This window comes from Companilactobacillus muriivasis (assembly GCF_036246245.1).
Lineage (GTDB): Bacteria > Bacillota > Bacilli > Lactobacillales > Lactobacillaceae > Companilactobacillus > Companilactobacillus muriivasis.
The window spans coordinates 172,739-230,409 of the sequence record NZ_BTTQ01000001.1 but is presented as its reverse complement, the minus strand read 5'-3'; the positions used below and the strand labels follow the sequence as shown (position 1 = coordinate 230,409).

General features: G+C 37.4%; 58 protein-coding genes, 2 tRNA genes and 1 other annotated feature (2 of these 61 running past the window's edge). Of the genes, 8 read left to right on the top strand and 52 right to left on the bottom strand.

Annotated features, from left to right (window positions below):
- From ffh to AAA923_RS01160, 10 genes are all read right to left on the bottom strand, one after another.
- Positions 1–731, bottom strand: partial view of a signal recognition particle protein gene (gene ffh / locus AAA923_RS01205; RefSeq protein WP_338214076.1) — the 5' portion only. 706 nt of this gene lie to the left of the window's left edge; only the first 731 of its 1,437 coding nucleotides appear in the window; it begins with the start codon at positions 729–731; its stop codon lies off the left edge, out of view.
- 9 nt (positions 732–740) lie between these two features.
- Positions 741–1,082, bottom strand: a complete 342-nt coding sequence (gene ylxM / locus AAA923_RS01200; protein WP_041499647.1) for a YlxM family DNA-binding protein — start codon at positions 1,080–1,082, stop codon at positions 741–743.
- 2 nt (positions 1,083–1,084) lie between these two features.
- Positions 1,085–2,539 (bottom strand): signal recognition particle-docking protein FtsY, encoded by a 1,455-nt coding sequence (gene ftsY, locus AAA923_RS01195; protein WP_338214074.1) that lies wholly within the window; start codon positions 2,537–2,539, stop codon positions 1,085–1,087.
- A 9-nt stretch (positions 2,540–2,548) separates the two neighbouring features.
- Positions 2,549–6,094 (bottom strand): chromosome segregation protein SMC, encoded by a 3,546-nt coding sequence (smc, locus tag AAA923_RS01190; protein ID WP_338214072.1) that lies wholly within the window; start codon positions 6,092–6,094, stop codon positions 2,549–2,551.
- Between the two features lie 13 nt (positions 6,095–6,107).
- Positions 6,108–6,797, bottom strand: a complete 690-nt coding sequence (rnc, locus tag AAA923_RS01185; RefSeq protein ID WP_041499642.1) for a ribonuclease III — start codon at positions 6,795–6,797, stop codon at positions 6,108–6,110.
- Between the two features lie 294 nt (positions 6,798–7,091).
- Positions 7,092–7,334, bottom strand: a complete 243-nt coding sequence (gene acpP / locus AAA923_RS01180) for an acyl carrier protein (protein WP_041499641.1) — start codon at positions 7,332–7,334, stop codon at positions 7,092–7,094.
- Between the two features lie 13 nt (positions 7,335–7,347).
- A complete protein-coding gene (gene plsX, locus AAA923_RS01175) occupies positions 7,348–8,349 on the bottom strand; it encodes a phosphate acyltransferase PlsX (protein WP_338214070.1) in 1,002 nt (333 codons plus the stop codon).
- Between the two features lie 12 nt (positions 8,350–8,361).
- Positions 8,362–10,395 (bottom strand): ATP-dependent DNA helicase RecG, encoded by a 2,034-nt coding sequence (gene recG / locus AAA923_RS01170; RefSeq protein ID WP_338214069.1) that lies wholly within the window; start codon positions 10,393–10,395, stop codon positions 8,362–8,364.
- A gap of 581 nt (positions 10,396–10,976) precedes the next feature.
- Positions 10,977–12,656: a DAK2 domain-containing protein gene (locus AAA923_RS01165; protein WP_338214067.1), complete on the bottom strand. Its 1,680-nt coding sequence runs from the start codon at positions 12,654–12,656 to the stop codon at positions 10,977–10,979.
- 25 nt (positions 12,657–12,681) lie between these two features.
- Positions 12,682–13,050 carry an Asp23/Gls24 family envelope stress response protein gene (locus AAA923_RS01160; RefSeq protein WP_137611460.1) on the bottom strand — a complete coding sequence of 123 codons (369 nt, stop codon included), beginning with the start codon at positions 13,048–13,050 and terminating at the stop codon, positions 12,682–12,684.
- Between the two features lie 197 nt (positions 13,051–13,247).
- On the opposite strand from AAA923_RS01160, the gene rpmB reads away from it, so the two are divergent.
- Both rpmB and AAA923_RS01150 read left to right on the top strand, forming a co-directional pair.
- Entirely contained in the window at positions 13,248–13,433 is a 186-nt protein-coding gene (rpmB, locus tag AAA923_RS01155; RefSeq protein WP_041499634.1) for a 50S ribosomal protein L28, read from the top strand.
- A gap of 98 nt (positions 13,434–13,531) precedes the next feature.
- Positions 13,532–14,353 carry a hypothetical protein gene (locus AAA923_RS01150; RefSeq protein ID WP_338214063.1) on the top strand — a complete coding sequence of 274 codons (822 nt, stop codon included), beginning with the start codon at positions 13,532–13,534 and terminating at the stop codon, positions 14,351–14,353.
- Positions 14,354–14,429: 76 nt separating this feature from the next.
- Here AAA923_RS01150 and AAA923_RS01145 read toward each other — a convergent pair whose 3' ends face one another.
- The 15 genes from AAA923_RS01145 to gmk all read right to left on the bottom strand — a co-directional run bounded on the left by AAA923_RS01145 (position 14,430) and on the right by gmk (position 31,553).
- On the bottom strand, positions 14,430–15,656 hold the full coding sequence (locus AAA923_RS01145) for a hypothetical protein (protein WP_338214062.1): 1,227 nt from the start codon (positions 15,654–15,656) through the stop codon (positions 14,430–14,432).
- Between the two features lie 132 nt (positions 15,657–15,788).
- Complete coding sequence (locus AAA923_RS01140; protein WP_338214060.1) at positions 15,789–16,934, bottom strand: trans-sulfuration enzyme family protein; 1,146 nt, start codon at positions 16,932–16,934, stop codon at positions 15,789–15,791.
- Between the two features lie 464 nt (positions 16,935–17,398).
- A complete protein-coding gene (locus tag AAA923_RS01135) occupies positions 17,399–18,175 on the bottom strand; it encodes an SDR family oxidoreductase (RefSeq protein WP_338214058.1) in 777 nt (258 codons plus the stop codon).
- Between the two features lie 22 nt (positions 18,176–18,197).
- Complete coding sequence (locus AAA923_RS01130; RefSeq protein WP_338214057.1) at positions 18,198–18,671, bottom strand: S-ribosylhomocysteine lyase; 474 nt, start codon at positions 18,669–18,671, stop codon at positions 18,198–18,200.
- 26 nt (positions 18,672–18,697) lie between these two features.
- Entirely contained in the window at positions 18,698–19,552 is an 855-nt protein-coding gene (locus AAA923_RS01125) for a MetQ/NlpA family ABC transporter substrate-binding protein (RefSeq protein WP_338214055.1), read from the bottom strand.
- Between the two features lie 801 nt (positions 19,553–20,353).
- Positions 20,354–21,013 (bottom strand): thiamine diphosphokinase, encoded by a 660-nt coding sequence (locus AAA923_RS01120; RefSeq protein WP_338214054.1) that lies wholly within the window; start codon positions 21,011–21,013, stop codon positions 20,354–20,356.
- Entirely contained in the window at positions 21,010–21,684 is a 675-nt protein-coding gene (gene rpe, locus AAA923_RS01115; RefSeq protein WP_041499624.1) for a ribulose-phosphate 3-epimerase, read from the bottom strand. The genes AAA923_RS01120 and rpe overlap by 4 nt, the downstream gene beginning before the upstream one ends.
- A gap of 14 nt (positions 21,685–21,698) precedes the next feature.
- Entirely contained in the window at positions 21,699–22,589 is an 891-nt protein-coding gene (gene rsgA, locus AAA923_RS01110) for a ribosome small subunit-dependent GTPase A (RefSeq protein ID WP_338214052.1), read from the bottom strand.
- Between the two features lie 3 nt (positions 22,590–22,592).
- Positions 22,593–24,560, bottom strand: a complete 1,968-nt coding sequence (pknB, locus tag AAA923_RS01105) for a Stk1 family PASTA domain-containing Ser/Thr kinase (RefSeq protein WP_338214050.1) — start codon at positions 24,558–24,560, stop codon at positions 22,593–22,595.
- Entirely contained in the window at positions 24,561–25,310 is a 750-nt protein-coding gene (locus tag AAA923_RS01100) for a Stp1/IreP family PP2C-type Ser/Thr phosphatase (protein ID WP_338214048.1), read from the bottom strand. It lies immediately after the preceding gene.
- Between the two features lie 19 nt (positions 25,311–25,329).
- The gene (rsmB, locus tag AAA923_RS01095; RefSeq protein ID WP_338214445.1) at positions 25,330–26,658 is read right to left on the bottom strand and encodes a 16S rRNA (cytosine(967)-C(5))-methyltransferase RsmB; all 1,329 of its coding nucleotides are present in this window, start codon (positions 26,656–26,658) and stop codon (positions 25,330–25,332) included.
- Entirely contained in the window at positions 26,648–27,598 is a 951-nt protein-coding gene (fmt, locus tag AAA923_RS01090) for a methionyl-tRNA formyltransferase (protein ID WP_338214046.1), read from the bottom strand. The genes rsmB and fmt overlap by 11 nt, the downstream gene beginning before the upstream one ends.
- A gap of 13 nt (positions 27,599–27,611) precedes the next feature.
- Entirely contained in the window at positions 27,612–30,020 is a 2,409-nt protein-coding gene (gene priA / locus AAA923_RS01085; RefSeq protein ID WP_338214045.1) for a primosomal protein N', read from the bottom strand.
- A gap of 660 nt (positions 30,021–30,680) precedes the next feature.
- Positions 30,681–30,935, bottom strand: a complete 255-nt coding sequence (rpoZ, locus tag AAA923_RS01080; protein WP_041499615.1) for a DNA-directed RNA polymerase subunit omega — start codon at positions 30,933–30,935, stop codon at positions 30,681–30,683.
- A 6-nt stretch (positions 30,936–30,941) separates the two neighbouring features.
- Positions 30,942–31,553: a guanylate kinase gene (gmk, locus tag AAA923_RS01075; RefSeq protein WP_041499613.1), complete on the bottom strand. Its 612-nt coding sequence runs from the start codon at positions 31,551–31,553 to the stop codon at positions 30,942–30,944.
- A 179-nt stretch (positions 31,554–31,732) separates the two neighbouring features.
- On the opposite strand from gmk, the gene AAA923_RS01070 reads away from it, so the two are divergent.
- Entirely contained in the window at positions 31,733–32,053 is a 321-nt protein-coding gene (locus AAA923_RS01070; RefSeq protein ID WP_338214042.1) for a hypothetical protein, read from the top strand.
- Here AAA923_RS01070 and recN read toward each other — a convergent pair.
- The 15 genes from recN to AAA923_RS00995 all read right to left on the bottom strand — a co-directional run bounded on the left by recN (position 32,045) and on the right by AAA923_RS00995 (position 44,838).
- Positions 32,045–33,742, bottom strand: coding sequence for a DNA repair protein RecN (gene recN / locus AAA923_RS01065; protein ID WP_338214040.1), 1,698 nt, complete (start codon positions 33,740–33,742; stop codon positions 32,045–32,047). The two genes, AAA923_RS01070 and recN, sit on opposite strands and share 9 nt — an antisense overlap.
- A 351-nt stretch (positions 33,743–34,093) precedes the next feature.
- Complete coding sequence (locus AAA923_RS01060) at positions 34,094–34,918, bottom strand: TlyA family RNA methyltransferase (RefSeq protein ID WP_338214039.1); 825 nt, start codon at positions 34,916–34,918, stop codon at positions 34,094–34,096.
- Between the two features lie 10 nt (positions 34,919–34,928).
- A complete protein-coding gene (locus tag AAA923_RS01055) occupies positions 34,929–35,777 on the bottom strand; it encodes a polyprenyl synthetase family protein (RefSeq protein WP_338214037.1) in 849 nt (282 codons plus the stop codon).
- Positions 35,778–35,779: 2 nt separating this feature from the next.
- Positions 35,780–36,016 carry an exodeoxyribonuclease VII small subunit gene (locus tag AAA923_RS01050; RefSeq protein ID WP_041499608.1) on the bottom strand — a complete coding sequence of 79 codons (237 nt, stop codon included), beginning with the start codon at positions 36,014–36,016 and terminating at the stop codon, positions 35,780–35,782.
- Positions 36,009–37,358: an exodeoxyribonuclease VII large subunit gene (gene xseA / locus AAA923_RS01045; RefSeq protein WP_338214034.1), complete on the bottom strand. Its 1,350-nt coding sequence runs from the start codon at positions 37,356–37,358 to the stop codon at positions 36,009–36,011. Before xseA ends, AAA923_RS01050 begins: the two co-directional genes overlap by 8 nt.
- The gene (locus tag AAA923_RS01040) at positions 37,351–38,199 is read right to left on the bottom strand and encodes a bifunctional 5,10-methylenetetrahydrofolate dehydrogenase/5,10-methenyltetrahydrofolate cyclohydrolase (protein ID WP_338214033.1); all 849 of its coding nucleotides are present in this window, start codon (positions 38,197–38,199) and stop codon (positions 37,351–37,353) included. Before AAA923_RS01040 ends, xseA begins: the two co-directional genes overlap by 8 nt.
- Before the next feature lie 38 nt (positions 38,200–38,237).
- Positions 38,238–38,642 (bottom strand): transcription antitermination factor NusB, encoded by a 405-nt coding sequence (gene nusB, locus AAA923_RS01035; RefSeq protein WP_041499604.1) that lies wholly within the window; start codon positions 38,640–38,642, stop codon positions 38,238–38,240.
- Positions 38,643–38,647: 5 nt separating this feature from the next.
- Positions 38,648–39,067 carry an Asp23/Gls24 family envelope stress response protein gene (locus AAA923_RS01030; protein WP_338214031.1) on the bottom strand — a complete coding sequence of 140 codons (420 nt, stop codon included), beginning with the start codon at positions 39,065–39,067 and terminating at the stop codon, positions 38,648–38,650.
- Between the two features lie 23 nt (positions 39,068–39,090).
- On the bottom strand, positions 39,091–39,654 hold the full coding sequence (gene efp / locus AAA923_RS01025; protein ID WP_338214030.1) for an elongation factor P: 564 nt from the start codon (positions 39,652–39,654) through the stop codon (positions 39,091–39,093).
- A 138-nt stretch (positions 39,655–39,792) separates the two neighbouring features.
- Positions 39,793–40,065 carry a 50S ribosomal protein L27 gene (rpmA, locus tag AAA923_RS01020; protein ID WP_041499600.1) on the bottom strand — a complete coding sequence of 91 codons (273 nt, stop codon included), beginning with the start codon at positions 40,063–40,065 and terminating at the stop codon, positions 39,793–39,795.
- A 12-nt stretch (positions 40,066–40,077) separates the two neighbouring features.
- Positions 40,078–40,422, bottom strand: a complete 345-nt coding sequence (locus AAA923_RS01015) for a ribosomal-processing cysteine protease Prp (protein ID WP_041499599.1) — start codon at positions 40,420–40,422, stop codon at positions 40,078–40,080.
- A gap of 2 nt (positions 40,423–40,424) precedes the next feature.
- Positions 40,425–40,736 (bottom strand): 50S ribosomal protein L21, encoded by a 312-nt coding sequence (gene rplU, locus AAA923_RS01010; RefSeq protein ID WP_041499598.1) that lies wholly within the window; start codon positions 40,734–40,736, stop codon positions 40,425–40,427.
- Positions 40,737–40,745: 9 nt separating this feature from the next.
- Positions 40,746–40,813, bottom strand: a sequence feature (ribosomal protein L21 leader region).
- 44 nt (positions 40,814–40,857) lie between these two features.
- Entirely contained in the window at positions 40,858–42,423 is a 1,566-nt protein-coding gene (locus AAA923_RS01005) for a glycosyltransferase family protein (protein ID WP_338214025.1), read from the bottom strand.
- Between the two features lie 622 nt (positions 42,424–43,045).
- A complete protein-coding gene (locus AAA923_RS01000; protein WP_338214023.1) occupies positions 43,046–43,294 on the bottom strand; it encodes a hypothetical protein in 249 nt (82 codons plus the stop codon).
- Between the two features lie 143 nt (positions 43,295–43,437).
- Complete coding sequence (locus tag AAA923_RS00995) at positions 43,438–44,838, bottom strand: carboxylesterase family protein (protein WP_338214021.1); 1,401 nt, start codon at positions 44,836–44,838, stop codon at positions 43,438–43,440.
- A 188-nt stretch (positions 44,839–45,026) separates the two neighbouring features.
- Here AAA923_RS00995 and AAA923_RS00990 point away from each other — a divergent pair, with 188 nt between their 5' ends.
- The 3 genes from AAA923_RS00990 to AAA923_RS00980 all read left to right on the top strand — a co-directional run bounded on the left by AAA923_RS00990 (position 45,027) and on the right by AAA923_RS00980 (position 45,764).
- Positions 45,027–45,212: a hypothetical protein gene (locus tag AAA923_RS00990; protein WP_041499591.1), complete on the top strand. Its 186-nt coding sequence runs from the start codon at positions 45,027–45,029 to the stop codon at positions 45,210–45,212.
- A 210-nt stretch (positions 45,213–45,422) separates the two neighbouring features.
- Positions 45,423–45,545 (top strand): hypothetical protein, encoded by a 123-nt coding sequence (locus tag AAA923_RS00985; protein ID WP_338214019.1) that lies wholly within the window; start codon positions 45,423–45,425, stop codon positions 45,543–45,545.
- Positions 45,546–45,690: 145 nt separating this feature from the next.
- Positions 45,691–45,764, top strand: a tRNA-Arg gene (locus tag AAA923_RS00980).
- Between the two features lie 45 nt (positions 45,765–45,809).
- Here the strand turns inward: AAA923_RS00980 and AAA923_RS00975 are convergent.
- Positions 45,810–46,487, bottom strand: coding sequence for a type 1 glutamine amidotransferase domain-containing protein (locus AAA923_RS00975; protein ID WP_338214017.1), 678 nt, complete (start codon positions 46,485–46,487; stop codon positions 45,810–45,812).
- A gap of 194 nt (positions 46,488–46,681) precedes the next feature.
- Here AAA923_RS00975 and AAA923_RS00970 point away from each other — a divergent pair.
- Positions 46,682–46,755 (top strand) — tRNA-Arg (locus tag AAA923_RS00970).
- Positions 46,756–47,208: 453 nt separating this feature from the next.
- Here the strand turns inward: AAA923_RS00970 and AAA923_RS00965 are convergent.
- The 7 genes from AAA923_RS00965 to miaA form a co-directional block, all read right to left on the bottom strand.
- A complete protein-coding gene (locus AAA923_RS00965) occupies positions 47,209–49,431 on the bottom strand; it encodes a BspA family leucine-rich repeat surface protein (protein WP_338214015.1) in 2,223 nt (740 codons plus the stop codon).
- 104 nt (positions 49,432–49,535) lie between these two features.
- The gene (locus AAA923_RS00960) at positions 49,536–49,712 is read right to left on the bottom strand and encodes a hypothetical protein (protein WP_338214014.1); all 177 of its coding nucleotides are present in this window, start codon (positions 49,710–49,712) and stop codon (positions 49,536–49,538) included.
- A 215-nt stretch (positions 49,713–49,927) separates the two neighbouring features.
- Positions 49,928–50,887, bottom strand: a complete 960-nt coding sequence (locus AAA923_RS00955; RefSeq protein WP_338214013.1) for a peptidoglycan recognition protein family protein — start codon at positions 50,885–50,887, stop codon at positions 49,928–49,930.
- Between the two features lie 89 nt (positions 50,888–50,976).
- Entirely contained in the window at positions 50,977–51,960 is a 984-nt protein-coding gene (locus AAA923_RS00950; RefSeq protein ID WP_338214012.1) for a cation diffusion facilitator family transporter, read from the bottom strand.
- Positions 51,961–52,198: 238 nt separating this feature from the next.
- Positions 52,199–52,330, bottom strand: coding sequence for a hypothetical protein (locus AAA923_RS00945; protein ID WP_255312354.1), 132 nt, complete (start codon positions 52,328–52,330; stop codon positions 52,199–52,201).
- A gap of 425 nt (positions 52,331–52,755) precedes the next feature.
- Complete coding sequence (locus tag AAA923_RS00940) at positions 52,756–54,006, bottom strand: methionine gamma-lyase family protein (protein WP_338214009.1); 1,251 nt, start codon at positions 54,004–54,006, stop codon at positions 52,756–52,758.
- On the bottom strand, positions 53,999–54,922 hold the full coding sequence (gene miaA, locus AAA923_RS00935) for a tRNA (adenosine(37)-N6)-dimethylallyltransferase MiaA (protein WP_338214008.1): 924 nt from the start codon (positions 54,920–54,922) through the stop codon (positions 53,999–54,001). The genes AAA923_RS00940 and miaA overlap by 8 nt, the downstream gene beginning before the upstream one ends.
- 85 nt (positions 54,923–55,007) lie before the next feature.
- On the opposite strand from miaA, the gene AAA923_RS00930 reads away from it, so the two are divergent.
- The gene (locus AAA923_RS00930) at positions 55,008–55,202 is read left to right on the top strand and encodes a DUF3042 family protein (RefSeq protein ID WP_041499584.1); all 195 of its coding nucleotides are present in this window, start codon (positions 55,008–55,010) and stop codon (positions 55,200–55,202) included.
- A gap of 654 nt (positions 55,203–55,856) precedes the next feature.
- Here the strand turns inward: AAA923_RS00930 and AAA923_RS00925 are convergent.
- The 4 genes in view from AAA923_RS00925 to AAA923_RS00910 are tightly spaced (at most 21 nt apart) and all read right to left on the bottom strand, a layout consistent with a single transcriptional unit that may run on beyond the window.
- Positions 55,857–56,255, bottom strand: a complete 399-nt coding sequence (locus AAA923_RS00925) for a rhodanese-like domain-containing protein (RefSeq protein WP_169751896.1) — start codon at positions 56,253–56,255, stop codon at positions 55,857–55,859.
- A 21-nt stretch (positions 56,256–56,276) separates the two neighbouring features.
- Positions 56,277–57,239 carry an ROK family glucokinase gene (locus AAA923_RS00920; protein ID WP_041499580.1) on the bottom strand — a complete coding sequence of 321 codons (963 nt, stop codon included), beginning with the start codon at positions 57,237–57,239 and terminating at the stop codon, positions 56,277–56,279.
- Positions 57,236–57,472, bottom strand: coding sequence for a YqgQ family protein (locus tag AAA923_RS00915; protein WP_082330662.1), 237 nt, complete (start codon positions 57,470–57,472; stop codon positions 57,236–57,238). The genes AAA923_RS00920 and AAA923_RS00915 overlap by 4 nt, the downstream gene beginning before the upstream one ends.
- Positions 57,465–57,671 carry the 3' portion of a rhomboid family intramembrane serine protease gene (locus tag AAA923_RS00910; protein ID WP_338214006.1) on the bottom strand. Its footprint extends 471 nt past the window's final position, so only the last 207 of its 678 coding nucleotides appear in the window; its start codon lies beyond the right edge, outside the window; it ends in the stop codon at positions 57,465–57,467. Before AAA923_RS00910 ends, AAA923_RS00915 begins: the two co-directional genes overlap by 8 nt.

Here is a 57,671-nt window from a genome sequence, read left to right as displayed (position 1 = left end):
GTAATATCGAGTTGTTCATCAAATCCGTGGGCAACCTTAGCAGCGACTTGACCAGTCATGGAATCAGCAACAAACAAAATTTCGTCTGGATGTGCTAAATCTTTGATACGTTGAAGTTCTTGCATCAATTGCTCATCAATTTCCAAACGACCAGCAGTATCAATAATAACGTAATCATTCTTGTTTTCTTCCGCAACTTTTAAACCATTTCGAACAATGTCAACTGGATCATGTTCAGTTCCTTCGTCATACACTGGCACATCGAGTTGTTGACCGATAGTCTTCAATTGTTCAATGGCAGCGGGACGATAAACATCCCCAGCAATGAATAATGGACGAGCTTTATCTTCATGCTTTAAACGGTTAGCTAATTTACCAGCTGTTGTAGTTTTACCAGCACCTTGCAAACCAACCATCATGATGATTGTTGGAATATGCTTGGATTTGTTCAATGGAACAGCTTCTTGTCCCATAATCTTAGTTAATTCTTCATCAACAATTTTGATAACTTGTTGTGATGGCGTCAAACTTTCCATTACTTCGGCGCCTAAGGCACGTTCTCTAACAGACTTGACGAATTTTTTAACAACGTCAAAGTTAACATCCGCTTCCAACAAAGCCATACGTACTTCACGCATTACTTTACGGATATCTTCGTCAGAAAGTTTACCTTTACCTCTTAGTGAGGAGAAAACTTTATTTAAGCGTTCGCTTAATCCTTCAAAAGCCATACTCTACTCCTACATTTCATTTATTTTTGAAATTCTTTGGACTAAATCTAATAATTCTTTATCATCCGCATACTTCGTCTGAACTAGTTGGTCGAGTTTTTCAGAAATATCATCAATCTCTTGAGTTTTCTCAATCAAACCAAGCTCTTTCTCAAACGATTCTAACAAACTGACCGAACGATGCAAGTTATCCAAGACCGCTTGTCGAGAAACTTCTAGTTGTTCCGCAATTTCACTGAGCGAAAAATCCTCAACATAATATAAATCCAAATAACGACTTTGCTTTTTGGTCAGTAATGAATGATAAAAATTATACAACAAGTTCACTCGTGTTGTTTCATCAATGTTCATAACTATTTGTTAGACGTCCCAACAATCAATTCCTTGAACAAACCATAGATGAATTTCTCTGGATCAAAGTCGCGAAGATCATCCATTTGTTCACCTAAACCAACTAGTTTAACGGGAATGTGCAATTCATTTCTGATAGCCAAGACGACACCACCTTGGGAACTACCATCAAGCTTTGTCAAAACAATTCCGGAAACATCAGTTGTTTCGTTAAATTGTTTAGCTTGGCTCAAGGCATTTTGTCCAGTGGAACCATCAAGTACCAACAGAACTTCCTGTGGTGCTTCTGGTAATTCACGAGTGATAACACGCTTGATTTTTTCTAGTTCACGCATCAAACCTTCTTTATTTTGAAGACGACCAGCAGTATCAACTAGCAAGATATCGAAGTCTTCCTCAACAGCACGTTTAACGGCATCATAAACAACTGAAGCTGGATCAGTGTGGGCCTTACTTGCTTGCACAGGTACGCCATCACGTTTACCCCATTCTTGTAATTGTTCAATCGCACCAGCTCTAAATGTATCCGCAGCAGCTAGTAAAACTTTCTTGCCTTGTTGTTGATAGCGGTGAGCAAGTTTACCGACAGTAGTAGTTTTACCAGCACCATTAACACCGACAAATAAGAAAACAGTTGGTGTCTTATCAGCACTGAATTTCAAAGAGTTATCTTCTTCTTTGCCCTCTTCACCATACATATCAACCAATTTCTTAACGATTACATTGGAAACGTCAGATTTTTTCTTAGCATTCTCCAACTTAACTTCTTCACGTAATTCATCAGAAATTCGCATAGCTGTTTCGTAACCAACATCAGATTCAATCAACAACTCTTCCAAATCATCAAAGAAATCTTCATCGACACTTCTAAAGTTAGCTAAGAAACGATTCAAACGAGAACTAAAGGAATTACGACTCTTTTTAAGTCCTTCATCATATTCTTGAACATCATCTTTGGGTTCTTCTTCTGATTCTGAAGGTTCTGTTTCAGATGACTCTTCAGTTTCAGATTCGGATTCGATTGACTCTTCAGTTTCTGAATTATCAGTTGATTCTTCAGATACGGTATCTTCTGGTGTACTTTCGGTTTCAACAGGTACTTCTTTAGTTTCTTCAACGGATTTTGTTGGTTCTGGCTCTGAAGTGGCCTCTTCAGCAGGTTCTGAAGGTGTTTTCTTAACTTCGTCTTCAGTAGATTCTGCTGATTCGGACTCAACTGGTTCTTCTTTAACTTCACTTTTTGGTTCTTCTGTCGGAGTTTCTTCTACAGATTGAACTGGTTCTTCACTTTTAGCTTCTGAGCTTGTTTCTGATTTTTCATCAGATGTAGCTTCATTGGCTTCGGCAGTTTGGTCAGATTCTTTTTCAGACTCTTCTTGAGATTTCTTTTCTAAATCTTTATCTTCAGAATCATCTTTACCAGTAAAGGCTTTTTTAATTCGATCAAATAATCCCATTATTAACTCCTATTCTTTGACATGCACAGACAACATCCGTGATACACCGGACTCTTCCATCGTTACGCCGTACAAGCGATTGACGTTCATCATCGTTCCCTTACGGTGAGTAATGACGATAAATTCAGTGTTAGCGTCATATTGATTTAAGTAATTAGCAAAACGATAAACATTCGCATCGTCAAGTGAAGCTTCAACTTCATCAAGGATACAAAATGGTACCGGTTTAACTTTAATAATAGCAAATAACAGTGTAATTGCCGTCAAAGCTTTCTCACCACCAGATAACAAACTCAAACGTTGGAATTTCTTCCCTGGCGGTTGGGCAATAATTTCAATCCCTGTTTCCAAAAGATTATCCGGTTCAGTCAAGACTAGCTTAGCTCGACCACCGGCAAACATTTCTGGAAAAATATCTTCAAAGGCAGCCGCAACTTCATCAAAAGTTTTCTTAAAACGAGTCGTAACTTCTTTATCCATTTCAGACATTGTATCAAGTAATTGGGCACGAGCTTGCAATAAGTCATTTTGTTGTTGAGTCAAAAATTCATAACGGTCTTTGACCTTGTCGTACTCTTCAATCGCTGACAAATTGACCGTTCCCAATTCTTCAATACCCATCTTCAACAGACGAGCCTCTTTTTGCAACTCATCCGGATCATAATCACCGTGCTTCAAAGCCAAGAGTGAAGCTTCATAAGTCAATTGATACTCTTGTGACAAAGTATCCAATCGGCTATCAATTTGATTCGATAGCTTGGTATTTTGAATTGCCAAAGTTTCTTGTTGATCAGAGGCATTCTTTTGCAAATCGAAATTACGTTGTGCTTTAGTATTCAAATCAGTAGCTAATGCTTGTTGTTTCTCACGTTTAGCTTTCAAATCAGCAACAACTTTTTGAAGTTGAGCAATTTCTTGCTTAAGTTCTTCAATTCGATTCTTAACCTCAGTGCTATTAAGATCCAATTGATTACGTTCAGAATCAAGAATCGTCAATCGTTGTTGAACATCAGCAATTTGTTTATCTGTCTGTTCAGCAATAGCCGTCAAATCAGCATTTTGTGTAGCATCATTTTCATGATTACTCTTAACAACAGCCAATTTTGTCTGAATCGATTGCTCTTTTTGATTGATCGATTGTAGTTCAGCATCAAAATCAGTTAACATCTTCTGTTTCTGATTCATTTCAGCTTGAGTATCTTCAATCTCTTGAGCAATCTTCTTAGCAGACTCTTTTTGAGACTCTAGGTTTTTCTGCAAATCCTTTTGTTCTGACTGATATTTAGCCAAATTGTACTTGATAACATCCAAACGTTCACTGAAGTGTTTCTCTTCATTTTGATAAGTCGAAATTTCACTCTCAAAATGATTCTTTTCAGCATTGAATTGAGCTAATTTTTCATCAACCGTCTTCTTTTCAGCATTGAGAGCTGTCAATTGATCACGTAAATCTTGAACAGTCTTTTGTTTCTCATCCATCAATAATTCTTGCTTTGACAAATCCTTGTTCAAAGACTGTAATTCATCCTTACGAGTCAAAATACTTGAGTTAACCCGACGTTGCTGTCCACCGGTCATTGATCCACCAGCGTTAACAACATTTCCATCCAAAGTAACGACACGGTATTTACGATTAACGGCGGCAGAAATCTTTGTAGCAACGTTGATATCTTTGGCAATCAATAAGTTACCCAAAATATTTTTAACAATGTTAGAAACTTTGTCATCATATTTAACTAAATCACTAGCGACCCCAACAAAACCTGCGACCATTTGAGCTTTGTTCAAATCATTAGCATAAATATTTCGTGCTTGAATAATATTCAAAGGTAAGAATGTTGCACGACCACCACGACTTTGTCTCAAGAAGGCGATTGCCTTTTTAGCAGCAGCTTCATCCTCAGTAACGATTGACTGCAACTGATTGCTGACAACTGTTTCAATTGCCAATTGATATTCTTTTGGTACAGAAATCAATTCAGCTACAGCACCAACGATACCAGTCAATTGTTGCTCATTATTCAGAACATTTTTAGCACCTTCAAAAAATCCAGCATGCTCTTGTTCCATATTTTCTAGAATTCGTTTGCGAGCTTTAATTTCTTGGAGACTCTCAAGAATCTTCAAGTAATTACTATTCTCACGTTTACCAGTTTCAGTTACTTCGTTGATACTTTGAGTTAACTGTTGATCACGCTCAAGTAATGATTTGTTATCGTCAACCAACTTTTTAACTTGTTGGCTGATTGAATCATTGTCATTTTTGGAACTATTTAAATTCTCAGTTACATCAGTTAATTGGTCCTGTTGCTCATTAATTGAAGCTTGAACACGTTCCAATTGGCGTTGTGAAAATTTCTGTTCATTATTATTTGAAACTTGATCTTGCAATAAATTGACATAATTATTTCTTAAATCAGTAATGTTCTTCTGCAAATCAGCTGGAGTTTTCTTCTTCAATTGTTGAATATCGGCCAATTGTTTCTCAAAGTCTTTAATCTTTTCGACACATTCAGCCAATTTCTGATTAGATTCAGCCAACTTAGCTTGATTTGTCACTTTATTAGCTTGCAAATTAGTCAATTGATTATTCAATGACTGCTTATTTGACGAATTGAATCCATTACGTTCATCCGCAACGGCAACTTTTCCATTAAAAATTTCCAAAGTCTTGGTCGACTCAGTCAATTTAGCTTGGTTATCATCAATCTGATTAGTTAAATCTTGGACAGATTTGTTGTTATCTTCAACTTGTTTATTGGCAATTTTTACTTGCTTAGAAATATTTTGCAGACTCATTTTAACTTCACGCAAATCTTTATCGATTTGACGTTTTTGAGCAGACAAATTTTTAACTTCAATTGTTAGAATTTTTTGATAAATACTGTCGTACTTACTCTTCTGTTCCTTGTAATCGCGGGCAATACTGGCCTGTTCCTTCAAAGGTTCAACTTGTTTTGACAACTCTGAAACGATATCTGATACACGGTGAAGATTGTCAGTCGTTTCAGACAGTTTACTTTCAGCCTGTTGTTTCTTCTGTTTAAAGAGTGAGACTCCGGCGGATTCTTCAATAATTGTCCGACGTTCAACCGGCTTACTATTGAAAATTGCTTCAACACGACCCTGAGAAATGATAGAAAATGACTGCTTTCCCATCCCTGAATCCATAAACAATTCTGTAATATCACGCAAACGACATTGTTTATTATTGATCAAAAATTCCGTATCGCCATTTCTAAATAAGCGACGACAAATTACCAAGTCATCTTGGGACGACTTGAGCTCTCGATTATGATTATCGAATTGTAAAATAACTTCTGCCCGATTCATTTGTGGACGTGTGGCACTCCCAGCAAAAATCACATCGACCATTTTGTCTCCACGTAAACTCTTTGCTGACTGTTCGCCCATTACCCAACGAATGGCTTCAGTAATATTTGATTTTCCACTCCCGTTGGGTCCAACAATACCAGTAATTCCACTGGTAAAATCAATCTTTGTTTTATCAGCAAAAGATTTAAACCCATTGATCGTTAATGATTTTAACGGCATAAACTACAAACTCCTATAATTCTTCTAATGCTCTCTTGGCAGCCATTTGTTCGGCATGCTTCTTGCTGTAACCCAATCCTTTAGACAAAATCTTGCCATTAGCAATCAATTCAACTTTGAACTTCTTGTCGTGGTCAGGACCTTCTTCGTCGATGACCTTATAGTCAATTTCGACTTCACCAGATTGTTGTAATCTTTCTTGTAAATGAGTCTTGAAATCAGTATCTTCTGAAAATTCACCAGAATCGATATGTGGATAAACGACTTTCTTCAAGAAATCATCAACCACTTCATTACCTTGATCAAGATATAAAGCACCGTTGAAAGCTTCGAAAATATCTTCCAACAATGTATGTCTTTGACGGGCACCTTGTTTTTCTTCACCTTTACCAATCAACAAATACTTGTCGATATTAATTTCTTTAGCAAAACGTGCAAAACTATCAGTCCGGACAATGTCTGATCTCAAACGTGTTAATTTGCCTTCTGGCAATTGTGGATATTTTTCAAAAAGGTAACGAGAGATATTGATTTCAAGAACCGCATCCCCCAAAAATTCAAGGCGTTCGTAATCACCAATACCCAAACCTTTGTGTTCATTATCAAAGGATGAATGAGTCATGGCTCTTTCAACCAAACTTTTATCGTTAAACTTAATTCCGTATTGCTCATCTAAAACTTGTAAGAACTTTGGATCTAACATAACGTGTCCCCTTTCCCAATATTACTAATTATACTAAACTTTGCTCCTAAATAATTATCAGTATAAATAAAGGTTGAAAAGTTTCTGCCGTTTCCAGAGCTGAGAGTATTCATCTGCTGCGCGGTACGGTCCGAGCCACAGTTCGGTCTCGAACCTCGATTGAAGCCCTGCAAGACCCGCAGGTCTCCAATACGCCCGGTGGTGTAATTGCTAAAGCAATAACGCCACTTTCACTGCTGATGAATATTCTTATCCCTGTGGACGCTTAGTATAAAAAAATAAGACCTAATGGCCTTATTTTTGATGTGATGAAATGTAACTTGTGGCTGCGCCAACGGTTGTAATCTTTTCAGCGTCGTCATCTGGAATCTCGGCACCAAATTCGTCTTCTAGTTCAAGGACAAATTCAACAAGGTCAATTGAATCTGCGTCAAGATCCTTTGTAAATGATGTTTCTCTAGTAATTGTTGATGCGTCAACTTCGAACTTGTCGGCAATCAATGCAACGATTTTATCAAAAACTTCTTGTTCACTCATGGATGGAATCTCCTTATTTTTCACTCATTTTTTCAAAATATTTATTAGCTTTATTAATTGTATCGTTAGATAACATATCATAAATTTGTTTAACAGTATAATAGACTGCCCGATTATCCGCAGCACCGTGGGCTTTAACAACTGGTGACTTTAGTCCAAGTAAAACGGCACCACCGGCTTGAGATGTATCGAACATTTGCTTCATACCTTTAAGCGATGGAGAAACGATAGCTGCACCCATTTTAGTAAAGATACCGTTATTTAGCAAGGCATCTTTTAGTTGTCCCAAGAGAATCTTAGCGGTACCCTCAGTCGCCTTCAAAGCAGCGTTTCCAGTAAAACCATCGGTAACAATCACGTCAGCTTTACCAGCCAGAATATCACCTGATTCGATATTACCGATAAAGTTAATATCTTCAGTATCCTTCAAGAGTTGATAAGCTTCCTTGTGCATGCTGTCGCCCTTGTCATATTCAGTACCGTTGTTCAACAAAGCAACACGTGGCTTATCGATTTTCTTAACATCGTGAGCATAGATTGAACCCATAACAGCCCATTGTTGTAAATATGAAGCCTTAGCTTCGGCGTTAGCACCAACATCCAACATATTTACACCCTTAGGAGAATTAGTTGCTGGCAAAGTAGGCATCAAAGCTGGACGAGCAACTTGTTTGATACGACCAACGATAAAAATACCAGCTGCTAACAAAGCTCCAGTATTTCCAAGTGAGAACAAAGCATCATTTTCACCATCTTTAACTGACTTAGCTGCCAAAACCATTGAAGCATCCTTTTTCGAACGAATAGCTTTAACAGGTTCATCAGTTCCCAGAATTTCTTCGTCAGTATGGACAATTGTAATACGTTCATCATTCTTCAAATATTTCTTAATGGCTGATTCTTTACCATATAAAACAAATTCCAAATCTTTCCACTCGTCACGAGCACGTTCAATTCCTTCAACTACTACTTGCGGTGCATTGTCGCCACCCATAGCATCAACAGCTATTTTCATTTTGTTTCCTCACTAATCAAAATTATTTAATTGTTCATATTCATCGTTAATAAATGACTTCAAGGCTTTAGTCTCCGGATTATTGAGCAATTTCTCATCCTCATAAAGTCGACTAGCTTCTTCTTGAGCCACTTCCAAAATATTAATGTCGTTGATTGGATTACCAACTTTAAACTCAGGCAAACCAGATTGACGGTTACCCAACAAATCACCAGCGCCACGCATCTTCAGATCTTCTTCAGCTAAGACAAATCCGTCATTAGTTGATGTCAAAATTTTCATCCGTTCAGTGGCTGATTCATTCTTGGGGTCAGCAATCAAAATACAATACGACTGCTTTTCTCCACGTCCGACACGGCCACGCAACTGGTGCAACTGTGATAATCCGAAACGATTAGCATCATATATTACCATAACTGAGGCATTTGGTACATCAACACCAACTTCAATAACGGTTGTTGAAACCAAAACATCAATTTTTTTATCAGAAAAATCCTTCATGACCGTTTCCTTTTGATCATTTGGCATCTGACCATGTAAAAGTCCGATATGATACTTCTGACCAAATAATTCGGTGAACTTATCATAAATCAGTTCAGCATTCTTCAAATCCATCGATTCTGACTCAGAAATCAGCGGTGTAACAACATAAACTTGTGCACCTCCACTCAATTCTTTAGTCACGAAACGATACATTTGCTCAATCTTTTGACTTCTGATCCAATAAGTTTCAACTTTTTTACGACCAGCCGGTAACTGATCAATTCGTGAAACATCCATGTCACCATAAGTTGTAATTGCCAAAGTACGTGGAATTGGTGTGGCAGTCATTGCTAGAACGTCAGGATTTTGACCCTTCTCACGCAAAGCTTTTCGTTGATTAACACCAAATCTATGTTGCTCATCAATTACGATAAAGCCTAATTTTTTGAAATCAACACTATCCTGAATCAAAGCGTGCGTTCCGACAACAATATTAGTCTTGCCATTTTCAATATCGCCAGCAATGAAATCATGTTCTTTCTTAGTCAAGGAGCCAGTTAATAAAGCCGTCTTGATATGTAAAGGTGACAACAACTTACTAATTTTATCAAAATGTTGTTGTGCCAAGATTTCGGTCGGTGCCATGATAGCCGCCTGATAACCGGCTGTCACGGATGCCAACATGGCAATAACTGAAACAATTGTTTTACCAGAACCAACATCACCTTGCAACAAACGATTCATGTGATGCGTTGATTCCATATCATTGAGAATTTCTTTTGTCACACGATCTTGCGCCTCAGTTAATTTGAAAGGCAAACTGTCGATAAATTTTTGAATAAAGTCATGGTCATATTTTTCAACGATACCAACATTTTTTTGCTCATCGCTGCGTTTGATACTTTGCAGACCACATTGGAACAAGAAAAACTCTCGGAATTTAGCACTCCGCCGGGCTTCATCACCTTGTTCCTGAGTCTTTGGAAAGTGGATGCCAGAAACAATCTGTTCATCATCCAACAATTTATACTTCGTACGAATATATGCCGGAACAATCGTATCAATCTGATCATGATATTTTTCATATGCAGCCTTGATTAAATTAATCAAGGTTTTTTGATGAATATTTTTATTGACTGAATAAACAGAATCAACCGAATTGTCATGGACATCAATAACTTTCATACCCATCAATGAACGGCGGTTTTCATTCCACTTGCCGTAAACAGCCGCATCAGTTCCAGTTTCAAATTTATCTTTTAACCATGGCTGATTAAAGAATGTCACCATGATTGACTCACTATCGACCAAAATCCGGACATTTAAACGTGTCTTCTTATAACCAAAACGTGCTACAACTGGCTCACTGGCAACGACACCTTTGAGCAAGATTTTCTCCTGGTCAACAGCATCGTCCAGAGACTTTGCCTGCATATCCTCATAGCGAAAAGGAAAATAAAATAATAAATCATACACATTGTTAATACCTAGTGACTGCAAGGCCTCTAATTTCTTGGGACCAACACCAGGCAATTCAGCAAGTGAAATTTTCCTCAGATCCATAAACTTTCCCTCCTCTCCTCTAGACAATATTTCAAAATGAAAAAAGGCTATGACAAAACGAATCGTTTCATCACTGCCTCCTTTGGTTTAAATGGTTTATCTCTTTGTCGCCTACGGTCGTCAATAATATAGTCTGCTGTGAGGACCGGTGTGAGCCAAAGTGCGGTCTCACACCTCGCTTTGAAGCCTTGCAAAACCAGCAAGTCTTCAAAGTCGTCCTGTGGTGTAAGAGCTAAAGCTCTAACGCCACCTTCACTGCTGACTATATTACTGACGACCTCCGGCTAATGTAACTTTAATTTTTTACTTTATATCAACTTAATCATTGAATTATGTTTGGTTATACTAACAATTAATTATTAGTATAAATTAACAAACCAATAGAAATCAATGAGTCGGAAGAACTGAGAGCATTTACCCGCTGTGGGTGTGGTGTAACGGCTTTAGCCGTTACACCACCGGGCGTGTTTGGAGACTTACCGGTTTCTGGTAAGCCTTCAAACCGAGGTTCGAGACCGCACTTCGGCTCGGATCGGTCCGCATAGCAGGTAAATACTCTCAGTTCTGGAGATGGACCAAAATTATTCTACAGAAACCAAGTATGGATAAACTGGTTGATCACCTTGGTGAATTTCTGTTTCAAGGTCAGCGTATTTATCGTCTAGATAATCAGCAACCTTTTGGGCATCGGCATCATTACCGTCTTTACCAACAAGAATTGTGATAACTTCACTATCCTCATCAATCATTTCGTCCAACATCTTTTCAGTTGTGGCAACTACATCCTCTTCGTCAACTAGAATCTTACCGTCAACGATGCCCATATAGTGTCCCTTGGTAATCTTCAAGCCATCAATTTCAGTATCACGGATTGCTTGTGTAACTTGACCACTCTTAACTGTATCAAGTGAGTCTTCCATGTTCTCTTCATTTTCTTCTAATTCAGCTTCTGGATTGAATGAAAGCATTGCTGTCATCCCTTGAGAAATTGTCTTAGAACCAACGATTGCAACTGGAATATCAACTAGATCAACAGCTTGTTTAGCGGCCATGATGATATTTCCATTATTTGGCAATACCAAGGCACGTTTAGCATTTGATTTGTTAATTGCATCGACAATATCATTAGTTGATGGATTCATTGTTTGTCCACCACTGATAACGTGTGTAACGCCGAGACTCTTGAATAATTCTGTCAAACCTTCACCAGATGAAACTGCAATAACTGCATAATCAATTGGTTCTTGAGCAACAGGTTCTGCAACTGTCTCTTCGTCTTCATCAACAATAGTCTCATGTTGCAAACGCATATTATCAATCTTAATTTTAACTAAAGCGCCGTACTTCTTACCAGCAGCCCAAACTTTGTATGGGTAGTTAGTATGTACGTGAACTTTAATAACTTCATCGTCAGAAACACAGATCAATGAATCACCGATTCCATCCAAATAGCTACGTAGCTTTTCATTATCGAAAACTTCGTCCGTTGTAGGATTTTTACCAATTTTGACCATCATTTCAGTACAGTAGCCATTCTTGATGTCGTCACTGTTGAAATGGCCTTGGGCTGATTGATGATGACTGGCATTAACCATTTCATTCATATCAGCCTCGTCTGGAATATATTCCTCATCGACTGTTGTTTGACCTGTTAAACCTTCTAGGAAACCTTCATAAATAAAGACTAATCCTTGACCACCGGAATCAACAACGCCAACTTCTTTCAAAACTGGCAAAAGTGATGGTGTCTTTTTAAGTCCAACTTTTGAACCGGCAACAACAGCTTTCATAACTTCGGCTAGATCATTAGTACTCTCTACTTGCTTCATACCAGCTTCTGCACCGTATCTAGCAACAGTAAGGATTGTTCCTTCAACTGGTTTCATAACGGCCTTATAGGCTGTCTTAACACCATCATCGAAAGCTTTAGCTAAGTCCATTGCTGTCAAAGCGTCTTTATCTTCAATACTCTTTGAGAAACCACGGAAAATTTGTGAGGTGATAACACCTGAATTTCCACGAGCTCCCATCAAAAGGCCTTTAGCAAGTGCTTTACCAAGTGTACCAACGTGGTCACTCTCTGATTCGTTTACAGCTTTAAAACCGCTTTGAATTGTTAAACTCATATTTGTTCCGGTATCTCCATCGGGAACCGGAAAGACATTAAGTGAATTTACAAACTTAGCATTTTTTTCAAGTCTGTGCGATGCGACACGCACCATATCTGAAAATTCTTTTTTTGTAATTAGTTCTTTGCTCAAAAGTTTCCCCTCCAACCAACTTTTCCTATTCGATATCGTCCAGAACTTTAATTCCTTGGACATATACGTTAACAGTGCCAGCTGGTGTTCCAAGCATTGTTTCTAGGTTGTATTTTACTTTTTCTTTTAAATTTTTTGCTACTTCAGAAATTTTGATTCCGTATCCGACGATTATGTAGACATCAACGGCCAGCTTACCATCTTCTTGATGGATAACTATACCTCTAGAAAAATCTTCACGGTTCAAAATTGTGTTCATACCATCACGGAATTGGTTTTTGCTTGCCATACCTACGATACCGTAGATATCAGAAGCGGCTCCACCAACGATTGTGGCAACAGTATTTGTTGAAACATCAATTTCACCATGCTTTGTTTTAATTGTAACTGCCATCTCTGGATCCTCCTATTCATGGACCAAATCTATCATAAACAATAAAATTCTATCATAGCAACATTTCGAATTAAAGATTTATACAACATTAAACCATATTAATCCCTAAATAATCTATTGATTTCAATTCTCACTTATGGTAAATTAGTCAGGTGATATTTTAAAGAAAAAACATGTAGCCAAAGGAGGTCGGTCCCATGGCAAAAGATATTATTACAGGCCGTAAAACAGTATTCGGTAACAAGCGTTCTCATGCTCTTAACCAATCAAAACGTTCTTGGAAGCCAAACTTGCAAAAAGTTCGTATCATGATTGACGGTAAACCTAGACGTGTATGGGTTTCAGCTAGAGCTTTGAAATCTGGAAAAGTTACTCGTGTATAATTATCACTTAATTTGTTAAAAAGGACTAGCAATTATATTGTTGGTCCTTTTTATTTTACACTATTATAATAAGATTTAATCGATTAAGGGGGTATTCTATGAAAATATTAATTGGCAATCAAAATAAAAATGATGAACAGTTAACACAAGCTATCATTACCGCTAAAGATGGCGACATAATCGAATTATTGCCAGGAACTTATTTTTCTAGCACAGACCCTTTTATTTGTACTATTAGAAGAAATATTACCTTTATTGGTAAAACAAATAATAAAAATGATGTTAAATTATTTTGTAGTTTCACTATTGGCGAAAAAAATATCGTTATCTTTAAAAATTTAGCTATCAGTTACACCGCCAATGAAGACAACACTCTCTCCGCTTATGATGGTGCCAGAATTTATGGCGAAAATATTTCAATCAATCGCCAAACCGCTGACGATTGGGATACTATCTATGGAAAGGATGCTTATTTTTCATTCAAAGATTCCCAAATTTTAACTGGTCGAAAAGTTAAAGCAATCGGTTTATCTTTGGAAAATAGTCAATTATTTGCAGACAATACTGCAATTCAATTGTTGTTGGAAAAGCATTCGAAAGTTTATTTGAAGGATTCATTTGTCTATCATAAGTTGGAGTTGCGCCAGACTTCTTCGTTGGATTTCCATAATTTATCGATTGACTCAACTGGATCACCAACCAAAAATGACTTGGCAGTTAAAGGATATTCACGAATGAATGGTCAGGATTTGATTTTTATTAATGAGTCACCTGCTATCCGGATTTTGAAGAGTAAGTTTAAGGTTGATGATTTCCAACCGATGCCTAATGAGATTCATTTTAAGTTTGATGATGTTTCTAAGATTGAAGCTGATGGGAAGTTGCCTTTTAATGAAGGTCCTTCGGATGCTAAAAAATAATAATTAAATTACAAACCACAAAAGGTATGTATTCTCTTAATTGGGGAATGCATACCTTTTTTAATTAATTTTAAAATTATTTGTTATTTGATTCCGTTTGTTGTCTTAATTCTTCTTTTTCTTTCAACTCATCCAATTTAGTGATGAGTTCGTCCGGTGCATAATTGAACCAGTCTCTAAACTTATAACCTCTTTTCTCTTCTTCGGAATCTTTATTTTTCTTCTTATCTCCTGAACCTTTTTTATATTTTTTCAGTGGCACGCTCTGGGTAGCATAATGTGTTACTTCTACTCGACGATTCTTCAATAAATCCATCACATCAAATTGGCATTGTTTATTCTTACTTTTAATTTTATCAACTTTACTCTTAAAGTAATCACTTTCAACCATCTTGCTCAAAACTACGTTTGCATCACTGCCAAAAACAACTAGCCATTTTGGTTGAACTATTAAACATTCTTGAATAAAAATATCTAGTGAATTATCCAAAGTCTTTTTATTCTCCACGCAAAGTTTTAATAATGTGGACCTTTTCGGAGCTATAGATTTTTTTAATTTATAATTTTTATCAGGATCTGGATATACTTTTTTATTTTTATAATCATCCTTAACTTTTTTTAACATGTCTTTAGCTTTTACTAATTCATCCTGATAATAACCAATAATTAGCCTATCTACTCTCTCATCATCTAAAGTAGGCGTTGACTCAGGATGATTTAGAAATGATACTTCATCATCCTTAATGAAAAAGTTCCGCATAACTTTTCCAGCGTTACTATCGGTATAAGACTTAATAATATCAGTTACATAGCTTCCATTAAAACGTCCTTTATTAGCAAGTTTGTCATCGAACTCATCATTAGATTTATCATTAATTTGGACATATAGTTTATAGGTATTTGTTGGTCTATCAACATCTCTAAAGTTACCCCAACCACTATAATTTTTATCGCCTGAACGATATGCCGCATTTAAGCCTACAAACATATAATCGTTTTTAAATTCGTCTTCATTAAAAAAGTCATCTGGAAATGCAAATAAATCATTATCAAATAATGGTTTAGAAGAATCAGTTGATTTGGATTTTTTTGATTTAGAGTTGCTTGATTGAAAATCATTTGGCGTAAAGTCCACGATTCCTCTTTCTTTAAAGTAATCACCAATTTTTTTATTTGATGGAAATTTACCCTTAGTTGTTAAGAATGAAGCAAAACTATCCACTCCAATATCATCATTCCCATCCTTAAATCTAGTGTCAATTTTAAGTAATTCATCTCTAACTTCTGCTTTACTTCGTTTCATATACTAATCCCCCTACTAATATATTTGATAATGCTTACAATCATGATTTTATTATATTACTTTTCCTAAATAAATTACTTTATCAGTCAAATAAAAAGCCGTTGAATCTTAAAAAAATTCAACGGCTTTTCACTAATCTAATCTATCCAAACTTTGTGCCAAATCGGCAATCAAATCTTTTGAATCTTCAATCCCAACTGACAAACGAACTAATTGATGTGTAATGCCTGCCTTCAACTGTTCTTCAGGAGAAAGTTCAGCGTGTGTCATCTTATATGGCAATTCAATCAAGCTCTCGACAGCACCCAAACTAACAGCTAATTGAATCAACTTAGTTCCTTCAACAAACTTCGTTGAATCTAAACCATCTGCCAATTCGAATGAAACAATTCCACCGAATCCATCAGTTTCTTTAGCAGCAATTTCATGATCCTTGCTACCTTCAATTCCAGGGTAGTAAATCTTGGCAATTTCTTTGCGACTTTGTAAAAATTCGACAATCTTCTTGGCATTTTCCAAATGGCGATCCATTCTAACTGACAACGTCTGAATTCCACGACGAACCAAATTAGAATCCTCTGGTGAAAGTGTTGAACCGATTGCGTTCTGATTAAAGTAAATTCGATCAGCCAACTCTTTATTTTTCGCCACTGCCATACCGGCAATAACATCGGAATGTCCGCTGAGATACTTGGTAGCGGAATGAATCACGATGTCAGCGCCTAAATCCAATGGACGTTGAAGATATGGTGATAAGAAAGTATTGTCCACAATGGTCAAAATATGGTGTTTCTTGGCTACTTCGGCAGTTGCCTTAACACTCGTGACATGCAAAAGCGGATTAGTAAAACTTTCAAAATAAATTGCCTTAGTATTAGGCTTGATAGCAGATTCAATTTCAGCAGGATTCTGTGTATCAACGGCTGTACATTCTAGTTGCCAGCGCTTGAGAAATCCATTGATCAGTCTAAAAGTCCCACCATAAATTTCTTTACCAACAATAATATGGTCGCCTGGCTTAAAAATTGCTAAAACGGCGTGGATTGCTGCTGAACCAGAAGAAAAGGCAAACCCTCGATAGCCATTTTCCAAGCCAGCAACTTGTTCTTCCAAGTAATTTCTAGTTGGATTACCAGAACGTGCGTAATCATACTTTACCTTTGCCTCAACTGACGGATAGATATACGTTGATGAATTGTAAACTGGAACATTTACCGCCCCAGTGTTGTTGTCGTTTTGTGGTTTCCCATGAACCAATTTGGTATTAAATTCAGTCATTTCTTAAACTCCTAATATATGAATTATTTCTATAATACTTCTTATTAAAATATTTTTGAATTATCAATACTCAAAACACATAGTGCTAGTTGATAACTTATTGCAGATATTTGTATCAATTATATTCTCACATCCAAAATATGCTGAATATAAAGGTATTTGAATATTTCACATTCAACATAATAACGATTAACTAGTCGGAAGAGCTGGGGAATATTTGTGTGCCGTGGTAGTGGTATAAGGACGGGAGGAATCTCCCGTCCTTATACCACCGGGCGCGTTTGGAGACTTGACGAACTATATCAAGGCTTCAAACCGAGGTTCGAGACCGTATTTTGGCTCGGGCCGTCCCGCACAGCTTGAGAATATTTCCCAGCTCTGTAGACGGAATATTTGAATAACCCTCAATACTTCCAATCATTACAAAAAAATCCCTTCCTAGAAATTTCTGGAAAGGGATTTTTTTAATTCATAGTCATTCCACCGGTAACATTGATTCCTTGCCCGGTCATATAATCTGACAACGGACTAGCTAGGAACAACACGACATTGGCGACATCTTGCGGAGTTCCTGTTCGACCTAATGGCACTTGACTATTGTCTTCTTGCTCAATCGCTTCAGCGGTCAAGCCACGAATCTTGGCCCCGTCTTTTCTTTCACGATGTTTCATGGAAGTTTCAATAATACCGGGGCAAACGGCGTTGACATTTATTTGATTTTTAGCAACTTCAATTGCCAAAGTCTTAGTCAATCCAAGCACTGCATGCTTAGATGCAACATAGGCTGACATAGCTCGATAGCCATTCTTACATGCTTGAGAAGCTATCAGAACCACTTTTCCAGTTTTCTTAGCGGCTACCATCAACTTAACAATGTATTTACTTACGAGATATGTCCCGCGAGTATTAACTGCTAAAGTTTTATCAAAATCAGTTGTCTGACTATCTATCAAGTAATCCATTGTTGAAATACCAGCAACATTTACCAAAACATTTGGCGTTAAATTTAAATCTTCTAATTGTTTAGCAAGATTTTGCACGCTAGTTTCCGAACTGACATCCAAATTAATCTGATATTCCTGATCATTAACCTGCTTCAATTCAGTATTTTCATACGACAAATCTGCCACAATTACGATGGCTTTCTCGCTCTGAAATGTGGTAACTACTTGACGGCCGATACCCTGAAAGCCACCGGTAACGAGTACGACTTGTTTTTCCAAAGTTGCAAATAGACTCATAAATTATCCTTCTTTATTCGTATTAGATTACGTGACGTTCAAAAGGATCGTTGGAAATTCCTTCTTCAAGAATCTTCTTTGACCATTCCTTAGCTGAGAACAATGAGTGATCACGATAGTTACCACAGCTGTACTTGTCTGTTCCTTGAACATCTTTCCATTCAACCTTGTTAGCAATGTCATCCAATGAACCTTTCAAAGCTTCAGCAACTTCAGTAGTTGAGTGTTCGCCCCAAACAATCAAGTGGAATCCGGTACGACAACCGAATGGTGAACAGTCGATAACGCCATCAAGACGGTCTCTCAAAAGTCCAGCTAACAAATGTTCAATGGTATGCAATCCAGCAGTTGGAATAGCATTTTCATTTGGTTGAACCAAACGTAAATCATAATTTGAAATTGTGTCACCCTTTGTTCCATGTTCCTCAGTAATCAAACGTACATATGGTGCCTTTACCTTTGTGTGATCCAATGTAAAACTTTCAACTTTAGCCATAATTAAATATCTCCTTAAAATTTTTATTATTTATTTTCCAAATATGTTAATGGTTTATTTACTTCAATCTTTGTTCCGTAATACTTTTTCTTGATATAAGCTTGAATTTCTTTATTGTGATATAACTTCACTAATTTTTTGTAATTAGCATTATTCTTATTCTTAGCTGCAGTAGCGAGAATATTGACGTTATCTTTAGTACTTTGATCGATTTTTTCATGGTAGATTGAGTCGGTCAAAACATGTAGACCACTTTCCAAAGCGACGGTGTTGGAAATGAGAACGACTGGCACATCATTCAAAACACGGGGGCCGGTAGTATCATCAATTTCTTTGAATTGAAGATTCTTAGGATTTGATGCAATATCTTTCGTATTGCTCAAAGCATTGAAGCCTTTCTTCAAAGTGATTAAACCAGCTGCTTGTAGTAACAACAAACCACGTGATGTGTTGGCCGGGTTGTTGGCAATAGCAATAGTTGTGCCATTTGGAATATCATTAACTTTCTTATACTTCTTTGAATAGATTCCCAAAGGTTCCAAGTAAGTTGTGCCTAAAGCGGCTAGCTTTCCTTTTGGATTTTGCTTGTTGTAGGCATCGTAATATGACCATGACTGAAAGGCGTTGACATCGACTTGACCTTGACTAGTGGCAGTATTTAATTGCGCCCCGTCGGTGATTTCCTTAGTTTTAATATTCAGTCCTAACTTCTTGGCTTGAGAACTCTTGGCAATATGTTCCCAGATGTTCAAGTCTGATCCTTGTGAACCGATCGTTATGGTATCGCCATCGGCTGCTTTAGTGCTCTTGCCACATCCCACTAACAGAATGACTGACAAAAATAAAATTGCTGAAACTAATAAGTTTTTCCCTTTTCTCATTTCCATTCCTCCTCTTTTTTCTAATAATTTCCTAATTATTTAAGTTGGTTTTAACCAGAAATTTTTCATTTGTTTTGGCCCCCTTTTTGGTAAAAGATATTTGGATCTAATTGGATTATTTGAGAAGTGTGGTTGGGTTGGGTACCTAGACCGTAAAGGCATGGAAGGTGAAGCAATCGTAGTTAAGCGGTATATCGGAACGTCAATTAAACGTTCCACATAAGTTGCTCTAGGTGGACGAATATTTAAGGGTTGGTTTTAGGTTTTTCCTTTAAATATTAATTTTTTTAGTTGTTCTTGGTGGCTTGTCCACCAAGAGCAACTAAAAAAATCGCCCCTACAAATACAGAACTTCTCTGCAATGTAGGGACGATTACCGTGATACCACCCTAATTCGTATTTTGCTTACACAAAATACCTCAACGACACTAACATGTCCGGGATGATATCGCATCCTTGCGTACCTTTGGCTTTCACCTAGGTAAGACTCCAAGCTCATCTTCAGTTATACGTTCGCTCCACTTTTTCACTATCCAGTGGTCACTATTCAAGCTACTAATAAACCTACTCTTCTCTTCAACGTCTAATTAGATTAAATAAGTTTTAATCATGTGATTGGTGATTAATTTACACTCGTCGTTAAATCTTGTCAACGTCTTTTTTGAAATTGACTAGTTTTGACAGGTAAAATATCGCCATTTTGTACCTATACCAATTCCAGAATAATGACTCTTGAGGGTACAAAAAAAGGCATCCCTCGAAAGGATACCAAATTATTGATATTAAGAATCAAATTTATTTTTAATTTTTATCACAACTCTGAATTACAGCCACAATTCCACTCTGAAAACTGAAGTCAATCGTATCGCCAACAAACTCATTGCTGGCCCAACTTACTGGATGATTAATACTGTAATCATTTAATTTATATTTGGCATCAATCAAATTCAGATGTGTCACTGGTCCCAAATTAACAAAAGCAATATACTTCATGCCATTTTCTTTGAAGACTGAGTAACGTCCCGGTCTAAAGAAACGAATCGTGTTAGTCGCGGACTTGTAATACAATTTGTCATAAAAATCACTAAATCTAGGATCGAATGGCAAGAATAGATTGACTAAAAAGTGATCAATTCTACCGCCAGTGGCTCCATAAACGTAATATTCTTGAGCATTAAAGTTTTCACGAGCAGCTAATAAACATAGCTCTGAGTCAGTATCGTCCTTCTCTGGGGGGAATTTTTCAAAAACTGGCACATTATCTTGCAACAATTTCTGTTCTTTTTTGCTGATTGAATCAAAATCTCCGATAGCAATCTCAGGAATAACTCCGTTTGCCATCAAATGCAGACTGCCTCGATCAGCGCCCACCCATGGTCCGGGGATTGCCTTGATACTTTTACTCAACTCATCTGGATATTCGCTCTGTGGTCCACCTAAAAGAATATTTACTCGTTTCATTGCTTAGCTTCCAAAGCCACTGAACGTAAGCCGTCAATGCGGCTTTCTAGTCCATCTTGTCCATTGAATAGATATGAGCCAGCAACAAAAATGTCAGCTCCAGCTTTAGCACATTGAGCAATTGTTTCAGAATTAATACCACCGTCAACTTCAATATCGAAGTTATCGTCAGCGGCTGTTTGGCGCAATTGATCTAAGCGTTGGATTTTCTTAGTCATACCAGGGATAAATGTTTGACCACCGAAACCTGGGTTAACTGTCATAACCAAAATACGGTCAATGATTGGGAACAATTCTTTAACTGTTTCCAAAGGTGTACCAGGGTTAACTACAACCCCAGCTTTAGCACCATATTTTTTGACTAATTCAATTGAACGATAAATGTGTTGTGTACTTTCAGCATGAATCAAAACGGTACTGGCTCCAGCATCGATAACGGTCTTAATATAAGCATCAGGATTTTCAATCATCATGTGAATATCTAAAGGCTTGTCAGTAACACGGCGCATACCAGCGATAATTGCTGGACTAAACGACATGTTAGGAACAAAGTTACCATCCATCAAATCAATGTGGAAAACGTCAGCTCCGGCTTTATCAGCTGCTCTAACATCACGTTCTAGGTTCATAATATCTGCAGACAAAATTGAAGGTGCAATCTTTACTGTCATTTAAAATCAGCTCCTCAATATCTTTTTTTGTACGAATTAATTTCATTTAAGAAGTATAAGTAATTGTCATAACGGCTGTGCATGATTTTGCCATCCTCTAAAGCCGCTTTGACCTGACAATTGGGTTCATTAACATGACGGCAGCCACGGAACTGACAACCACCGCTATATTGAAGAAATTCTGGAAAGAGTGTTGGCAACTCTTCTGCCGTTACATCCATCAAATCAATCGATGAAAATCCCGGTGTATCAGCCACTAACCCGTCAGCAATATCAAATAACGATACTTGTCTCGTTGTATGTTTACCACGATTCAATGTTTGCGAAATCGCTGCGGTAGCGAGTTCCAATTCGGTATCAATATGGTTCAATAACGTTGATTTACCGGCACCAGATTGTCCTGTGAAGACAGTCACTTTATCCGCAAATGTCGCTTCAAGTTTTTCAACCTGTGTATCGTTATAACTGTCCTGATCATCAAAAACTTGATAACCAGCGTTATGATATCCGGCCAAAATATCCTTTAATTCGAGATATTTTTCATCACTTAAAAGGTCAGACTTAGTCAAATAAATCAGTGGTGTAATATCGTTATGTTCAATATTGATCAAAATTTTATCCAGCAAATTGCTCGAAAAATTAGGCTCAGCTGCTGAAGTGACCACAATTGCTTGATCAATATTAGCGATTGGTGGACGAACTAAACTATTTTCACGAGGTAAAATCTCGAGAATATAGCCCAAATCGCCAGTCGCATCAAATTTAACTTTATCGCCGACTAGTGGCTTGATCTTACGTTTACGGAAATTTCCGCGTGCCCGTGTTCTGATCAATTCAGAATTTTCATCATCTAGAACATCATAAAATCCACTGATTGATTTTATAATTCTTCCTATTCGTTCCATAAATCACCCATTTACTGAACCGCCAAGCACAGTCTTATTGTTGCGTTCGACTATATAGGATCCAGTTTGTCCATCTTTAAGATTAAAGCTCAATGTTACTGGTGTATCTCCGGTAATTGTCATGGTCTTATAAACAGTCCCAATGCTGTGTGTCGCATCAGAAATATAAATTGTGACATTGTTACTACCGCTTGAATCGTAAGGAATCGTAATATCTTTAGTTACGGTACTTGTTCCTGACGAATTACTGCTACTGTTGTTACTATCTGAGTCACTATCTTCTTTATCACTGCTATTGCTCTTGTCTGGGTCTGCACCCTTTGACATTACAACAGACAATGTACCACCTTGACTAATTGTACTATTAGCAGTTGGTGTTTGACTAATCAAAAGGCCACTCTCAATATCATCTGAATACTCGTAGGACGTGTTCAAAGTTAAACCAGTTTCAGAAGCATAGTCTTGAATACTCTTCAAATTATAACCAGTTAAATCTCTAACTTTAACAACTTTTGGTTTAACAGTTTTCATTTTAGCCACGGTTAATGTCAAAGATTTATTCTTTGTGACGACTTTTTTACCACGAGGAATACTCTGTTTGATAATTGTTCCAGCATCATATTGATTAGTTGCTTTGTAATCAATTTTGACTTTGAAACCACGTCGTTTCAAATTATCGGAAACATCTTCATACTGCTTACCAACTAGTTTTGGCATCTTGTAATATGTTGCACCCAAACTGACAACTAAGTTGACCTTGGCACCATTTTTCAACTTCAATCCCTTTGCAGGAATCGACTTGATTACATGTCCCGCATCAACATCGTCATCATTTTCTTTGGAGACATCCCCAACAGATAGATTTGAGCTCTTGAGAATAACGTTAGCCTGCTTGACTGTCAGATTATACAGGTCAGGAACAGTTGTTTCTTGATTGCTCTTAATCACCATTGCGACAATAAAGAGTATCAAAACTAACGGCACGATCGAAGCTAATAAAATCATTTTACGTCGACGGCTCATCTTCTGTGGTTTCTTCTCTGGTGCCGACTTCTCGACTGCAGCATCGAGTGGCTCCATGACTCTTGTTTCTTCTAAATTATTAATTGGGGTCGGTATAAATTTAGGTTCATCAGCGCGCTCCGGCATCAAACAAGTATTCAGATCATCGCACATCTCTCGAACAGATTGGTAACGTTGATCTGGATCTTTGGCTGTGGCCTTGAGAACGGCATTTTCAAGTGGCTGAGGGATGTTCGGGTCAATCTTCTTTAGATCGGGCATCTCCTCTTTAGAATGTTTCAGAGCAACTGTTACGGCAGTATCTCCGGTAAAGGGAACATGTTTCGTCAACAATTCGAACAAAATAATTCCCAACGCATAGATATCTGACAAAACAGTTGCCGAACGTCCCTTGATTTGTTCTGGTGACATGTAATGAACTGAGCCTAAAAGTGAATTAGTTCTCGTAATCGAACGTTCACTCAAAGCTAGCGCAATACCAAAGTCTGATACTTTAACTTGAATCGGATCTTTCTTCTCATCAACCAAAATATTTTCTGGCTTCAGATCACGATGAATGATTCCGTGTTCGTGGGCATCAGACACTGCCATACAAATCTGTTTCATAATATCGACAACTTCGCGGTATGGAATCGGAAAATGTGTCCGAATATATTTCTTTAGATTCGGACCATCAACATATTCAATGACGATATATTGCACGCCATCATCATTTCCGACATCCAAAACATTAACAATGTTTGGATTTGAGAGACCACTAGTCGCCTTGGCTTCACGTCCAAATCTCCTTTTAACAGACTCATCATCTTGGAGATCATACCGTAAAGCTTTTACAGCCACTTTCCGGTTTAAAAGTGTGTCATTAGCCAAATAAACATTGGCCATCCCGCCTTCACCAAGTGTACCTAGAATCTCATAACGACCGCCTACTAGGTAACCTTTCTCCATCTAGTGATTACCTCCATTATTTTTAGTAGAAAAGAGTAAGGCAGTAATATTATCTCTTCCACCGGCAGCATTTGCCTTGTCGATTAAGATATGACACTTGGTTTCTAGACCCATCTTTTTTTGTGCTAGAACATCTTTAATTTCATTTTCCGGCACCATATTCGTCAACCCATCCGTACATAAGAGAATGATAGCATTATCCACTAAATCAAAGTCTTTAACACGTGGTTGAACGGTTTGTGAAACTCCGAGTGTCTGCGTAATAATATTCTTCTGCGGATGATTTTCCGCTTCTTCGGGACTGATTTGGCCAGTCTCCAACAATTCGTGAACCAATGAGTGATCAACACTCAATTGCTTCAATTCATCGTCAGTGTAAATGTAGCATCTTGAATCGCCGACATTTACGACCATCATCTTGTCTCCGATGAAGAACACCCCGACCATTGTTGTTCCCATACCATTTAAATCATCAAATTGGTTGGAAACTGAAACGATACGGTCATTTTCCTTACTCAATTCGCGAATGATCCATTCACGTAGTTCAGCAATATTGTCAACTTCTGATTCTTCGAAATTGTGACCTAAATGAGAGACAGCCATATCTGAGGCAACGTCGCCACCACGGTGTCCACCCATACCATCAGCTACAATTCCAAAAACAATATCTTTCTTATTCTTGAAAACATTCACATAGTCCTGATTGTTTTCTCTGAGTTTTCCAACATCAGTTAATAACGCATATTCCATCAGTTTAGACCTTACCTCTTTAATTTTTTCTAACGAAAGTAGCTATAAAGAAACCATCCGTAAAGTAATCACTTGGTAGAACCTTAAGCATGCCATTCTTAACGGAATTATCCATCACTGAATCATGCTTAACTGGTACTAATTCAAAGTTTTTGTTAGCAGCTAAGAATTTCTCAACTACTTGTTCGTTCTCTTCTTCGTCGAAAGTACATGTACTGAAGACCATCTTACCGTTGACTTCAAGTAGATCAACCATGCTGTTAAGAATTTCAAGTTGAACACGTTGCAAGTTCATTAAATCTTCTGGTTGACGGAAATATCTCAACTCTGGTTTTCTTCTCATCAAACCAAGTCCAGAACATGGAGCATCAACTAAAATACGGTCAAACGTTGTGTTCAAAATATCTTTAGCCTTACGAGCATCAGTTGCACCAGTACTAATAATATCTTCATAACCCATACGTTCACTATTGCTACGGATCAACTTAGTCTTGTGTTTGTGGATATCCAAGGCTGTAACTTCACCCTCACCAGACTTAATGTAACTGGCGATGTGAGTTGTCTTTCCACCAGGGGCAGCACAGGCATCAAGCACACGGCTGTTTGGTTGTAAATCAAGTGCAGGAGCGACTAACATTGAACTCTCATCTTGAATTGTGTATAGTCCGGCTCTGAATTCATCAGTGTCAACCAAGTTACCACTCTCACAGACTAACCCAACTGCTGAAATTTTGCTTGGTTTTACGTCAAATCCTTTATCTTGTAAAACTTTTTGCAAATCAGCCACAGTTGTCTTGTTTGTATTCACACGAATAGAAACATTTGAAGGTTGGTTGATAGTCTTCAAAATTTCTTTAGTTTTTTCAAGACCTTGTTGTTCAACAAATTCATCGACTAACCAGCGAGGCACACTGTACAAAAGACTCATATCATAAACTGTATCCTTACCAGGCATATCTCTAGTACCATGGCGCTGGAAGTTTCTCAAAACAGCATTAACTAAATTACCGGCACCTTGGTTGGCACGTTTTTTAGCAATTTCAGTTGATTCATTCAAAATAGCATGGGCAGGAATCTTGTCCAAGTAACACATTTGATAAATAGCTGTTTGAAGCAATAAGTCTAGCCATAGATCAAGTTTCTTATCCTTCAAATATGGTTCCAATTGATATTCCAAAACGTATTTATGTTGAATTACGCCATAGACGATGTTTGTCATCAAACGACTGTCAGCGTCTGACATATCAGCCTTATTTAAAAGGTTGCTGATTTCAATATTTGAATATGCTTTATTTTGGAAAACTCTTGTTAGTGCCTCTACTGCTAATGCTCGTGGATTATTTTTCATCAATAATTTGTTGTCCTTTTTCTAGATTCTTGCCCATTCCGTTCATATAATTGGCAATATCCATCATTTTTTTACCTGCTGGTTGAATCTTCTTGATTGAAACACCTTGACCATCGCCGGCAACGATAACTAATTTCTTCTTGCCTAAGTCAAAAATTGTTCCAGCTGCTTGATCTGAATTAATTTCAACAACTTCAGTTGAATAAAGTTTCGTTCTTTGACCATCGATCAAAGTCCAGGCACCAGGATCAGGGCTCAAAGCTCTAATTTGGTTGAAAACTTCTTCAGCTGGTTTTTTGAAATCAATGTGTTCTTGTTCTTTAGAAATATTGGGTGAGAAAACCACTTGATCAGGATCTTGTTTAACTGGATGGATGTCACCACTCAAAATCTTGGGAATGGTATCTAACAATAACTCACGACCAACGACTGCCATCTTTTCAAAGAGACTGCCATTGTCATCATCACGTGTGATTGGTAATTTTTCTTGGCTGATAATATCACCAGCATCCATCCCTTTAACCATGTACATAATTGTAATACCAGTTTCTTTGTCGCCATTAAGCAATGACCATTGAATTGGTGCACCGCCACGATACTTAGGCAATAAGGAGCCGTGGACGTTGATAGCTGCCACTTTAGCTGATTCCAAGAAACTTGTTGGCAAGAATTGGCCATAAGCTGCTGTAACAATTAAGTCGGCGTGTAAAGCCTTGAGTTCCTCAACTTCAGGACTGCCTGGCAACTTAGCTGGTTGGTAAAGTTTGATGTTTTCGTCCTCAGCAATAAGTTTTACAGGACTCTTTTGAAGCTTTTGCTTACGACCAACCGGTTTGTCCGGTTGTGTTACCGCAGCGATAACGTCATAGCCCTCTTTGAGTAATCCTTTTAAAACTGTTGCTGAAAATTCTGGTGTACCTAGAAAAATTATTTTTGTCATTCAATCACCCTCATTAATCAATATGTTGTGGTTCATTATCAATCGCAATCGTAAAGCCATTTTTAGCATCCGCTTGCGTCTCATTTAAAATTTCTAATAATCTTTTGTGCAATTGTGGCTCATTCTTATATTTTACAATAATTTGATAATAATATTTGTTTTGTTTACGCGAAATCATCGTTGGACTTGGTCCTAATAGGATAGCATCCTTCGATAAAGCCGTTTGAAGCTGTTTTTTCAGCCAATAACTTTGTTTGAGAGTCTTACCCTCATCTTGGTTAGCGACACTGACAAGCGTTGTAAAGTAATATGGCGTGTAATTCGATTGATGTCTAAGATACATTTCTTGTTTGAAGAAGGTTTCATAATCCTGCTTAGCAGCATCTTTAATCGCATAGTGATCCGGATTAAACGTTTGAATAATCACGTGACCCGTTTTTTCAGCCCGACCAGCTCGACCACTGACTTGTGTCAATAGCTGGAAAGTCCGCTCACTAGCTCGAAAATCAGCCAAACTCAAAGTCGTATCAGCATTGATAACCCCGACTAGTGTAACATCAGGAAAATCCAATCCCTTAGCAATCATTTGCGTACCTAACAAAATATCAGCCTTATGTTGACCAAATTGTTGCAGGATTTTTGCATGGGCACCTTTTCTTCTCGTTGTATCGACATCCATTCGTAAAACACGTGCTTCAGGGAACAAATCATTTAATTGTTGTTCGATATTTTGTGTTCCAGTACCATAAAAACCAATTTTAGTACTGTGACAGTTAGGACAAATCTTTGGAACTGGTTCTTCATGTCCACAATAGTGACACTTCATTTTACCAAGGTCCTTGTGATAAGTCAGCGAAACATCACAGTTAGGACATTTGAGCACGAATCCACACTCACGACACATCATAAATGAAGAATAGCCACGACGATTTAATAGCACTATCGCCTGATTATGATCTGCCAAAGTTTTTTCCAGACCAGCTTTCAATGCCGGTGAAAAGTCACCTTTAACAGCAGAATTCTCAGAATCACGCATATCAACAATGTGAACATGTGGCAAAACTTGATTGTTGATACGTTTCTTCATTCTAATTAACTTGTAAACACCCTTCTCAGCTCGTGCACGTGATTCCAAAGAAGGAGTCGCACTACCGAGTACTACGGGACATTTATTAACCTGAGCCCGCCACAAAGCGACATCACGTGCATGGTATCTCGGATTATCATCTTGCTTGTAACTAGCCTCATGTTCCTCGTCAATAATAATCAAGCCAATGTGATTTAAAGGCGCAAAAACAGCACTTCTGGCCCCGACAACCACTTTGACATCATGATTCTCAATTCGAGTCCATTCGTCATAACGTTCGCCATTCGACAAACCACTGTGTAAAACAGCCACTTGATCACCAAAACGACCAACAACTCGGTTAACCATTTGTGGCGTCAAAGAAATTTCAGGCACCAACATCAAAGCAGTCTTGTCCTGTTGTAAGGCTTTCTCAATCGTCTGTAAATAGACTTCAGTCTTACCACTACCGGTAACACCTTCAATCAAAAAGGTCTGCGGTGTCTGACTTTCAATCGATTCAGCTATCTGGTCGACTGCCACTTGTTGTTCATCTGTCAAAGCCAACTTAGTTGTTTTCTCGGGCGTAATTCCTACTGGTTTACGTAATTTAGTAACTTCCACAACTTTAACCAGCTTATTCTTCTCAGCCGTTTTAATTGCAGCACGAGAAATTCCATAATCTTTTTCTAAAACATTGAATTCAACTGGTAAATCATTCAAATTATCAGCTAAAAACTCCAACAATTTAATCTGTGACTTCGCATTAGCACGTAATTGACTCTTGGCCTCATGCAATTGAATCACATTTAAATCCGTCGTCACAGCCTGTCGTTTAACTTGAACAGCCTGATTTTCAACGACATATTGAATATCAACTTTTTCATCTTTCCGCAAGTGATTAATCAACTTAACGGTTTCATCATCGATTTGATTCGTGATTTCAAACGTTGGTTTACCTTGAAGCAAGTTCATTACCTCAGGATCATCAGCCACCACTGGAATCACAAATTGTTTATATTTAGCGCGCATGACACTTGGCAACATCGTTTGTAGACAAGAAATTTGAAACGAATAAGTTCGATCAGCCAACCATGATGATAAATCCAACATTTCGGTCGACAAAACAGGCTTCAAATCAATCACACGAGAAATCGGTTTTAATTTACCTTGAAAGTCAGACTGATCTTTAACCTTCATCACAAAACCTTGAATTTTACGCTTACCACGACCAAAAGGCACTTCCACACGCATTCCTGGTACGACTACATCAGACAAAGTATCAGGAATCATGTATTCAAAAGGTCGGTTCGTTTGCATCGTCGGAACATCAACGATTATCTCTGCTACTGCCATAAAAGCCCACCTATCTGAATTTATTGTCGTTCACTTCCGCCTCCGGTTGTCAGAAATATAGTCTGCTGTGGGGACCGACGCGAGCCACGGTCTCGCACCTCGATTTGAAGCCTTGCAAAAAACGCAAGTCTCCAAACTCGTCCCGTGGTGTAATGGCTAAAGCCATAACGCCACCTCCACTGCTAGCTATATTTCTGACAACCGGAGGCTATTTTCTATTATATATACCTATTCCTTAATCAATTGTTTAATAATTCTCATGATTAAAATTACGATATACATGATTCTTTAACATTATATAGAACACAGGATTCTCTATTTATACTATCAAGTAATTAAATCTAACTTAAAAATTACGACCATTACAATATTAACCTATTAAGAGTTGCCGCAAATAACAGAAAGCCTCGACTATAACAAAAAACTAGCCAGAGATTGTGAGGGATGGAGTTCAGCAGTGATAGTTATGTTAGGCTGGCGGTTTTCCAGTCTTACATAACAGGACGTCTTTTGAAATTCGCGAACTCTGCGAAGTTCAAAAGCGAGGGTCGAGACCGCACTTCGGCTCGAGCCGGTCCCACAGCGAACTCCATCCCTCACAATTTCCGGCGGCAAAGAAAAAACCCTCACCAATTATCGAAAATCAGTGAAGGAATAATTTTATTTGTCTTCTTTTTTCTCTTCTTCAACCTTTTCGGCTTCTTTTTCAAGAAGAATTGAATTAGGATCGATTTCAATTTTATCATCGGCAATTTCTTCAAAAGCACGGCCAACGGTTCTTGGTGATTCATAGTGATTCAATAATTCAATATCACCATTTTCTAGTTGGTGCGCACGCTTAGCAGCTAGAACTGCTAGTGAATAACGAGAATCTACTCGATCTAAAAGCTTATCAATTGATGGATAAATAATCATAAATTATCAATCTCCTATTATTTTTTTGTATTGGTCAATTACACGTGGCACTCTCAAGTGTTCACTTCTAATTATACCTTCAATTTTTTCAACTGCATTAGGTATTTTATCATTAACGACGGCATAGTCATAGCTTGTCATCATTTTGATTTCTTTTTTAGCCTTTTCCATACGTTTGTCGATGGTCTTTTCATCGTCTGTTCCACGGTGAGTGATCCGGTCGCGCAAACTTGTCAAATCAGGTGGTGTTAGGAAAAGAAATACGCCATCAGGCATCTTTTCACGGACTTGCATTGCACCGTTGACTTCGATCTCTAACAATACATCAATTCCAGCATCAAGCTTTTGATTAACATATTTTAAAGGTGTTCCATAGTAATGATCGACGTACTTAGCATATTCAAGCATGCCACCATTCTTTATTTCCTCTTCAAATTCTTCATTGGTACGGAAATAATAATCGACTCCATCGACTTCACCAGGACGCATTTGACGTGTAGTCATCGAAACAGAATAATCAAATTTAATTGATGAATTCTTCAACATCGCTTTTCTAACAGTTCCTTTACCAACACCTGAAGGACCTGATAAAACGATCAACATTCCCCTTTTTGACATAATTAAGTTATCCCTACTATCTATATAATATGATATCTATAATGCAATAAAATCACATGTTTTTCAAGGTTTTGACTGAGGTCAAGATAAAATTTTATTAAGAAAAACAAAAATAGAGTTGCTCTTTCGAACACAGGTTCGTATAATGTAAGTACAAACAAGTGTTCGGGGGCTTAAACATGCAAGCTAGACAATTACGTAATCATTTCACTACAAATTTAATCAACAATACCACTAATTTTATTAATAATAATTTTGATTTCAACCTTCAAGTCGAAACAAAACCTCAAGTAAAACAGATGCCTTTAATGCAACTAGAACTTTTCGCAGAACAAAGTTTTCGTAATAAATACTCTGTCGTTATTACAATGTTAAACGACAAGCAGCTTCAAGGCAAATTTATTTCACAAGTTAATAAAAATAAATACGTTTTCAAGATGAATTCGGCACTATTTGAAATCGTCATGCTAAACCAAATTAAATCAATTAACTTAGTCTAAACGTTTCTGTTCACCTTGGGCTAATTCCAACAATTCTTGGGCATGTTGTCGTGTCAAATCGGTAACCTTTGTCCCAGCTAACATCAATGATATAGCATCAACTCTTTGGAGATCGTTAAGTAATGAAACTCGTGTTTCAGTTTTATCCTTAACGGTCTCTTTTTTGATCTCAAATTGACGTTGACTCATCGCAGCCACTTGAGGTAAATGAGTAATACAGAGCACTTGTAAGAATTGTGAAACTTTATAAATTTTATCACCGATAGCTTGGGCAACACGTCCACTGACACCAGTATCAATTTCATCAAAGACAATTGTCTCAACATTCATCTTCTCTGCAATGATTGCTTCAAAAGCCAAGATAACACGTGATAACTCACCACCAGAAGCCACTTTAACTAATGGTTTGAAATCTTCACCAACGTTAGTCTTCAAGTCAAATCGGATCTGATCGATACCATTAATAGAAGGACTTTCCTCTTCCAATGCCGCAAACGTTACACCAAATTTGGCATTCGGCATATATAAATCCTTCAATTGATGATTGATTGATTTTTCCAAAGTCGTTGCTGTCTTATGACGTTGTTTAGAAAGCGTCTTGCCTAAATCAGTCAATTTCTCTTGCATCTCGTTGATCTCTTGTTCCAATTTAGACTCAGTATTATCGTCAATATCAATTTCTGATAACTCATGGTGAGCATTCTTTCCAAAATCAATTACTTCGTCCAATGTTGGACCATATTTCTTCTTGAGACTATCCAATGTAATCAGGCGCTTTTGAATATTATCGAGACGATTCTCATCAAAATCAAGATTTTCCAACTGATCGGCAATCGTCGAAGCATTGTCCTGCAATTGATAGTAGGCACCATTGACAGAGTCATACAATTCCTTATACGAGTCATCATAATCCATGATATCTTCCAATTGATCACGGACATTCCCCAAAGAATCGACTACCCCTGTATTATTTTCAGACAGACCACGATAGCTTTCTTGCAAGGCTGAGCTGATTTTTTCAAAGTTAGACAACTGATTCTTTTCGTCCTCTAACTTATCATCTTCTCCAGCAACAACTTTTGCGCTATCGATATCTTCAATTTGAAATTTCAACATATCAATACGTTGAGCTAAATTTTGTGAATTTTTTTGAATTGTCCGCAAACGACTTCTTTTATCTTGATACTCGGTAAACAATTGTTGATATTTAGCGAGGTCAACTTGAAAATCGTCGTCCGCAAAACGATCCAAAATATTGATGTGATTATCTTCATCTAAAAGTTCTTGTTGCTGATTTTGACCATGAATTTCAACCAAAAATTTTCCAACCTGACGTAACACATTGGTTTTAACCAACTCATTATTGATACGACAGACATTTCGACCTTTACGATTGATCTCACGCTTGATAATTAGTTGATTATCTTCATGGGCAATTCCATATTCGTCCAAGATAGCAAAAAGAGGACTACTTGATTTCACTTCAAATAGTCCCTGCACATTAAGTTGCTCTTGTCCTGTTCTAATAAAATCAATTGACGATCTACTGCCGACTAGTAAGCCCAAAGCATCGATAATGATTGACTTACCAGCACCAGTTTCCCCAGTCAAAGCAGTCATCCCGCCATGAAAATCAACTTGCAATTTATTGATAATCGCAAAGTTATTGATTATTAATTTTTTTAGCATTATTTCACCTATCTAGAGATTAAAAGTTTTCCGTTTCCAGAGCTGAGAGTATTCATCTGCTGCGCGGCACGATTCGAGCCAAAGAGCGGTCTCCAACACGTCCGGTGGTGTAATGGCTAAAGCCATAACGCCACTTTCGCTGCTGATGAATACTCTCAGCTCTTCCAACTAGTTTTTTTAGTTAAAATAAATGATCATATGAAAACTTCTGACCCATCAAAATTACGATATTAGTTGATAATTTATCACAAGTATTTCTTAGTCTAAAACTGATTGAACATAAATACTTTTGAACATTCTTACACTCAATTAATAACAATTAGTTTAGTCGGAAGAACTGGAATATTTCAATTATTTATTAAGATTTGAATATGCTGCTTCCATAGTCTTTTCAACGGAAACATTCTCTAAAATTTCGCCTGGTTGTTCTGTTTCTGGCTTTTGAATATGCATCAAGAATTCGATGTTACCTTCGCCACCTTTAATTGGTGAGAAGTCCAAACCAGAAACGATAAAACCAGCATTTTTAGCAAAGTTGGTTATCTTTTCTAGAACCATTTGGTGAACTTTGTGATCTCTGACGATACCATGTTTACCAACGTTTTCAGGACCGGCTTCAAATTGAGGCTTGATCAAACAAACTGCGTCTGAACCGGGCAAAATAATGTTGAACATTGGTGGCAAAATTAGCTCCAAAGAAATAAATGAAACATCAGTCATCGCAAATTGAGGCAAGCCTTCGTGAAAGTCTTCTGGCTTGCTGTAACGGAAGTTAACACGTTCCATAACTACAACTCGTTCATCTTGACGAAGTTTCCAAGCTAATTGATTATAACCGACATCTAGGGCATAAACTTTTGTAGCACCGTTTTGTAAGGCCACATCAGTAAAACCACCAGTTGATGAACCAATATCTAAACAGATACGATCTTTCAAGTCGATATCAAATGACTTCAATGCTTTCTCTAGCTTATAACCACCACGGCTAACGTACTTGCTGTGAGCATTCTTTGCTAAATGAAAGACCGTATCAGCCGCAACTTTTTCGCCGGGTTTATCATAACGAAGGTTGTCTTGATTGTAGACTTCCCCTGCCATTACCGAGCGCTTAGCTTGTTCTCTCGATTCAAATAAATTTTGTTGAACTAATAAAACATCAATTCTCTCTTTTGCCAATATATGTCACCTATTCTTTAAAATAATCCAAAAAGCTTACCAATAAGTTTTTATCGAATTCTTTTTCCTTTAAAACCGCATTCAAGGCATCTTTGACAAGATCCTTCAATTTAGCTTGCGTAGCTTCTTTTCCAATTAAATTTGGGAAAGTATTCTTACCGGCATCTTCACCATCGTCCGCATCATTCAAATCATCTTTGAGCTGGAAAGCTAAACCGATATCATTAGCATATTGTACCAGATTTTTCGATAACTCGTGACCTGCAGAAAATGCACCAATCGTTACCGCTGCTGTAATTAAATCAGCGGTCTTTTGTTTGTGCAGAGTTGTCAATTCGTCTTCACTCAATAGCTTGTCTTCCATAGTGATGTCAGTCATTTGGCCGGCTACCATCCCCATCGGACCAGCATTATGAGCTAAAATTCTGACGGCTGCCATCCTTTTATCCGTGCTGAGATTAGACTTAGCAATCCAGTAGAATGCCTGTGTTAACAATCCATCACCAGCTAAAACAGCCGGACCAACACCAAACTTTTTATGATTAGCTAATTTACCGCGACGATAATCACTGTCATCCATTTCTGGTAGATCATCATGAATCAATGAATATGTATGTACTAATTCAACTGCACCGGCAATGTCGAAGTACTTTGGCAAGTCTTCAAGTTTAACGCCACAAGAGTAAGCAACTGCTAAAAAGAGCATTGGACGAACGCGTTTGCCACCAGCATCTAGTGAATAGAGCATAGCATCACGAAGCGTTGTCTGTTTGATTTCAGCATTTAATCTGTCATTTAAAAATTTATTGAAGTCTGGCAAAATTTGTTCACAGAACTCTTGAAAATTTTTAATTTCCATAACTAATCTTTACCTTCGTCTTGATCATTTTTCATGTTGATCTCTTGACCATCTTTAGTCATGATCTTGGTTACAGTTGCTTCAGCATCACTCAAAGTCTTTTCGAGTTCTTTACTCAAAGTAACACCCGTTTTGAACTTCTCCATGGCCTCTTCCAATGGAACATTACCAGATTCGAGGTTGGAAACGATTGCCTCTAGATCAGCTAAATTTTCTTCAAATGTTTTCTTTTCAGCCATTATTATCCTCGCTTACTTCTTTGGTTATTAACTTGACGTTACCATGTTTGACTGTCAAATTGACTGAATCGCCCACTTGATAGTCCGTCACATCTCGTAAAACTTTGCCATTTTTATCAGTCGGAATTGCATAACCACGACTTAGAGTCTTTAAAGGACTGAGTGAATCGAGTGTTGCAACTTGGCTGTTAAAGATATTACGGTTTTTATTGATTATTTTGTTTACATTATTGATTAAAATTTGATAATTACGGTTAACTTGGTTGCCATAGCTATATATTTGTTCACGTGGCGAAACACGGACCAAACGATTAGCATCTTGCACCAAATTATTCTTCGAACGGCTCAAAATATTCTGAGTGTTCTGTTGCAATTTATCTTTCAGAAAATCAACCTTTTGTAGATACACTTCATATATTCGCTCAGGATGCTGTAAAAAGACATTCTGAGACATTGTTTGCACCTTTTGCTGATAGTTAGCAATGATGTTGTTTTGTGCACTGTAAAGTCTCGTATGGAGATCTTGCAGATGCTCCAAAACATCGGTCAAAACTGGAGTTGCTAATTCAGCGGCAGCTGTCGGTGTAGCAGCACGCAAGTCAGATACTAAATCAGCAATCGTTGTATCAGTTTCATGACCAACTGAACTAATTACTGGTATCTGACTTTCAACAATAGCTTGGGCGACGATTTCCTCGTTGAAAGGCCACAAATCTTCAATTGAACCACCACCACGACCAATAATAATCGTATCGAAATTACCAGCCTCATTGATTCGCTTAATTTGACGAACAATCGTTGCTGCAGCTTCATCACCTTGCACTTGTGCCGGATATAAAACTAATTGCACGATTGGATAACGTCGACCCACAGTCGTCATAATATCGTGAATAACGGCACCAGATTGACTTGTCACAACAGCAATTCGTTTAGGGAACTGAGGAATTGGTTTCTTAGGCAAATCAAACACGCCTTGTTGAGCCAATTTCTTTTTTAACTGTTCAAACGCCAAATACAGCGCTCCTAAACCAGCTGGTTCCATCGAATCAATATAGATTTGATACGAGCCACTGGGTTCATACAGTGAAATCCGTCCCTGAACGAGAACTTGCATACCTTCTTCAGGTTGAAACTTAACTTTTTCAAAACTACTTCGAAACATGATTGCCGAAATTTTAGCCTTATCATCTTTCAAAGAAAAATATTGATGAGCCTTGGGACGCATCCGAAAGTTAGAAATCTCACCCATCAAATAGACGTGGCCCAAATAAGGGTCCACGTCAAATTTTCTCTTCAAATATTGGCTTAAAGCGGTAACTGTTAAATATTGCTCATTATCCATTTGCCCTGCCTTCGGCTAATTCAATCACTTGATCCACAAGGGCAGTGATTGTCATTGGACCAACACCACCAGGAACTGGCGTCATCATGGCAGCTTTATTCTTCACATCTTCAAAATCAACATCGCCGCAAAGTTTACCGTTTTCGTCTCGGTCCATCCCGACATCGATCACAATAACTTGGTCTTTAACGTAATCTTGAGTAATGAATTTAGCTTTTCCAATGGCTACAACTAGCACATCAGCCTTACTTGTAATTTCTTTGAGGTTCTTAGTATGAGAATGTGTAATCGTAACAGTGGCATTACGATCCAACATTAAAGCAGCAGTTGGTTTTCCAACGATATTGCTACGACCAACGATAACGACATTCTTGCCATCAAGGTCAACATCATAGTGATCCAACATCATCAAAATACCTGAAGCAGTAGCTGGCTTAGTCAGTGGTGTTCCAATCCAGAGATTCCCGACACTGATTGGTGTAAATCCATCAACGTCTTTGTGGGGATCAATTGCTTCAATAACTTTATCTTCATCAATATGGTCTGGAACTGGTAATTGAACGATAAAACCATCAACTGTTTGGTCATTGTTTAGTTCATCGATTTTTTCCAACAATTCCTGTTCGGAAACAGTGTCCTCGAAGTGAATCAATTGAAAGTTAATACCCAATTTCTCAGCACGACGTTTCTTATTGCGGACATACACGGCGCTAGCACTATTGTCACCAACTAAGATAACTGCTAGACCAGGTGTTACGCCCCTCTTCTTCAAGTCAGATACACGTTGTGCCATTGTTTCGTCTAAAGCTGCTGCTACTTTCTTACCTTCTAATAATTTCACACTAATCACCATAAAAAGGCTGGTAAATTTACCAGCCTTTACCCTTCTACAAAATTAGATAGAATACCATTAACGAAGGACTTAGAGTCCTTGTCGCCAAAGTCACCAGCAATTTCGATAGCTTCATCGATTGCAACTTTCTTTGGCACTTCTAAACTGTTTTCCATTTCAAATAAACCAGCGCGTAAAATTACACGGTCAATACGGGACAGTCTTTTAACTGTCCACTTGTTCTTTAGATGAGTCGCAATCTTTTCATCAAGTTCATCCTGATGTTCAATTGTGCCAGAAACTAAGAATGTTAAATAATCAGGAACAGTTTCATCAGTCAAATCGCATAATTGCATGGTAGATGCGATAGCAACCTCTGGAGTGTCCTGAGTGGTTTCGATGGAAAATAGTGATTGAACTGCGAGTTCTCTGATCTTATGTCTACTTATCACTAGTTTTATTCCTTTTTATCAGTTGTTACACGTTCTATTTCGCCAGATTCTTTCTTAGCAATCAAGCCAACAACATGTACATTAATTTCACTTAAGTCTAAATCGGTCATGAATTCAAGCTGTTCAATGGCTGATTTTTGGATCTCCAAGGACACCTTAGGAATCGATACGCCATATTCTAGATATACATAGACACTAGCGGATATTTTACCCTCATCAAATGACACATCAACGCCTTTACCATGGTTGATACGGCCGAAAAGAGAATCAATTCGACTTGAAATAGTGCCACGCATTTCGTAGACGCCATCAACTTGGTTTGTAGCAATCCCTAGCAGGATCTCAATAACTTGATGTGATATTTCAACATTACCGTTTATTTTTCCACTATCTTGTTGTAGAGAAACATATTTTTGTTCAGCCATAAACTTATCTCCATAATCAGTTATTAATTAGCACGTGAAATATAAGTACCATCTTGTGTGTTAATAGTTAAAATATCATCTTCGTTAACGAAGAATGGTACTTGTACAACTAAGCCTGTTTCCATTGTAGCTGGTTTTGAACCACCTGATTGTGTATCACCCTTGATTGAAGCTTCTGTAGCAACAACTTTAAGGTCAACTGTGTTAGGTACATCAACACCAAGTGTTTCACCGTTGTACATCATGATAGTAACTTCCATGTTTTCCTTCAAGTACTTCAATTGGTTTTGAATTTGCTCTGCAGGAATAGTTAGTTGCTCGTAAGTTGTAGTATCCATGAAGACGTGGTTTTCACCATCGGCATATAGATATTGCATCTTTTTGTTTTCAATAGTAGCTTTCTCAACTTTAGCAGTTGATCTGAAAGTCATTTCTTGAACAGCACCAGTTCTCAAGTTCTTTAACTTTGAACGTACAAAGGCACTACCCTTACCTGGCTTAACGTGTTGGAATTCGATAACACGCCAAATACTGTCCTTTACCTCGATTGTTAAACCATTTTTAAAATCATTAACTGAAATAGCCATTTTACTCTCCCTTAATTCATACAGATTTTGCCGATAAAACACTATACATTATCTTACCAATATTTACGTGTTAATGGCAATAACTCAAGCTTATTATATAAAAAAAAGAGGAACATTGTCCTCTTTCCTCTCAATATATTAATATACTGAAACTTTTCTCTTGTCTTTGCCAAGTCTTTCGAACTTAACAACGCCGTCAGTAAGAGCGAACAATGTGTCGTCTCCACCGCGACCAACGTTTGTACCAGGGTGAATCTTTGTACCACGTTGTCTGTAAATAATTGAGCCAGCTGTGATAGCTTGGCCATCAGCACGCTTAGCACCTAATCTACGACCTGCAGAGTTACGGCCGTTACTTGTTGATCCACCACCTTTATGGTGAGAGAAAAATTGTAAATTCATCTTAAGCATGAAGTTTACCTCCTAATCAAGATCTATCTTATTTTTTTGTACTTGAACTTCAATGTTTTTGGAATAACTGCCTTCAATATCCTTAAGGATCCAAAACAGGTTATCCAATAACAAGGCAGTATCGTGTGATATCGCTTTGTCAAATTGGCATCCGAGATGCCCACCGTTTACTTCATCCATGACCACCTGAGGACTGGCCCCAGTGAGTTTCTCCAGATTGTTGATTGTCCCAATTGTTACCGCTGAAACAGCAGCACAAACTAAATCTTGACCATAAGGTCCCGAATCGGCATGTCCTTTAATTAAAAAGGAATCAATTTTTTGATCTGAATTCTGGTGAAAACTAGCTCTAATCATGATTAAGCCTTGATACTATCGATAAGTACCTTTGTATATGGTTGACGGTGACCTGTCTTCTTGTGTGAATGCTTCTTAGGTTTGTACTTGTAAGTAACAACTTTCTTTTCCTTACCTTGCTTTTCAACCTTACCAGAAACACTAGCGCCTTCAACAACAGGGCTACCAATCTTAATATCGTCTCCGTCAGAAACTAAAATTACATCATCAAATGTAACTGCATCCCCTTCTTTGACATCAAGCTTTTCAACATAAATTGAAGCATTTTCTTCAACTTTATATTGCTTACCACCAGTTTTAATAATTGCGTACATAAGCGTACACTCCCTTCTAAGACTCGCCAATCAGGTGCACTAAGCTTAAACCTGATTTTGAGCGGTTGTAGATGCAATAGTGATTGCAACTTATAAAATATAGCAAATTTCACTTGCTTTTTCAACTATTCTCGGGAAGTTTTTTCATTTTCCATCGAACATTCTTTAAAGAAAAATAACTCAACAAGATAAATCCCAACAGATTTAGCAATAATGAAACGATACCAATCCAATCATAACGCGTATGAATCTCAACAATATTCTTACCCGGATGCGTGCGCAAACTAATCGTCTGTCGGTATGATTTATGTGTTGTGACATTTTCATTATTTAATTGAATTCCATAACCTGCATAATCTTGAACTGGCAAATCTAAGTTTGCTGAATCTAGGCCATAATATTGGACCCAATAGTCATTCTCTTTGGTGTAGAAAGATACCGCAGTTTTACGATTATTAACTAAAAATTGGTTTTGACTGTGTGTGGCGGCATCGTGATAATCTATGACAAACTTTTCATAATTAACCTTAGGATTAGTGGCTAAGGTTTGTTTGGGCATGAGTTGATTGCCCTGTGAATAGATCAAGAAAACTCCACCTGCCATCGTAGCCAGTAATAACAGCCACTTAAATATTCCGGGAAATTCTTGAAAAATCAGAATCACCATTCGACAAATGAGAATAATCAAAAACAAGTCTAGGATGCTCTGTAACGCTAAAATCAAACGACTGACATCTATCCCACTGACATGCCATTTACTTAGCAGAACAATCGTCAATGGAATCATTTCCAAAATCAATACTTTGTATCCGAAACGACTTTGCAGAAAAATCATCAGGACCAATAAGATCATTAGAATACCGATAGCCAGTAAGAGGTATTTCTGAATTACGGGAAAATTCAACTGATTAAACCATTTCAGATAATCAATATTTTTAACAGGATCTTGTTGCAAATTCTGCGACCACTGTTGACTGACCAATGGGCCTATAAAGCCGACAGTCGTCAAAATACTGACCCCCAGGGCAATTAGTGAGTTAAGTCCCAATCTGCCCCAGTAGCGCCAATGATGAGCTTCTTTAGTGAAAATCATCAGAATATAGACAGGCAAAATAGTCGCCAACACCCCAAGCGCCACATAAGGTGTCGTCCAGACAATCAAAGTCATACCCCAGACTAACGTTTTCCAACTACGATTCTTAAAAAACAAATAGGTCCCATAATAAACCATTGGCAAGAAAATCAGCACAAGGTAATTCTCAATCCGTTGATTCTGAAACACTAAATTGAATCGATTAAACGAAAATGTATAAATTACAGAAAACAAGATTGCCTCAAAAGTATCGTGTGAAAACTTATTCATATAGAAATAAGCACTGACAAACGTCAAAAAAGTCAGACAGGTTAAGTAGATTCCAAAACCCCAAAACACGTTCAATTTAATCAGCAACCACCCTGGCAATAACGTGAGCCACGGACTAAAAAGATTGATCTGGCTACCTGAGTGATTCCAATAGTCAAAATTTATTGGTGAATTAAAAACATTTCCCAAGCTTTTTAAATGGGCAATGTTAAAAACCATCGTATCGCCGAAGTTAGCTTGACGATAAAAAATTACGGTATAAAAAATACTAAATACTAAAAAAATGAATCCTAAAATAATTCTTTTCCATGAACGATTCGACACGGGTAAAACTCCTTTAAATTTGGTGAAGTATGCCGTTTCCAGAGCTGAGAGTATTCATCTGCTGCGTGGTACGGTCCGAGCCATAGAACGGTCTCGAACCTCGGTTGAAGCCTTGCAAAACCAGCAAGTCTCCAACACGCCCGGTGGTGTAATGGATAAAGCCATAACGCCACTTTCGCTGCTGATGAATACTCTCAGCTCTTCCAACTAATTTATTTTTATTAATCAAGTAACCTCACGAATAATCAGCTTACACAAATATTGCATTAACTTTTATAATTTGATTTTTTCAATGAAATGATAAATAGATCCATTCAAATAAAACTAAACAGATGTACACCATTGATAATTAAATACACTAGCCAGAGGTCGTGAGGGATGGAGTTCAGCAGTGATAGTTATGTTAGGCTGGCGGTTTTCCAGTCTTACATAACAGGACGTTTTTGAGATGCGGTTTTCGGCTCAAAAGCGAGGGTCGAGACCGCACCATGGCTCGAGCCGGTCCCACAGCAAACTCCATCCCTCACGACCTCTGGCGGCAAACATATACCCAATTATACTAAAAAAAGGATTGTGCATACTGATTCTCACACAATCCTTTGATAATATTCAAATTTTTTTACTACGCTAAGGTAGTCATGACCAAGCGTCCCAATACTAGGAAGAAGAAAACCGCTGCAACGACCAGCTTACCCCGTTTCAAATTCCACTTCTTGAAGACTCTTGTAATTAGTACTAGGGCGATAACTAAACCAATACCAATTAAAATCCCCATTAAATTACTAATAATTGCTTGTTGTGTCAAAAATGCAACAACTACATCCATCAAAATGAAAGCAATTGTAATAATAAACGAAAACTTTCTTTTCAAATCTCCACCTCTAAAATTCCAAGCATTATAAATAACGCTTAAACTTTAAGCACTTCGAGGCTATTGTAAATTTAAATTATTTTCTTTGCAAGATTTATTTTTATTTGTATGCCAAAAATACTAATACATCAACAAATATTTTTTTATAACTTATATGATTGCCATGGTAGATTTTCTGCATAGCGTTGATTAATGACTGAGATACTCTTCAAGTCATCAGAATCGAGTTCCATTACTAACCGATCATCGTCAAACAATGGCCATTCATACTTAATCTCTTCTTCATAAGGCTTGCCACTAACCACAAAGTCCAATAGTAGATTAAGTAAATATTTCTGATTCTTACGAAAATCAATATTCAATTCGTCTGCCGGCGTGTTCAAATAACGGATTATACCGCCATGTTGCCCATCAAAAACCGTTGTGGAATTGCAATATACTTCTGCGTCAGGAACCTTAGCCAACAATCCAGCAAGTCTTCTAGCTGGCAAACGATACATAGCAGTACCCAACATCTTGACGAAATCATTTTTCGAATAAGTTTCTGGCAAAAGGCTCTTCTTCAAAATTTCACTATTTTCTCCGAAAAGATCAGTTAATACATCATTTTCCAAGTGACTGATGCTCATATCTTTATAGCCTTCTAATTCGTTATTCCCAGCAGAAATAATTGACTTAAAATGTGTTCTTTCCAAACGTTGTAACAATTTTTCAGACCAATTATCAGAAATTAAATCATCATCAATGACTGGTCCAAACCAATTTGTGGCAATGTGTTGATCAATTGCTCGTTTCTGAACTAACTGCAAGCCATCGTCGGTTAAATTAAATAAATCCTTGGTAGATTTAATATGATTTTCCTGACAAATTCTTTCAGAAATATTTCGAGCTGTTTCCAAATCTCGTATCGTCTGAACACCACCAGAAAATAACATAATTTTTTGAATACGGTCAAGAATCATTGAATTAGATGCCATTAAAGCCCCAATTGACTTTGCACCAGCGGACAGACCAGCCAAAGTAATATTTTTAACATCCCCACCAAAACTCCGTGCATTGTCCAGCACCCACTGAATTGCCATCAATTGATCGGATAATCCAACATTAGTATCGCCATCCTCAACGACACCCCAGCCAAATAATCCTAAACGATAGTTTGGTACAACATGAACGACTGACTGATGATCCAGCCACGACATCTGTTTACTATAATTACCGCCACGTAAAAATCCACCGCCGTAAAACTCAATGACGATTGGAAATTTACCATCCACGTCAGGGGTACAAATATCTAGATTTAAACAATTTTCACCAAAAGTAATTTTATCATCTTGATTCAGCGCATCATCTTGCATAGGTTGAACACTCTGATGAACTGCATAGTGCATTTTATTAACTTCGTTTGTTCCAAATTTTGCCATCGAGAATTCCTCAGCTCGTTTGAAACGGCGTCCATAACCAAAAGGAACACCTAAAAAGTCGACATGATTATGATCCATCACGCCATGGTAAGTACCTGTAGTTGTTTTCATTATCTTCTTCATTTAAAAATAAACCCCCAATGAACAAAATATCAATTTAGTTAATATTCTAAACTAATAATATCAATGCACAAGAATTTAATGTAACCATTTTTATATTATGCCAATCTCAATTAATTAATAATTTTCCTTGTCTACTAAAATAACATTGTATATAATTTCAAAGACATGTTTTTAAGGGAGAGAAATATATGGTCTTAACAGATGCACAAAAACGTGCCAATGAAAAATGGCACAAGAATCACCGCGAGAGAGCTAATTATATCGCCATGCGCTCTTCAGCAAGAAGCTTTATTAGAAAAAAATCAACGCTTGACGATTTACAAGAGTTACAAGATATCATTGAAAACCGTCGCAAAGAGTTGGTAGAACCCTAAATAATTAAATAAAATCATATTTAAAATATGTAAGCAATTACATTTAAAAAATTAATTTTTTTTTACTGAAATAAGTCATTTATTTATGTCAAATGTAATATTTCTGATATAATCTAGGCATAGATAAGGGTGAGGAAGCCTTATCTGGTAAGTGTTCTGTCCAGATTCTGATGACATTAAAAGCTGCCTGTTATTTCGGAGATGAAGATTATGAAATTAGTAGAATTAATCAAATCATTATTAAAAGCCGAAAGAACTGAAACTTCCACACAAGATAGAGAAGTTTTGGCCGAATTAGAGGGCGAAAACAAAGCCTTTATCTTTAGCAAATAATGTTATTCAGTAAATTATTATTAGGGATGGTTCACTTTTTATAAAGTGGACCTTTTATTTTGCCATTGATTAAGATAATTTTTAATAATTATCATTTTTTACATTGACATCAGCTGATATCTTTAACTATAATAGTACGAGTAATGTCGCAGTGGCTCAGTTGGATAGAGCAACGGTCTTCTAAACCGTAGGTCGTGAGTTCGAATCTCACCTGCGACACTAATTTGAAAAAGTCGTTAGAATTTCTTATTCTAACGGCTTTTTTTATTGTAATTTTTCAACTAATAATTTTCCGACGGCTGCGGGTGAAAATGGATTTTGACCAGTAATAAATTGTCCATCAGCTAAAGCATACTCTGAATAAGCACGTTTTTTAGAGAAAATTGCTCCATGAAGTTTGGCTACTTCCTCATTCAAAAATGGCACATACTTCTTCTTGCCACTCATTTGTTCTTCGGCATTGGTAAAACCAGTAATATGTTTATGCCTGATTAAATATTGCCCCTGATCATCCTTGATATACAATAATCCAGAAATTCCATGACACACAGAGGTCAAATAACCATCGTTTTGATAAATTTCCAGACTAATTTTTTGTAGCTTTTCATCATAAGGAAAATCCCACATGACCCCGTGACCACCAGTATAATAAATAGCCTGATAATCTCGTGGATCAATCTGAGTCGGACTGAGCGTATTAGCTAAAGCCCGACTTTGAAAATCTGGATCACGATACATTTCTAAATCTGTTGGTGATACATATTTGAAACTTCTTGGATCAATTGGAACAAATCCACCTTTAGGACTGATGTAATCTACTGAGAAGCCGGCATCTTGGACAACTTTAACAAATTCAGTTGCTTCGCTAAGCCAGAGCCCAGTCGCTTCCGGATGATAGCCATACTGTGTTTTATTAGTTTCCACAACTAGAATCCTCTTCATTTTATCTTCTCCTCTTTGCACAGAAACTACTAACTTAATTTTAAACAAAATAATAATAAAACGGTATTAATCAGCTTTTTGAAACCTATTTAATCCAAAGTTTTAGATAACAATCCGACTAAAAATAAAATTAGGATTTTTTCCATTTTGTCGTTGCAACTTTAATTACTTTTCTCTATAATAGTACGAGTGATGTCACAGTGGCTCAGTTGGATAGAGCAACGGTCTTCTAAACCGTAGGTCGTGAGTTCGAATCTCACCTGTGACATATTGTATTACGTAAGAAAAAATGTTCAAAACAAAAAACCTTTTAAACTAACGTTTATGAGGCTTTTTGTTTTTGATATTGCATTAAAACAAACTTTTCCGCCTTCAAATGCTTTGTTACTACCTTTAACTGTTATTGAATCAAGATACTCCACCAGTAGTACTTACAATGTCCGTACCGACATTATCTTCACCATTCGTGAAATAGTTAGTACAACTTAGAGTTTTCTTTCAAAGTTAAAAGTGCTGTAAGCCTTGATTTTACGGTCTTCTTTGTTTTAAAAAGTCCCTAATACTTCTAGCTTTATCTGTCTTTGTCCCACAAATGGACGTAAAAAAATATAGAGAGCATAAATCATAGCCGTTAGTCGTAATTGACTGACGGTGTTTTTTTTAATATCTGTGCCTGTCATTCACGAATATAAATAATATGACGACTCTGCTTCTCATGAAGTCACTTGAACCTTACATCACTTGCTTTGACCCATTCGTCAGTAGCAACACGATACATCAAAACACCATCAACGATAGCACTTGATTTCTTATCGACTTTCCAGCTAGAATTTGTAGCTAGTTCACGATTAGTAACAAGTCTGCCATGTGCATCATACAATCTAGCTAATCTGTCAGTCGTAACGACAACAGGATCTGCGTTATAGATATAAACTTGACTAGTTTTGACCCATTCATGAGTCGCCACTCGATAATATTGAGTTTGCTTTCCAGAAACAATCTCAGTTTTAATCTTATCAGTAAACCAATCAGAATCTTGTCTTAAAGCTCGATCTGAAACGAGTTTATTATCATCATTATATAATCTAACAATTCCATCTTTTGGATAGGTTGCTACGGTCAATTTTATATCTTCAACATGAATTGAATCAGATTGTCCACTATTAGAATTACCTGATCCATGATTTGAATCAGTATTTGAACCTGAACCAGATCCAGAACCTGAAGACTTTTTAGTGTAAGTTACAAAATCATTAGTTGTAATAGTACCATCATCATTGATATGAGCAGAAACAGTCTTTTTATCTGGTGTATAGCCTGCTACATCAGGAACATTAACCTCTACGTCATCACCAATCTTTCCAAAAACATTATCAACAACCTTGTCACCAAGATTAGTTTTGATTGTGACAGAATCAGTTACTGAAGTGTCAACAACACTAACTTCACGTACCCATTCATCATCAGGTCCACCAAGTGTACTGTACTTAGCCATCAAATCAGCTGACGACAGCTTCATTGAAGCCTCAGGCTTATCAACTGTACCTGTTCCAACATTAACCCACATACCAGTTAAAGGTGCAGTGGCAGAAAGTTCTGGCAAATCTACGCTTTTGCCATCTTGCGGAATAAACGCATCATTTGAACCAAGCTTTAATCGTTGAATATCACTACCACTGAACATATAATTGGCAACCGTATTATCACCATCCATTTGCCAAGTTGACAGATCTAGCGTATTTAACTTTGTGACACCATCAAACATATGAGTCATTCCTGTAACCATGCCAAAAAATCCATTTTTAACTACGCCTCTCACATCCCAATTGTCAACTTTCAAATCAGTAACATTACTGTATTGAAACATTGAATCGAGACTAATCACTTTTGAAAGATCCCAGCCACTGAGATTTAGACTTAATTTGGTATTTTTATAACCAGTACTTCTAAACATCGCACTCATGGTGGTAACTGAACTAGTATTCCATCCAGTCAAATCTAGACTTGGCAAATTAGTATCACCTTCAAACATTGAATCAAGTGAAGTAGCTGACTCAATGTTCCAATTACCAATACCACTACCAAGATCAGACAAACTAGAATCATTGAAAAACATCTTAGTGAAAGATGTGACCTTTGAAACATCCCATTTATCCATATTTAAGCTACTCAAACTCGGATCATAACTAAACATCCCCTGCATATTGACAACATTTGACGTAACAAAATTTGATACATCAAGACTTGTCAACGTCTTTAACCCTTCAAACATGTTAGACATATTGGTAGCACTCTTAGTGTTCCATTTAGATACATCTAAACCAGTTAAACTTGACATATTTGAAAAAATATTACTGAAATTCTTAATCGAGCCAGTCTGCCACTGTGAAACATCAATGCCATTCAATGCAGAATCGCCCTCAAACAGATGACTTGCATCAGTTACATTGCTAAGATCAAAATCTGATGTATCAAGAGTTTTCAAGTTAGACATACCTGAAAACATGTAACTAATATCTTTTGCACCACTTAGATTCAAATTACCTGCATTTTCAACACTTGTGACATTAGACAACCCATAAAATAGTCTACTAGAATCAGCCGCGGCATTTACTTTGCCATCAAAGCTAATTGATGTTATCGAAGCATTATACTTTATCCACGGATTATTTGGATCACCGTATCCTTCGCCGTTTAACTCTGTCATACTACCAAGATCACCAGCTTGAATATGTAAGACACCGTTGCTATCAATATTCCAATTTGCTGTTCCAAACACGCCTGATGTAACATCTACATCATTTGATACAGTTTCCGGTGTGATATTCGCAGCATTAACAGTTTGTGTATCAACAAACGATGCTAACCCGATACTAAATAGCCCCAAAGAGACCATCAATAATTGTTTTTTTGTGATTCCCCCAATACCCATATTTTTCTTCATTGATTTTCCTCGATTCCTAATATTAATTGACTCGTATTCTATCAATGATTAAATTATAAGACCTTATTGAATCACACACCACAACAATTTTTTTTATTTTTTGATCAAGCTTGGGGAACGTATTCAATTAGTTGAATTCGTGATAAAACATAACCAATCTTACTCCGAGACGACTGCAGAGCACTTTTCTGTAATTCATCAACAATCAAGATCATGTGTTCTAAAGTCTGAGAATGGTGGGTACTTTGCTGGATGAATCCGACATCCAATGCCCAAGACATTTGAGAAACTAGTTAAGACTATAAAAGCGGTATTAATTACTTTAATTATATTAGAAGACCAGAAACAAGAAATGGCTATACTCCGGTAAAATTCCGAAATATAACCATTTGAAAAACTATTCAAATTTATACTATTTCAAATGTCAACTTGACAGGTACTGGAACAGTTCCTTCTTTTTTATACTAAATAGATTATTAAAAACAATTCCGTTAACCTATTTATTTCCACCACCGATTGTATTGAAACAATCCACATACTCATCAGTCGCAACCTTGAAATAATCACGTCCATTAATTTGATACAATTTATCTTCAGTTTTCCACTGCGATAAATCTTTAAAAGTTTTATTCAACGTCTGCCCCTTATAATTAATCGGTGAAACTCCCGAAATGGCATTAATCGTTACTACCCCTGCCTGATCCGTATATTTCTTAGGCACAAACTCATCTGTTGCAATCTGATACATTGGTAATCCGTTAATATTCTTAATCCCTACCGTCTTCCAAGTCGAAGCATTTACCAGCTTACTATTAGAACCAGGAATCATGTCTCCTTGAGAATTCCAACCTGCAATTCCTGTCGTTGAACCATGTTTAATAGTTATTTCGTCTCGATTAGGCGTCTGCGGTGCAGGCTCAACCACAGTTTCACCGATACCATTAGCAATATCTCGAGCCAATCGTTCCTGACTAATTCCCCAAGTTGGCTGTAAATAGCTTTGGACGGGATCAACATGTGAACCCCAAATATTTTTAGAAATCCAATAGTGAGTCTTGATGCCCCTTTGATTGGCCGTATCGAGCTCAACGGGAATACCAAATTGTTTAGCTTTAGCCCGAGCCAGTTTAATAAATATTGCATAATCTTTTTCAAATGTAGCTTTATCATAGGTCCGTGCTAGCTCAATTTGAACTGGTGCATTGGCATTAGCGTAACTGCCAGCTCCCCACGCAACATAACCTTCAGCACCAACCTGATAAATTTTACCGCCATCCCCAACGACAAACTGGGTATATGTCTGGGCAGTATTAATATTATTTTTAAAATAAATGGCATTATTTTTTGCGCCAACATTGGTCGTCTCATGTAAAACAATTAAATTATTAGCTGTCCTTTGATTAGAACCCTCATTTGCACTCAACATATATGTTTTATCAATATTAAATTCTGCCATCACTTTTACCCCTCATTTACTACAATATTACAACAATCACTACTAAAAAATACTTACATCCAAAGTAATAACTGGAATGTAAGTATTTTTTACTCTATCAGCGCGGGAACAGCCATAACATCAGTATCGACGATACCAAACTGGCGTCTCATTTGAGCTTCAATTCTCTCTCCTAAACGATAACTATCTTTAACTTCCATATGAGCATCGACCGCAATGGTCACATCTAAAGTCACCATATTACCATTATAACTAGCATTCAAATCAACTACTCGTACCACTTCCGGATACTTTTCAATCGCCTGCTTGAACTGCTCTTCAACTTTAGGATCAAAGTAATCAGCTAAATTCAAACTGCTCTCACGGAAAATTTTAATCCCTGACGTTAAGATAAAAATACCAACTGCAATACTGGCAACTCCATCAAGCCAAACGACTTTAAATAAGAGCGCTCCACCAATAGCTATGAAGGTTCCAGCACTTGTTAGCGCATCACTCAAACTATCTTGAGCAGCAGCCGTTAAAGCGGCATTTTGCAATTTCCGTCCGCCAGCTCGATTAAACCACCAGACAACTAGCATAATAACAGTCGCAATCCCAGCACCAACTAATGTAATTGGCTGTGGAACGTCCATTTTTGTCTTGCCAAGCAAACTCATCAGCCCGGTATACATAACATTTGCTGAAATGCCAATCATGATAATTCCTGTAATTAAGGTAAAAACAGTTTCATAGTGAAATCTCGACAACTGCAACTTTTGACCACTCTGTGTTAGATCATCCGGCAGCGGTTGACCCATGAAGTCATCATCATCTGTATCACGGGCAATAAAAATCCCAATCAGTAGTAAAACAGCTGAGATAATACCAGCCAAATTATTTAATGCATCAGCTCGTAAAGTCTGTGAATGACCCACAATAGCTAAATAATACTCAATCACTGATATTAACAAATACGCTGAAACATTGAACCAAAGATGATGCTGGGCGCTACGAAGCCGTTGTAACTCCTCCTTTTGCATCTTCTTCCAAATCTTTTGTTCCTCTTGACGATGTTTCGATTGTTCTTCCATAACTAAAACCTCTTCTAGACTAAACAAGGCCTATTTTAGCAATTTAGAAATCAATTCCAAGCAAAAAGCCCTTTCCAGACGGAAAGGGCTCTCTTATCTTATCGTTGAGGATAGAACTGCAACTATCGTTGCTCATTCAATATATCATCTCATAAGTCAGAATTCTACAAATTCACCAATACGTAAAGTAACTGTATTCTGAATTAAATTTCTGTTAATAAATGATATCGAACTATTACTAGGCAACCATCTTCAACAACTTATTCATAGCTTCTTCAATTGACTTACCGCATGCAGAAACCCTAGTGTTTTTCTTATCAAATACGGTAAACAATTGTCGCTTTGTATCCAAAGTAACTTTATATCTCATATTGCTTACCTCCAATTTATTTATGATTCCTAATCATACACGCATTTTTTATAAAATCAATAGAAATAAACAAACTATTTCATTTTTTATTATTAAAATCGTTCGTAATCAATCACATGACGTTTCCCAAACAGACTGTCTAAAACGTAATATAGGTGCCTATTATAGATAATTTAGACTAACCTAAAAGGTGGCAAACTAATTCCCATAAAACGGCATTCTGTAATTTAATCGTAATATTGTAACAAAACTTTTGGCAATAAAATTCTTTCCAGAAAACCACTTCATTGTTCTGGAAAAGCCGAATCTATTTTTGTAAATATACCTCATTTATTCCTAATTGTTCGTGTTTTAACTATAATTAAGCACTTACAATCAAAAATTGTTTCATGAAATTAAAAAAGCCTGACCGTTTGGTCAGACTCCTAGAAGAACAATTCCTTACATGCATTAGAAATGGCGATCTTAACGTGCTCGTAAGTTAGGCCACCTTGAATATAAATGATATATGGCGCACGCATTGGACCATCACAGGAGAACTCGATACTTGCTCCTGAAACAAATGTTCCGGCTGCCATAACAACTTTATCCTCATACCCTGACATCTCACTAGGAATTGGTGAAACGTCTGAATCGATTGGTGAGAATTGTTGCACCATTTTAGCAAATCGTACCATCTTATCGGGATCCCCGAATTCAATTGTTTGAATCAAGTCAGTCCGATCATCATTCCACTTAGGCGAAACGTTCAAACCAAGTTTTTCAAAGATAGCTGCTTCAAAAATTGCACCTTTGATAGCATTTCCAGTTACTCTAGGAGCTAGGAAGAAGCCTTGGAACATTTCTGATTGACGGTCAATTGTGGCACCCTCAGAAGCCCCAATACCAGGAGCTGTTAGACGATAACTTGCTAATTCAACTAAATCTTTCTTACCAACGATATAACCACCGACTTTAGCTAAACCACCACCAGCGTTCTTAATCAATGAACCGGCCATCAAATCAGCGCCAACCTCAGTTGGTTCAATCTCTTCTGAAAATTCACCGTAACAATTATCGACAAAAATAATTGCGTCGGTTACTGTCTTAACTTGTTTGATTATTTCGGCAATTTCTTTGACTGTTAAACTCTTACGAGTTGAATAGCCACGAGATCTTTGAATAGCAATTACCTTAGGATTTTGTTCCTTAATTTTTTGTTTCATTAAATCAAAATCAACTTTATCCCCATCCATTTTAACGGAATCGAAGCCAATCTTGTAATCGATCAATGAACCACGTTTATTACCAGCTATACCGATAACTTCTTGCATTGTGTCATAGGGCTCGCCAGTCACATACAAAAGGTTGTCTCCTGGACGTAATAGTCCAAACAAAGCTGTTGCTAATGTATGTGTACCTGAAACAAACTGTGGTCTAACTAAAGCAGCTTCTGTCTTGAATACATCCGCATAGACAGCCTCTAATTGGTCACGACCACGATCATCGTCCCCATAGCCAGTTGTTCCCAACAAACTCGACTCATCGACACTCTCTTTACGAAAAGCCTCTAGAACCTTATTCTGGTTGTCTAAAACTTGTTCGTCGATTTCAGCCAGTTTTGGAGCAATCATCTGGTCTGTTTCTTTAATTACTTCCTTCAATTTATCTGGAAATGCTGCATTCCATTTAGTCATTTTGCCCTCCTAAAAATTTAAGGATATTGGTTTCAATATCGGTTTGATAATTTTTATCATCACTAATATTATACCAATCAACGTCCATCTGATTACGGAAATACGTAAATTGACGCTTGGCAAAGTGACGAGAATTCTTTTTAATTTCATCCAGACAACTTTCCAAACTTGCTTGACCCTCAAAATAAGGAAATAGTTCCTTGTAGCCGATTCCATTCTTAGCCTGTGGGAACTTATCACGATTGTTATAAACGTACTTAGCTTCGTCTAACAAGCCCATCTGTACCATTTTATCGACACGGTCATTGATACGTTGGTACAACTTAGGACGATCATCAGTTAAACCAATCAAATAAAAATCAGCCCACTTGTCTCCGTTATCCTGCTCAGTAATCGACTTGCCAGTTGAACGGATAACTTCAATGGCACGAATCAAGCGACGAGTATTCTCAATATCAATTTTCTGATAAGCCAAAGGATCTTCATCCTTCAAGATTGCTTGTAACTTGTCTATTCGACCAGACTTTTCCAACTCAACCAATTCTTGACGGTATTTGTTATCATCCTTTTTGCCGCCAAGGTTCAGATTATTAACTAACGAACTCAAATAAAAGCCAGTCCCACCCACAACTAACGGCAATTTATTATCCGCAGATAAGTCAGTAATGATGTTTTTAGCTTTAGCTTGAAAATCTTTAACTGTGTAACGTTGATCCGCATCACAAATATCAACCAAGTGATGTGGTACTTCAGTTAATTCTTGTGGGGAGTCTTTGGCGGTCCCTATATCTAAATTACGATAAATCTGCATCGAATCCCCAGAAATAATCTCACCATTAAATTTTTTAGCTAATTTTAGACCAAGTGCACTCTTACCAACAGCGGTCGGTCCTACTATCGCAACAACTTTTATCAAAAAATTACCTCTCTTAGACAGTCTTTTATAGATATTTTAAACGAAATAAGCCATAATGAGAATTAAAGACAGGAGGAATATTATTATGGCAAAAAAGCAAAAACATCTTCGTTTTGTTAAAGGCTTCCTTGTTGGTTCACTAACAACAGCTACTGCAGTTTATGGTGCTTTACACGCATTCAAGAAAAAGGTTATCGAACCCGAAAATATTGAAAACGAACGTATCGAAGCTAACCGCAGACGTGCTAACCGTAAGAGCCTTCAAGCACACCAAGGATAACAATTAAAGTGGAACTGATAGGATTTTTCTATCGGTTCTTTTTTTTGCTGCCTCCAGGTGACAGTAAGTAAAATAGTCCGCGGTGAGGACCGGTCCGAGCCAAAGTTCGGTCTCGAACCTCGATTTGAAGTCTTGCCAAAGTTCGGTAAGTCTCCAAACTCGTCCTGTGGTGTAATGGCTAAAGCCATAACGCCACCTCCACTGCTGTACTATTTTACTTACTGTCACCTTCCGACTAAATCTCGTTTAATTTGTAGTTTAACCATATCCTCTTATTCAATAATCTACAATGTTTTACCTGATACTTAATAAAATGAAAATAAACGAATCAAAAAATTAAATATTCAACAAATATTATCAACTCTAATTCATTGAGATAATCCAAACAGAATTTACTAAAAATACAGAGCCACCAGGCGCACGTGATGAAGACCGCAGTGGCAGTGGTGTTAGACCGGCGAACTTCCGGTCTTACAGCACAGGACGTCTTTTGAAATTCGCGGTCCTTGCGAAGTTCAAAAGTGAGGGTCGAGACCGCACTTTGGCTCGAGCCGGTCCCACAGCAGGCTTCATCACGTGCGCCCGGTGGCGGCATCCTTCAACAACACACCAACAAAAAATGCTGTGTCAGATTAAACTCTGCACAGCATTTTTTTAGATTTTAGTAGTTTTCTTAGTTTTACCTTCCCAATCAGCAAAACGGTCTTCTAACCACTTAACGTCAGTAAAGCCCCACTTCTTTTGCAACTTAAGAGCAGCACGGACACACATATTTTTATTATCTCCATATAGGTAAACTGGAAGATCTGGTCTTAATTCACCCTCATTGTACTTGAGTTGTGTATATGGAAGACTTCTGGCACCCAAAATATGTTTGGCATCGAATGCGTTTTTCTCTCTTAAATCAACAATTTGAGCTTTTCTCATTGTTTCCTCAAATGTCTTTTGGTCGATTGAACCGCCCATGCTTCTACCCTTTAACCAGAAGTAAAGCCATGAACCAACCCAATAAACCAAAAATCCGATTACAATAATATACAAAATCACATTCAAAACTTGCATTAACAAAAACTCCTAATCAACTTTAATCAATGAAGCAGCACCGATAACACCGGCACCATTACCTAAACTAGCTAATCTTAGTTCAGTTGCATCCTTAATTGTAGCAAATTCATTGGCACGCATAGCTTTGTCAACTTTTGCACGAAGGAATTCACCAGCAGCTGAAACTCCACCACCGATAACGATGTACTTAGGGTTCAATGTGTTAGCAATGTTACCAAGAACAAATCCAAGTGAATCACAAACATAATCAGCTACGATCATTGCTAGATCATCATCTTTTTTAGCTAAATCAAAGACATCTTTAGCTGAAATATCTTGACCATCATCAAGCATAGCCTTCAATTCTGATTTACCAGCATATTCGCCGGCACGGTCTCTAGCAACACGCACGATACCAGTAGCTGAAGCGATTGTTTCCAAACAACCTCTCTTACCACAAGTACACATGAAGCCATTAGGATCAACTGTAACGTGACCAATTTCTCCGGCAGCACCATTAGCACCTTGGATCAATTTACCATTAGCGATGATACCACCACCAACACCAGTACCTAAGGTTACAAAGACAACGTCATTAGCGTTGTTACCAGCACCTTGCCATCTTTCACCAAGAGCTGCAACGTTAGCATCATTTTCAATTGTTACAGGAAGACCTGTACCCTTTTGAATATCACGCACTGGATAAACTTCATTAGTCCAGTTAAGGTTGTAAGCACCTTTGATTGTTCCATTTTCATGGTTGATTGTACCAGGTGAACCTAGTCCAATACCATCAAATTGGTCAGGACTCATGTCATACATCTTGATATGGTGATTGATTGAATCAATGATATCAGGGATGATCAATTGTCCATCAGAAAGAATATTTGTTTCAATACTCCACTTTTGTTGAATCTCACCTTTATCAGTAAGAATAGCAAATTTAATTGTTGTACCACCAAGGTCAACACCGATTAACTTTTTGTCTGTCACTTTGATCTGTCCTTTTCTTCTTGTTTTTTCTCTTCTAGTCTGTGTTCACGTTTTAAGACCAATTGAACACGAATAAAGGTCTGTTTGTCGATTAATCCACCTTCGTACAAGCGCCTAATCTCGCTTGACATCAATTCGATATCCCAGATTCTTTTGCCAACATGCACAAAAGTCCCAAAGCGTTTCAAAAGCTGCTGTACATCATAGAGGGTTCTAAAGCTCATATTATCCATAAACTATCATACCCTTTGCATACATATAATAAGAGATAGCTATGGCTACCAAAATTGCCAATATGCGAAAGATCATTTTTGGACGACTGATTTTAGGCAATCCCAAAGCATAGCCGAGGAGTAACCCACCAACAGCGCCACCAACGTGACCCCAAATATCGATACCGGACATAGTCAGGTCCATCAACAAATTAATGGC

Coding starts and splice junctions, on each gene's coding strand:
- ylxM (WP_041499647.1), bottom strand. CDS start 1,082: ATGAACATTGATGAAACAACACGAGTGAACTTGTTGTATAATTTTTAT.
- ftsY (WP_338214074.1), bottom strand. CDS start 2,539: ATGGGATTATTTGATCGAATTAAAAAAGCCTTTACTGGTAAAGATGAT.
- smc (WP_338214072.1), bottom strand. CDS start 6,094: ATGCCGTTAAAATCATTAACGATCAATGGGTTTAAATCTTTTGCTGAT.
- rnc (WP_041499642.1), bottom strand. CDS start 6,797: ATGTTAGATCCAAAGTTCTTACAAGTTTTAGATGAGCAATACGGAATT.
- acpP (WP_041499641.1), bottom strand. CDS start 7,334: ATGAGTGAACAAGAAGTTTTTGATAAAATCGTTGCATTGATTGCCGAC.
- plsX (WP_338214070.1), bottom strand. CDS start 8,349: ATGAAAATAGCTGTTGATGCTATGGGTGGCGACAATGCACCGCAAGTA.
- recG (WP_338214069.1), bottom strand. CDS start 10,395: ATGGATCTGAGGAAAATTTCACTTGCTGAATTGCCTGGTGTTGGTCCC.
- AAA923_RS01160 (WP_137611460.1), bottom strand. CDS start 13,050: ATGGCAGTTACAATTAAAACAAAGCATGGTGAAATTGATGTTTCAACA.
- rpmB (WP_041499634.1), top strand. CDS start 13,248: ATGGCAAAAGATATTATTACAGGCCGTAAAACAGTATTCGGTAACAAG.
- AAA923_RS01150 (WP_338214063.1), top strand. CDS start 13,532: ATGAAAATATTAATTGGCAATCAAAATAAAAATGATGAACAGTTAACA.
- AAA923_RS01145 (WP_338214062.1), bottom strand. CDS start 15,656: ATGAAACGAAGTAAAGCAGAAGTTAGAGATGAATTACTTAAAATTGAC.
- AAA923_RS01140 (WP_338214060.1), bottom strand. CDS start 16,934: ATGACTGAATTTAATACCAAATTGGTTCATGGGAAACCACAAAACGAC.
- AAA923_RS01135 (WP_338214058.1), bottom strand. CDS start 18,175: ATGAGTCTATTTGCAACTTTGGAAAAACAAGTCGTACTCGTTACCGGT.
- AAA923_RS01130 (WP_338214057.1), bottom strand. CDS start 18,671: ATGGCTAAAGTTGAAAGTTTTACATTGGATCACACAAAGGTAAAGGCA.
- AAA923_RS01125 (WP_338214055.1), bottom strand. CDS start 19,552: ATGAGAAAAGGGAAAAACTTATTAGTTTCAGCAATTTTATTTTTGTCA.
- AAA923_RS01120 (WP_338214054.1), bottom strand. CDS start 21,013: ATGAAACGAGTAAATATTCTTTTAGGTGGACCACAGAGCGAATATCCA.
- rpe (WP_041499624.1), bottom strand. CDS start 21,684: ATGACAGTAAAGATTGCACCTTCAATTTTGTCTGCAGATATTATGAAC.
- rsgA (WP_338214052.1), bottom strand. CDS start 22,589: ATGGAACGAATAGGAAGAATTATAAAATCAATCAGTGGATTTTATGAT.
- pknB (WP_338214050.1), bottom strand. CDS start 24,560: ATGGAGAAAGGTTACCTAGTAGGCGGTCGTTATGAGATTCTAGGTACA.
- AAA923_RS01100 (WP_338214048.1), bottom strand. CDS start 25,310: ATGGAATATGCGTTATTAACTGATGTTGGAAAACTCAGAGAAAACAAT.
- rsmB (WP_338214445.1), bottom strand. CDS start 26,658: ATGAAAAATAATCCACGAGCATTAGCAGTAGAGGCACTAACAAGAGTT.
- fmt (WP_338214046.1), bottom strand. CDS start 27,598: ATGACAAAAATAATTTTTCTAGGTACACCAGAATTTTCAGCAACAGTT.
- priA (WP_338214045.1), bottom strand. CDS start 30,020: ATGGCAGTAGCAGAGATAATCGTTGATGTTCCGACGATGCAAACGAAC.
- rpoZ (WP_041499615.1), bottom strand. CDS start 30,935: ATGATTATTTATCCATCAATTGATAAGCTTTTAGATCGAGTAGATTCT.
- gmk (WP_041499613.1), bottom strand. CDS start 31,553: ATGTCAAAAAGGGGAATGTTGATCGTTTTATCAGGTCCTTCAGGTGTT.
- AAA923_RS01070 (WP_338214042.1), top strand. CDS start 31,733: ATGCAAGCTAGACAATTACGTAATCATTTCACTACAAATTTAATCAAC.
- recN (WP_338214040.1), bottom strand. CDS start 33,742: ATGCTAAAAAAATTAATAATCAATAACTTTGCGATTATCAATAAATTG.
- AAA923_RS01055 (WP_338214037.1), bottom strand. CDS start 35,777: ATGGAAATTAAAAATTTTCAAGAGTTCTGTGAACAAATTTTGCCAGAC.
- AAA923_RS01050 (WP_041499608.1), bottom strand. CDS start 36,016: ATGGCTGAAAAGAAAACATTTGAAGAAAATTTAGCTGATCTAGAGGCA.
- xseA (WP_338214034.1), bottom strand. CDS start 37,358: ATGGATAATGAGCAATATTTAACAGTTACCGCTTTAAGCCAATATTTG.
- AAA923_RS01030 (WP_338214031.1), bottom strand. CDS start 39,067: ATGGCTGAACAAAAATATGTTTCTCTACAACAAGATAGTGGAAAAATA.
- efp (WP_338214030.1), bottom strand. CDS start 39,654: ATGGCTATTTCAGTTAATGATTTTAAAAATGGTTTAACAATCGAGGTA.
- rpmA (WP_041499600.1), bottom strand. CDS start 40,065: ATGCTTAAGATGAATTTACAATTTTTCTCTCACCATAAAGGTGGTGGA.
- AAA923_RS01015 (WP_041499599.1), bottom strand. CDS start 40,422: ATGATTAGAGCTAGTTTTCACCAGAATTCAGATCAAAAAATTGATTCC.
- rplU (WP_041499598.1), bottom strand. CDS start 40,736: ATGTACGCAATTATTAAAACTGGTGGTAAGCAATATAAAGTTGAAGAA.
- AAA923_RS00995 (WP_338214021.1), bottom strand. CDS start 44,838: ATGAAGAAGATAATGAAAACAACTACAGGTACTTACCATGGCGTGATG.
- AAA923_RS00990 (WP_041499591.1), top strand. CDS start 45,027: ATGGTCTTAACAGATGCACAAAAACGTGCCAATGAAAAATGGCACAAG.
- AAA923_RS00985 (WP_338214019.1), top strand. CDS start 45,423: ATGAAATTAGTAGAATTAATCAAATCATTATTAAAAGCCGAAAGAACT.
- AAA923_RS00975 (WP_338214017.1), bottom strand. CDS start 46,487: ATGAAGAGGATTCTAGTTGTGGAAACTAATAAAACACAGTATGGCTAT.
- AAA923_RS00965 (WP_338214015.1), bottom strand. CDS start 49,431: ATGAAGAAAAATATGGGTATTGGGGGAATCACAAAAAAACAATTATTG.
- AAA923_RS00960 (WP_338214014.1), bottom strand. CDS start 49,712: ATGTCTTGGGCATTGGATGTCGGATTCATCCAGCAAAGTACCCACCAT.
- AAA923_RS00955 (WP_338214013.1), bottom strand. CDS start 50,887: ATGGCAGAATTTAATATTGATAAAACATATATGTTGAGTGCAAATGAG.
- AAA923_RS00950 (WP_338214012.1), bottom strand. CDS start 51,960: ATGGAAGAACAATCGAAACATCGTCAAGAGGAACAAAAGATTTGGAAG.
- AAA923_RS00945 (WP_255312354.1), bottom strand. CDS start 52,330: ATGAGATATAAAGTTACTTTGGATACAAAGCGACAATTGTTTACCGTA.
- AAA923_RS00940 (WP_338214009.1), bottom strand. CDS start 54,006: ATGACTAAATGGAATGCAGCATTTCCAGATAAATTGAAGGAAGTAATT.
- AAA923_RS00930 (WP_041499584.1), top strand. CDS start 55,008: ATGGCAAAAAAGCAAAAACATCTTCGTTTTGTTAAAGGCTTCCTTGTT.
- AAA923_RS00915 (WP_082330662.1), bottom strand. CDS start 57,472: ATGGATAATATGAGCTTTAGAACCCTCTATGATGTACAGCAGCTTTTG.